The following is a 54759-nucleotide window of genomic DNA, read 5'->3' on the forward strand; positions in this document are numbered from 1 at the left end:
GGAAACCGCATCGTCGTTGGTAAGCCCAATCACCTGGGTAATGCAGAACTTGAAGGCATCACCAAATTCATGGAAGAACTGCTGGGCAGCCAGTGGATAGGCACTGTAACCATCTGCGATAAAGCGGAAGTTTTTTGGAAGCTCTTTGAAATGTCGGAAAGCCATGCGCATTGCCATGATACAGGGACCGACGCCGCGGTTGTCAGAGACTTGGTAACCGATGATGGAGCGCTTCGCAGCATCCATAATGAACCAGATATAAGTTTTGATACCACGGATCTTGATATAGGTTTCATCAGCAGTGAAAGTGCTGCCGGCACGATAGTCATAGTTGTCCACGAAAGGTTTTACACAGATAGCAGCAGTTTTACAGTAGTTGGCGATTTGCTGGTGTGAGATCCGGATGTTATACCTAATGAAGCCATAGGATTAACCATGGCTAAATCTTGAATAACCCATCCGGATTGTTCTAACTTTCCATCTATTATTTTCCTTGCTTTTTCTTCTGGTGTCATAGGGGTTCCTCCCTTGCAACATTAACTATTTGTACAATTTAATTTATTGTTAATACTTGATTCTGAAATAATCCAGATATGCTTTATATTTATCCTGTGCTGTCAGACAGGTGTAAGTCAGAAATCCTTTTTCTTTGTTCCATTCTTTTAAGCCACGATAATAATACAGTTTCAGGCTATCTTCGATGATAAATGGAACGATATTATATTTCAGACACTCCTTGAACATAATCAGTCTGCCTACACGGCCATTACCGTCCTGGAACGGATGGATTCGTTCAAACTTTACATGGAAGTCCAGAATATCCTCAAAAGTCTTTTCTTCCTTTGCATTGTACTCTGTCAGCAGAGCTTTCATCTTATCGGCAACTTCTTCCGGAAGAGCTGTATCCATACCACCGACTTCATTCGGCAATTTCTTGTAATCACCAACAACAAACCAATCTTTTCTGGAATCACTGGTTCCATTTTTCAGAATCAGATGCAGTTCTTTAATGAATTTCTCTGTCAGTGCTGCCTTTGCGTTATCTATAATCATATCAATACAACGGAAGTGATTTGCTGTTTCAATCACATCATCCACGTTCAGTACTTCATTTTCTACACCAATGGTATTGGTTTCAAAAATATATCTGGTCTGATCGTGAGTCAGACGGCTGCCTTCGATATGGTTGGAATTGTATGTCAAATCAATCTGTGTTTTATGGTAAATGCCACCGGAATATTTACTTACTTTCTGCTCCTGCAGAATATCCAGCAATGTAACTGGCTGTTCTTTCTTCTTATTGGAACGCTCCGGCTTTTCTGCATTTTCAGGAATATTCCAAGTCTTGCCGGTAAGAAATGCACCAGGCACACGTCCCTGGGCACAGTAGTTTCTCACGCTGCGTTCTGAAACATTCCACTTTTTTGCTATTTCAGTAACTGAAAGGTATCGCATCTGCTCTCCTCCACTAAAAATCAAATAACTATTTTTTTCTTTCTCATAAACAACTCTTTAAAAGAGTTTAATTTATATATTTGCTCTTTATCTGTTTTTCTTTTCAATTCTATTAATTCTTTCAAATTTGAATATTCTAAATCTATTTCATCTTTCACTGAATGCATTATTTTTGTTATCTCTTTTGAAACGAGTTTATATTTCTCCGCATATTGCGCAATATTTTCATTTGTTAAATTTACATTATCGAATTGTTTTGTACATTCCAAATATTTTAACAACATATCTGAGTAGGTCCCATAAAACTTACATTCGCCTGTTGCATCCATGCATTTTTGAACCATTAACTGATACATTTTTGCGTTCAATCGAATTCCATATACGCTATGTGTATCATCAGTTTCCTTGAGTAAAATAAAATTATATAATTTATCAACTTGCTCTAAAACCAAATCGTATTTTCTATCGATTTCGTATTCTTTCAACCTATTATTGGTATCTTTTTTATTATACTGAATAGTAATAAACAAAACTATGACTGTAATAATTGCACCGAGATAAGAACCCAAAAAGAAAACCATAATTCATTTCCGAATTGAGTAGTAAACAAAACTATTCCAATCCCATCTACAATTATTTTTTCAACTAATAACGGAAGTAATATTAAGCCAATTACAACTATGACAAATAACAACCAATTCATAAAGCATTACTCCTTCTCCTATTATGAATATATTATACTACATTATCGGCAAAATATCAAATCTTTATCCACATTGCTTCTTTTGTTTTTGCCGATTCCGGTATGTTTTATCTTTGCCAAAATAAGAAAAACTGGATACCACCTCTTTCAAGGCAATATCCAGTCTTTTATATTATGTAATTATTCTTCCATAACTTCCAGCATTATTTTTGCTCCCAGACGGAAGCTATTCTGGAACAGCAAGCACTCTGATATAGTCTGAAACTCCTGGACACAATCTATGTATTTGGAGAACAGTTCTTTCTGTTCGTTTGAAAATGTTGCTTGAAGCTTTTCTTCATTTTTAGTTATCAGTCGAAGTAATTCTTTGTACTCCTCATTGGAAAATGAACCATATTCCATCGGTTCAACATTACCATACCAAAATTCTTCAAGTATTCTCATTACGTATCCTCCCCGTATACTAATTCGTGAAGGACGATTTCTTCGGCACGTTTGTGAATACTATTCATTGCCTGTACCCAGGCTATTTGATTGTTCTCTTTCAGTTCATCGTTCACAGACTCCTCTTCCTGCATCTGTCTGATAATCAGCTGCAGTCTGTTCTGTGCCTGTTCGTTAAGGTCTGCAAGATAAATCCAGAGTTTTCCCTCCAGCACCAAATCATCAAACCTTATAGGATTATGCTCCTGCAGATAATCACGATGCATACGTCCATACCTGCCAATAGAACGATTCTCCTGTGGAAGCTTCAAATCAGGTATAAAGTAATCTCCTATCTGTAAATATTCAAGCCTATCTTCTCTGATAACATCATTATTTTTCTGTTTACTCATTTGTAAATCCTCCGTGATTTTATGATTTTTCACGGCGATTTTTGGTATTTTTCACGTTCAAAACAGTACTGTCACATCAGGGATTTTCAAAAAATTTGGCGTACAAAATGGCGTACCCCGGGGTGTTCGAGCGCCGATTTTCCTTGATTTTACTGGGTTTTTCGAGGGTGTGTACATATCCTGCCGTGGCAAACAAATAATACTTTTATCAAAATGTTAATCCTCCTAAAATGCACTGTCCTGCCCCGATTTGCTCCGATTTATCGTACCTGTTTTTGAGGTGTAACAGCATCTACTCTGTCACAGTTTTCCCGAAACATGGCAAAATGGAGCAAGTTACGGCAGTCTGTAGTAGTAAAATGGTAGTAAAAATCGGGGTGTATAAATCATTTTTATTTAAAATACTTTTTCTTTATAGCCTTCTTCAATTCTTCATTTGTTTGTATCTGTTGTACTGCTTTTGTTTCATAATTACTATCTAAGTACCGATTCGCCACACCTCTTGTAATCTCTGTTTTCAAATTACAAATAATTAACAATTCCGAATACTTCTTTTCATTTACTATTGTTGCAATCTGTGACATCTTCTTTTCATAAACTTCTTGAACATTATATGTAGATATTCTCTGTAAGTTTTCCTCAATAGCTGATACACTATCAAATTCCTGTATTTTTTCTTTTGCAACAAAATCATTTACAGTCAGTGTTGCGTTATATAAGGCAATCTTACTTTTCTGTTTTCCTACCGTCTTAAAAAATTCTTCCTTAAATCTATCTATTTTTTCTTTAAAGTCCATTGGATATATAGACTTCATAGTATAACTCAATACTTCATCACAAAGCAAAAACATTTCGATTTCGTTAAATGGTAATACTTTTACACTCTTTTCTTGTAATGTCGCAATTTTTTCTTTTGAATAATGATCTCCATCTACAATACCTAGAGTATCTGTATTCATCCATGGAGAAGATATAAGAACTTCACAATTCCTAATAACCTCATTATGTCCTCCTACTGGAATAACTGTGTAATCATCTCCAATTAGCGCACGATAAATTGCATAATCTAGACTTGATTTGTCATCTCCTTCACAAAATGCAATTGGCTTTTTAGAACCTAATATTTCTGTCATCAATGTTTTCGGCAATGCAAAATCATCCTTTATAAACTCAAAATCCCATTCATCAGGATATTTAAAATTTTTAATCCATGCGATTTTAGAGTCATTACGTCCCATCACAAAGTCCACAGAATGTGTAATAAAAATAAATTGACAATCTTTCCTAACCTGTATCAAATGATCCCACAACAAATTTGTTAACGATGGATTTAAATATGTTTCTGGTTCATCCACAACAATAAAACTATCATTCTTTGCCATCAATACACTTATCGCATAATATATTACCGCTTTTTCGCCTTCTGATAATCCATTGACATGATATGATTCTCCATTTTTTATACAATTCAAATAATCTTTTGCTTCTGACTTAAAATGCAGTTTTATTTCAGGAAATACAACATTGAACACTGCTCGTAACTGTCCAAAAATTGTCTTTTCTCCATCAGCAACAACATGTTCTTCCTCGCATTTAATCAAGTATTCTGTGTATTGTTCTTTCATCGCCACAATAAGTTTTGTGAACTGATTGTTTTGAAAATTGTAATACGTGTAGTCGTCCATTGTTTTGCTCTTATTAATATTGTTTTCCAATAACAATGCAACTAAGTCACTTTTTCTTGTGGATAACATAGACATATCATTCATTGAAAAATATAAAGATTTTTGTGCAGGAACGACGCAAATATTCTCCGTATCATTTCCTTTCAACGCATTCGCTAAACTTGATTTCCCGCTTCCATTACCACCAATCAAAACAATATTACTTTCAATGCCAGAAAACTTAGCAAGCAATAAAATTGAATTGAACTGTTCTGAAAAGTTATATTTATGAATCATTTCAAATAGCAAATTATTGTACGGTTCAAAAGATAACTCATTTGCCATTATTGATAAACAATCCGAAATCAACTGCATAATTTGCCTATTAAACTTATTTTCATTCACAATGTCTAGTGATAATATTTTTTCTATAAAGTCTTTCTGTTTTCCAATATATTCCAGACTTATATTGAATAGTTTAATAAATCCCAACTCGTCACATGTAATTTCATTATCATTCAGATACCAATTTTTATATTCTCTAAAAAAATAGGATTTTAAATCTGCCTTGTTTTTAGCAAGCCAGGTGTCATATTTATTTAAGTTATCAACATAACTGTTCATACTATCTGCGATTTTCTCTTTTGTCCACATATTTGTCAACTTCCTTTTCAATTATCTAATAAATTAACTTCTTACTTTGCAATAATCCAATCACCAAGTTTATTCTATCATATCTCTAAAGAATTCTCCACGAAAAAACGCCCTGCATCGCAGAGCGCCTTTCCTATTCTTTATTGTCACACCACCCGGAACATCTTTTGTGTCACAGGCTTCTCGCCAGTGGTCTTTTCCAGTTCCCTTTTAGCAGTGTTCAGTTCTTCCATGCGAATCATCTCGTCTTTGGCATCCTCCAGCCCCAGGTGCGTATAGGTGTTCATGGTCACACCGATGTCCGAATGCCCCATAAGGTACTGGAGCGTTTTCGGATTCATTCCGGCTTTCGCCATATTGGAGCAATAGGTGTGGCGGCACACATGGGGCGTGATGTTCGGCATCTGAACCCGGTAGATGTCGTTGTACCTCTGCACAGCATGGTTGAATCGGTGCTGCCAGTGCATGGCCACCTCCGGCATCCCGTCCTTGTCCAAGTACAGAAATCCGCTATAGCCGTCCACAAACTTCTCCACCTTCGGTGTGGGTCTATCCTCAATGATTGCCCGGAAGCAGTATGCCACATCCTCTGTAATTGGAAGTTTACGTGTTCCGGCATTGGTCTTGGTGGACTGAATGATGTACTCCATCTTCGATGTCCGAAGAAGTTGATGATCGATGGTGACGATGTTGTTTTCCAGGTCGATGTCCTTGATGGTAAGTCCACAGAATTCGGAGATTCTCATTCCCGTGTGGAACAGAATGTAGAACGCCTCATAGTATTTGCAGTACACATTATCATCCCGGACGAACTTGAGGAACTTCCGCATCTGGTCTTTCGTGATAGCTTCTCTCGTGACGGTGTCGTTCACTACCACCCCGGCGAGTTCAAAACCGAAGGGATTCTTGACGAGGACATCATCGTCCACCGCCATCTGAAATGCCGGACGAAGGACACCACGCACGGTCTTGACGGTACTGTACCTTCTGCCATCTTCCTGCAATTTAATAAGGAACAACTTTGCGTCAGAGGTCTTGACCATACCGATCTTTTTCTCTCCGAAAGGCTCATTCAGCAGAATGTTCCGAACGAAATTGTAGTTCATCTTCGTACTCGGCTTCACACCAGTCTTAGTGGCAAGGTATCGGTCTACAAGTTCTATGACCGTCAGATTCTTTCCTGTGGGGTCAAGCTGATTGTCGAGGTCGTACCCAATCTGCTTCTCCAGTTCCCGGAGGGAAAGGCAGGGCTTTTTGCCCTGGGGCAGCTTGTCAGTCGGTTCAAGCCGCCAACTGTATACAAACTTTGGTTTTCCGTTTACATAATATTTGAACTGGTATTTCCCGTCTGCCCGGAGGGATTCTCCCCTGCGGAGAACACGGTTCTTTGCATCACGCCTCCTGGGCGGTCTTCCTGTACGTGCCATTCTTCAACGCCTCCTTCTCATGTGGATGATTCTGCAGCCACAGTTCCAGTTCCGACCGGATGATGAGCCGTCTGCTCCCATACATCGCAAGAAACGGAATCGTGTCCATATTCTTCATCAGTTTCCAGAACTTTCTCCGGCTGAGTCCGAAGAGGCTGATTGCCTCCTCAACCGTCAGGGTTTCCTTTTCTTCTATTCTTGGTCTTCGCATTCACACACCTCCTCCATGCCTCCGTTGTTCAGGCACTCCATGATGTATGCCTCAAACAAATGCCGAACGATAAGATATCGGTTGCCGAAGTAGATTGCGAACTTGTTGGTATTGTTTTCTGCCAGCCTTCTCATGTTTTTGATGCCGATACCGAAGTAATCGGATGCCTCCCGGATGGAAAGCATATACTTTTCGTTGATGGGGATGCTGCTGGTTCTGCCCCATGCATTTTTCTTTTCTTCCATCTACCATTCCTCCTTTCGTAGCGTGACTTCTTGGGTCATCGTATATTCCCGTACTATTCCCAAGAAGTCAACTACTATTGGCAGATAAAATAGAATTATATCTCAGAAGATTGCTCGATAAAACGCTCGAATTTTGTGCGATTTATGAGATAGCGGTTTCCGCTGAACACAGCAAATCCGCCCAGGTTATCCTCTGCCAGTCTACGCATCTTCTTGATGCCGATGTTGAAATAGACTGCTGCCTCACGGATGTTAAGCAGATATTTCTCGCTCACGGGCATCTTAATGGTTGTTTCCTCGCTGATCATTTCCACAGCTATGCCTCCCGTCTGATGGGAACGACTGTCCCTTCTTATAATAAATGGATTTCAACTTTTGACTCTGATTGACTCTGATTGGCATAGTGTTTTTATGGGGTATTGCCCCTGCACCCGGTATGTTGGATGCAGGAGCAGCCCCCAGACATTTTACTTCATGGAGATGACCTTGATCGCCTCTCTGCGCAGGAGCAGGCCATCCAGAAATTCATATCCCAGATAGCCCACCTGGGCATTGTCCACATAGGTCTCCTTGAGGACACGGCAGGTGAATTCGCTACGGTCAACGATCTGATAGTATTCAAGATCACCGAATGCTACCGGGGTGCCCTCGGAAGGCATAAACTCGGAGATAAGCACCTCCTTGCCCAGAATGGTATCGTTAGCGTGATTCCACAGATAATTTCCATTTGCATCCTTGAGGGTACGAAGCACCAGAGCAGTCTCATCATTCATGAGCCATTTGCCCTTTCTGCGATACTCCGGCTTCACGGAGAAGAACAACTGGATGACAGAATCATAGGTGAGTTCCTGGGTGGTCACACCCACTTCGGCACCACGCTCCGGATGCAGAATGCCAACAGGCATATCGACACCATTGCCAGTGATGAATGCCTCATCCTCCGCACGGCTCATCGCCCTAGCGAAGTATTTGAGGATGTAACGCTCAATGTCGAAGGAAGGATTGTGTACGAAATCCTCCGGGAACTTCAGCAAGGTGGCCAACTTGTTGTAGTTGAGAAGAATACGCTGAAAATCCTCCTCTCCATCATGCAGCTGAATAGCCTGATTTTCGGGAATCCACTCCGCTTTGTTGTGAAACTCTTCTGCAAACACAGCAACACCCGTCTTTACAGAAGCCACGTTGGCGTAATTGCGGAACAGGCTTTCCTTCATTCTTGCCTCGTACAGACGAGGCAGGGACACGCTGGGCAATGCCTGTGTACCACTAACGGCCTTGCCGGATGCCAGGTAAGCATCATTGACATCCATGCCCTTCATGCTCTGCCAGAAGGTATGATGGTACTCCGGGTCTACGGTAGTTACGAACTTTGCGCTGATAAAATCTTTCATGGTAAAATCCTCCTTTGATTTGTGGGTCTATATACCCCTTTGATTTCGCTTTTTTCTGCGTGAAGGGGCGGCACCGTTAGCCGTCTGATAGGACTGTAGAGATTTTGATTCCCCCTGCGGTCGGTGCCGTCCTTGTCACATCAGAAGATATTCTTTTTCTTTGCTTTGCCGAATTTGAAGCCTCGTCTGTCACAGTAATCTGCGACATCCTGTTCACTGAACAGGTCCATGTACGAAATGCCATCACTCACATGATAGTAGTGCTTCTTGGTGATGGTCACAGGGTAATCATCGGCGGTCTTCATCCTCAGCTTTCTGTGCCACTTGAAATGGGCGAGTAAAAATGCTCTCATCATGGCTTACTCCTTCCGGCAGGCAGGGCAGATGTAAACACCCAGTCTGTAAGCATCGGCAGAGGGAACTGCCAGTTTCATATCCGTGTTGCATTTCGGGCAGCGGATGGTGCTGTCCTTCTTCGCACGGCTCTCACCGGGAACCTTGCAGACCAAACGGTACTGGTCTGGAATGCTCTCCTCCAACCAGAACTGATGGTGGTTGCGGATGGTTCTCTCACTGTAACAGGGGAACAGGGCGGCTTTCACGTTGCCCTCGCTGTCACAGTCGATGACGGGGTAGTATCTTGTACCTTCCACGGCTCACACCGCCTTTCCGTCCAGCTCGAAGAATCGACCCTTGCAGTAAGCAAGTGCTTTATCATAGGTGGCGAAGAATACCGTGGAGAAGCCGAAGCTCACTCTCCAGATGCCAGTGTCCTTTTGCAGGGAGATAGCCACAGGCTCTCCCTTGCGGTTCTGCAGGAGCAGTTCACACTTGTATCTCTTGTCGGAGAAACTGGCTCTGTCCTGCTGACTGAATTTCGGCTTGCTGCCGTAAAAGAATTTGAATCTCATATCGTTCACACTCCTTTGTTGATTTTGGTATTTTCACAGTTGGGATAGGTTTATAAAATCATTGGAATCATCTTCTTTTCTTCTCTTGGGGCAATGGGGCAGATTTGGGGTAGGAAAATCAATATTTTCTTCCTATAAAGGCAATATGGAAAATAACCCTGAAATCTGCTACCACTTTCTGCCCCGATTGCCTCAGGCATTGTGGTCATTCATTCGGCGGCATCAGGAAATCGTCTTTCAGCCTATACCCGATGAGCAGTGTGGTCTTTTCACCGCCAGCCTTTGGTCTGCGCCTGACTACTTCACCAAACTTCCGAAGTTCCAGATTGAAGTTCCGGGCATTTTCCGCATAGCAGCCGTTTTCCTCGCACCATCTTCGGTATTCGGCATAGACCAGTGCGGTGCGCACCTCACTGCTGCCGTCCTCGGTCAGTCGTTCCTCTGCGAACTGTGCCACCTTATCACTGTCATGGCGGTATTCCTTCACAGCGTTCTCTACGGATTCCGGCTTTGTAAAGCCTTCCTGCTGTAACAGTTGGAAACCTTCGATGAGCCAGTTCAGAATGGCACTCTGCACCTCCGGCTTGCGAAATTCCATCTTCAACATGCGATCCTGTTCCCATTCTTCAAAGTGTCGTTCAAAGGGGAGGATATAAAGTCGGTTGCTATCGAATACGGTCATATCCGTAATAACCGGAAGGTAGTTTGTGTTGATGTAGATTTTGTGCTGGGGCTGGAACTCAAAGCTGTTCTCATGCAGGAACCTTGCCCGGATGGTATCGCTGCCCGTCATGGTCTTGACCAGTGCTGCGTCCATCACCAGACCACGGCTCGGTTCGGAAATATTCGCCAATCGGACTCCTGCCAGACTGGCAATGTCCTCCGAAGGAGCCTGGGTATCCGGCTTGCGTTTCTGCGTGACCGTTTCCGGCCGAACCGCCCTGCCGTAATCTCCCATGAGATACAGAACGCTTTCCATCAGCGTTCCCTTACCATTTCGTGTGGTCGCACCGTAGAGGATGAACATACACTCATAGGAAGTAAGACCGCTCAAGCCATAACCCAGGCATTTCTGCAGGAATTTTGCATTTGCGGTGTTCCGGCACATGACCTCATCGATAAACTGGAGAAATCTCTCACTGTATGCCTCCGGGTCAAATACCACAGGACTTATCATGATGATAAAGTCCCTGTTGCTGTGGGGTCTTGCCGTTCCGGTACGAAGGTCGATGGTGGCGTTATCACAGTTGAAGAGGTAGACATCTTGGTCAAAGGTCTCCATCGAGAGGGGATACACCCCCTGTGTCTCTTTGATATAGGTCTCCCGGAATCTGCGTTGCTGCCACTTCATGGCACCTTCCAGAAATGCTTTACGCTTGTCCTCATCCTTGATGGTGGCGGCATAGACGAGCATGGCATCTGCCATGTCTTTGGCAAGTTCCATCACCATCAGTCCGACAATGTCCGCTGCCCAGCATTTCCCGTCATAGACGAACCACTTCTTCCGCTCCGGCACATACCTTGCAATGCCTTTGAACACATCGGCAAAGAGCCCCCATATCCAATGTCACCGCTGCGGTATCTGGGATTGTTCAGAGGTTCAAGTTCCGTCAACTTTTCCAGCACATCATTGAAGTCATCTTCTGCCGGAGTCAGCACCGGAGAGTAGAACACCGTGCAGTTTCGCACCGCCTTTTCCAGCGTGAGCCATCCATAGGTTGAGCCGCTCTGTGGTCTGTCCCACTTATCACGCATCAGCCCGGACTGCCGGAACAGCCTGTCCATCTGCTCGATGTCACCACCACACCAGAATGCCAGTATCTCCGCAAGTGCCATATCCGCTTCACTGTGGGATTTCCCTTCCAGGATGTTCCCCTCCCAGAGTGCCTTTGCTTTCTCCGCCTGCCGGGATGCAAACATCTTTCTCAGAACAGATTCATCCGAAAGGAAACTACCAGGGGCTGTGACTTTGGGCTTCTCGGCATTCGCCTGGGGTCTGACCATGTACTTTTCAAGCATCCCCTTCAGCTGCTCGGTACGCTCCATGACCTCGGTGCCATGAATGCATTGCCCGGTCATCGTAAGGAATCGGTGGGTTGCTCCAGGTACATACACCTCAACATGGGTCTTGCGATTGTTGATGTAGTACCGCTCCTTGTCATAGAAGAAATCTTCTATCATGAAAAAGATATGGATACCAGTCCCGGAAGGGCTGAGTTCCGTATAGGAATCCAGTTCATCTACGATTTCCTTCGCCCACTCGTCCAGCTTGCCATCATGGACGCAACCGTCCACATCGGTCATACCGATTGGAGCAAAGCACCCGATACCAATGCCATCGAAGCCACTTCTGTTGTATGCAGCCAGAGCCTCACCAAAGGAACAGAAGTCAGCCGGATTGCTCGGATCGGCTCTTGTCCCATCTGGCTTATACGGCACTTTGTCCGGCTTCACCGCATCTGGTGTCTTTCGTTCCAGTCGATACAAGCAGAACAGCCCACGCTTTTGAAGGTTGGGAGGAATACCTCCGTAATCGAATCCTGCCTGTGTGGTCATATTCAGTTGTTTCATAGTCTTGCTAACCATCCATCTGGATGCCTCCTTTCCGAAGGGCTTCTGCCTTTCTCTGTTACATTGAAAAAAAGAACAACCCCTCTGTATTTAGAAGGAAGAAAATCCGATTGCCTTGTCCTTCCACCAGCTATGCATCCCTAACTCTCCAAATTCCGAATTTCAGAGAAAAAAGTGAAAATATTTTTTCAAGGACAATTGCTTTCGGTCGGAGTCCATTCCCTTCTGGTAGCTATGTATTGGAAATCCTCAAAAGTAAGAATATTCTTGATTCCTTTACAAATCTTTTCGAGGAAACTACTCCCTTCCGACAGCTATGTATCGGGAATGGAAGAAACGGACATTTCTTGGTACTTCCAGAGAAAATTTTTTTCTCCATCTGATAGCCACGGGGGAAGCCGGGAACTTGCTCCCTTCATATCTTCTCTGAACAACTGCTACCCAGAATCACGAAAGAATTCGTAGGTTTGTCCCCCTTCTGACGGCTATGTATTTGAAAGAGGAAAAAATCCCAATTTCGAGTTGCTTTTCAAAAAAATTCAGAAGCACTTTGCCACCTAAGGAATCCATTCCCTTCTGTCATCTATGTAACCAAAAACGCTGATTTTCTGAATTTCGCGCAAGTTTTTGTAAAAAAGAGCATAAAAAATCCCCTCAACCCGGAAATCCCAGGTGAGGGGGTGTGCTGTGTTCGCTATTTACTTTTTTTCACGGAAAGCACTGTTGCCATTCAAGTTCTTCAAAAGGATTTTTCTGGATGTTTTGTACCCATCCCCGATAAATCCAAGCCGGAGCAGAAAACACCGGAATGCATACTTCTCTTTTCATCGGTTCTCAATAAGAAGCAGTACATCCTTCATGCCCGATCTGTACAGAAAATCCCAGCATAGTACCCACCGCCAGTTTACCGCACTCACATAGCGGTCAATTTGAACCCTCACCGCTTTGGGAAGGTTCAATTTCTGTATCTCTTCTTCATATTTTCTGATCTCGTCAAGTGCTTCCCGGTACTGCTGATTCTGTGTCCTCAATTTCTTTTCCAGCTCATCCGTTCTTGTTTCCATGAAAAAATCCAGAAGACGGCCTGTTGCTCCTTCTTCTGGATTCATAATTTCTTTCTTTAATTTTGCAAGCATACTTCCGTAGGAAAACAACATGGACTGCCCCATATAGAAATGGTACTCTCTTTCAATCAGTTCTGCGATGCTTTCCAGTTGGAAATATGTGTGTAATATCTTATGTTCTTCCGCAGTCAGCGAAACCGTATCATCTGTCTCGAACACAGCCTGCACTTTCGGATACTGCTCCATCAGTTCCTTTATTCTCTGTTTCGTACTTCGGTATTCTGCGTGGTGGCCCCGTAAGTACTCAGTCACCTTCTGATCTACCTTCTCGTCAAGTGTGTATTCCATCCAATATGAATCCTGTTTATTTACCATAATTCTAATCCCTCTTTTCTGCCTGATGGCTTTTGTTAGTTTAGGACTATATCACTTTTTCAGGAAATATCAATTCATCAGATGTACTAATAAAGAGAGAAGGAAATTGGTGCTTTTACGCATCATCTAGGGCAGCCCTACTTCTACACAAATCGGCAATACTTTTCGCGCACAGCATTTCAATATTTTCCCTTAATCTCAGCCACTTAAGCTACAAAGACCAAGTTAACACAATACCCCCTGTGCAATTTCGCGAAAATATGCTTGAGAGGGGGCATCGGTCTTTAGGTGAAAAACCTGTAGAGATTTACATTCCTCCATTACATTACAGCAGTTTTTACGCTTTCCTCAGAATTCATACGCTCTGTTAGCTGTTTAATTTGTAAATCATACCTATCAATTATAAACAAGTTATGTGGAATTGAATCATAATTAAAGAAATCCATAAAATCATAATGAGTACGAATTACTACCATATAAGAGCATTTTTTACTTTTTGCTGATTTCAACAATTTTTCAACCGTTTCGGACAAGGTTTCATCCTCTCGCTGAATGCGAATCGCAACTGACCCATCATCAATGTGTTCTTTAAGGAATCCGTCAATACCACCATTTCTCTGTACCGGAACAGCATTAATACTCTTTATTATAGCCATGCAATTTTCATCTAAATTCTGGTATGCCTTTTTTCCTTTTTTCAACAGAAATGAATCTGTTTTTACAATATTTTCTAGTCTACTGAGAGTTAGTTCCACCGCATCAGCCGCAATATCAAATCCTAAATACTTCCTATCTAATAATTTGCTTGCAACAACTGTTGTGCCTGATCCCATAAAGGGATCTAAAACAGTATCACCAGCATCTGTGACTAGTTTTATTATTTGTTCCAATAATATTATAGGTTTCTGTGTTGGATATCCTACTCTTTCCTTTGCTTTTGGATTGAGATATGGAATTTCCCAAACATCGGACAGCGGAACTCCTTTTTTTGCTTGTCCCATTACCACTTGCCCGTTGGCGTCCACTTTATATCTTGATTTCCCCTTCTCATCTCTTTCACGATCTTGCAAGATTTGATCAATATTTGTTGTTTCAGAATAGTCAGTGTAAATCGTATTAAATTTAAAGTCTTTTGTTTTACTATAGAAAAAGATTATCTGATGATTATTCAATAACCCCTTTTTGGAATTTGACCATCTTCTATACGACCAAACGATCTCGCTCTGGAAATTATACATTCCAAAAACTTCATCCAGAGCTATTTTCAAGTAATGAGAAGCATTTCTGTCACAATGAACAAATATACTTCCTGTCTGTTTCAAAACTCGTTTGCATTCTTGAAGACGTATTTTTATATATGCTATATATTCTTCGATATTTCTCCAAGAATCACAAAACGAAAACTCTACGCCTTCTTTATTTGCCAATCGTTGAGTCTCTTGTGTAAAAAAAGGAGGGTCCATATAAACAGCATCAATTGTTTTTGAATCCAATTGCTTCATCAATTCAAGACAATCTCCGCAATACACATTATTCAGTTCCATTTAATCACTTACCATTTCTCTCTATTATTGATTTTAAGTCAATTCCAGTATCCCTTTCGAGATACTCCCATGCCTCATCACCGGAATAATACTCACCACCAAGTTCATGATATAAATCCCTCAACTTAGACTGAATGCGAATTGCCTGATCACGATTAGGCTCAAAAAACATAATTCTAATAGGAATATATCCAGCTTCCTGTATTATTCTTACTCTCTTATGTTCTTTTTTGATGTGATCACCGTCAGTTGTAGCGTCTTTCCATTTTATCTCAATTGCACGTTTTCCAATTAAACAATCAATCTCGACTGTTTTAGGGCTCCTATCAATCGTGTTCGGCAGTTTTACCTTCTCTTGCGCATCAGGATGAGCCAATTTGAAGCACTTAATTGCTAGCTCTTCTATCAAAGAACCTGCATATTTATACAAAAACCTTCCTACATTCTGCTGAAAGTCAATCTGATATCCTTCCTCACTTGTAAATCCAAGTGCATTATATAAAACATAATGATCATTATTATCAGATTCCATTTCTAGTTTTCTATCTCTGATTTTCTTTTGCAGTTCTTCTCTGTACTTTAAAATGATCCTAATTAATCTTTCATCTCTACTGCTCATAGAATCCTCCTTAATATACCCGATTTATTACTTATAGTCAACATTACATATTTTTAAAGAAATCTTCAAAAGACACTCCTAATGCTATCAAGATTTTTTCTAAACTTTTTATAGATGCATTTCTCTTTCCGCTCTCAACTCCTGCGATATATGTCCTATCCAATTCTGCTTTAAATGCTAGTTTTTCTTGACTGATACCATTTTCTTTCCGTATTTCTTTTATTCTATTTCCGACTTTTTCAGTTATCATGCTCTTAACCTCCACAGTTATTCTCTCATTATGTTACTTATAAGTCTACGGACTATAAGTAACGCATGGGATAGAACATAAAAAAACAACCCTTTCCACCGAAGTGGAAAAGATTGCGTTTATATTCATAACATCTATTTTGAGTTTTTTTATATATTTTATTTATTCTTCCAAGCCGAATTTCCTTTCAGATTCTTCAGCAGAATCTTTCTGGTGGTCTTGTACTCATCCCCGATAAAGCCGAGCCGGAGCAGGAAACACCGGAATGCGTATTTCTCATTCTTCACATTCTTCTTTTTCATGGTCACACGCTTGGTTGTCCGTGCCTGTTCCACCAGCTTGCTGATTAGCTGCGTATAGGCCAACGCTTCATCTGCATCCCCGGAAAGGGTGAACCAAGGGAACAGCACCTTGCTGTCTGTAACCTCATAGGCAAGGCTGTCTGCGCCGATTGCCTTTTGTATCAAACTACCTTTGCCCTCGATTATTCGGTCGAGGTTGGCGAGTGTGGCTTCGTCTACCAGTCTCAGCGGTAACTCCACCGTCATTTTATCAGAATCCTTGATTTCTTCCTCCGGGGCTTCATCCGGTGCAGCCCTTTCTGTGTAATCGGTCTGCTCTGCGATGTGAAGTTCGGTCTTGGCGTTGAAGCCCATCATCTGCAATCCGGCAACCACGCCCTTGACCGTTTCTGTATCGGTGTCCTCCGTCCAACTCAGAACACCTTCTTTGCTGATGGTGAAGGAGCCAATCTGATAAGCACAGGTGGGAACCCTCTTGTAAAAGACCTTCTCCTGGGTAATCTCTGAAATGACCTGTGCCATCTGTTTCCGCTGTTCCCCTGCAAGTGTGTAATGTAATCCGTTCATGTTCATACCTCCGTGTAAATGTAGTTTTTGGGTATGTGTATGTTCGCTCTGCTGCCGGATTATTGCAAGTCATTTCTCTGGCATATACTGCACAAAAAAGAGCCGTGACCTGGCAGTTTTCGCTGTCGATCATGGCTCTTTTACAGTATTTTATGGAAATCAAGTCATCCGTAGTCAAACGGTAGTAGGCTATGGCTCGGTTTGCACCGATTTGCCCTCCAACAGCCGACAACCTCGGACATGAACTGTCCTACTTTCGCCTGCCGTGGCAGATGAAAAGTACTTTTATCATAGTCTCTATAAACCTCCATAAACCCTATAACCCTTGATTTTACGGGACTTTTCGGGATTTGAGTTTTTCTTCATTTTTTCATAAGTCTCCATAAATCCATATCACTACACCACTGATTGGTGTAGTAAATGGTGTAGTAGCGGTGTAGTTAACTTAACTAACCGTCACTTTTTTTCCGTCACACTTCATCCCATATTTCTCGTTTTCCAAATTGGTTTTTTGACGAAATTCTGTAATCTTCGCCATCTGATCTGCAGCATGTGCATAGTTTGCATGTGTATACACATTGAGTGTCACCCCTGCATCTGAATGCCCCATCAAATACTGCAAATCCTTAATATCCATACCGGCATTTGCATAATTTGTGCAAAACGTGTGTCGAAACACATGCGGTGTAATATTAGGCAAAGGTCTGTCAGGATGAAGCTTCTTATATTTCTTCATTGCCCAACGCATCTCGTTCTCAACGTGAAGTGCAACCTTGGGATTGCCGTTCTTGTCAAGCATGATGAAACCCGTATATCCATCCACAACGACCTCTTTTTTGACTTTCGGACGCCTTGCAAGCATATTCTTTAAGGATTGATATATGCTGTCTGTCATCGGTAAAAATCTACATCCGCTGCTGGTCTTGGTCTCCTCAACGTAATATTTCCCACCCCGTTCACGAACCAACTGATGATCCACACGGATTCTACGATTCTTAAAATCCAGATCCTTTTTCGTCAGTCCGCAAAACTCACTGACTCTCATACCGGTCTCAAGAAGAACGACAAACTCATCATAATATTTACACCATAGCTTGTGCTAATTGAATATTACCCTATCAATTATGGGCGAAGTCCCATGCCTCCTTCCAGCGTAAGTGTCTCACCGTTCATATAATTAAAGTCGGGCGAGGCAAGCTGCTCTGTGGTGTGATCTTGTAATGTGATTCCAGATGCAGAAGCTTGAGCATTGTTAATAAGGACAGCGATTCTTCCAAACTTCTTAATTGCCGCATCAACCACATTCTTAACTACAGCCTCATTATCTTCACCGGGTGCAATGTCTGCCTGAACAGCTAACAACTTAATACCATACTGCTTTTCCAGTTCTTCTTTTGCTTTTTCGAGTTTTGAAACGTTTCTGCCTGTTATGACAAGATTTGCGCCCTCTTTTGCATATGCGGTATCTATACCATATCCAATCGAACCACATCTGCCGTCAGATAATACAGAATATCCGCCGCCTGTAATAATAGCAGTCTTCCCTGTTAAAAATCCCAGTATATCCAAATTCTTAAAGATCTGTATATTTAGCAGAATTACCTTTCGCTTTTTCCACCGGATATTTTGCTTCGTTTTGATCCATCTTCATATTTACGATTTCATCAGCATCCAGTCCAAGTTTATCGAGAAGATTTTGTGAATACACAATCACATCAGCAAGTTCCTCTTTCACATGCTGAATATCAAATTCTATATCACTCCATTGAAAGCATTCCAATAGCTCGGCTGCTTCTATTACGATAGATTTTGCCAGATTGGCCGGTCCATGAAATTGATCCCAATCTCTTTCTTCACTAAATTTCCTAATTCGATCAATTGTTTCCTGAGTCATTTCTTATCTCCTCATATCTTGTCTCTATTTCTGATCATGCGCAATACGTGATTTCAAATACTGACCAAGATTTTCATCTCTGCAATAAACGTAACAACCATAGCGTCCTCTGGACATCAATACCTTATAGATTTGTTTTACATATTGTGTCAATCGAGCCTGTTGACCTTTCAGTCCTTTTTTTCCCGAAGAGTCTTTGTATTCCTCGAATTCAACATAAAGAGAATGATTCTCCGGATCATACTTGAGATCATTTCCGATAATGACACCCACGTAATCAAATTCCAATCCCTGTACCGTGTGGATACATCCCACCTGGTTTACGGAATCATCCTTAATTGCAAACAAAGCTCTTTGTTTTCTTGCATTCCAAGGCATACTGAAGTCCTTTTCGGGAATAGTAACATCATTGACCGTAGCATTCACATCATCAGACCAATCCCACGCAAATCCTGCAACCATTCGAGCATTGTTATCTGTTTCAGAATTCTTTTTCCGAATCAATTCACGCATTTCATTTGGATCATCGAAAATGCGAAATTCGTACTCTTCATTATCCCATCCCTCATAGTTGGCTGTGTCTTCGATTTGAAGAGTATGTGTTACCCAATTAATAAATCCCTCTGCTCCTGAGCATCGAAATTGAGCTTTCAATTCCATTTCTATAACTTCTGAGCCTTCTAATTCAGCAACTCTTTTTATTTCTGCAACAGAACCAATATCAGCAGGAACCACTTTCTGGGTATCATCTACAAAGAAGACATTTAATCTGGATGCGTGGATAATATCTTGTATTTGATTCTCTCCTCGATACATAAATGCCCCTTTTCCTTTAAGTCGATGTGCCTCATCCACGACAAGGACATCATAAGCATTGGCAGGTACGCCAAAAAACGTTCCTGAACCACCAAAAAGAGGCTTAATATTTTGGGCCTTATCAACCTTAGATGCAACCAATTTTTTGACCATCACCTCACGAAAAGCTTCGTTTGGCGCAACAAATTTTGCATTCAATCTGCGATCAATCAACTGATGGAGAACCTTAAATGAAATAACCGATTTCCCTGTTCCGGGGCCGCCTTTTACAATGATCGTCTTTTTCTGTCTCAGGTTTTCAAGTTCTTTACAGATAATGTTATATGCTACCACCTGCTCGTCGAGCAGAATAAACTCATCATTACCCGCATAAAGAGAATCGACACAATCCACCAGTGCTTTTGAAGGACGAATACGACCATGCTCCATATCATAAAGAATATCCATTCCCTTACCAGAGCCAACCATCTTTTTCAGATAATCCTGAAGAGCCCTGTAATCATCAATGAAATATATAGGAGCAAGTTTTGTACCTTCACTATAACGCGGATCTAATAATGGTTCTGGATTCTTTCTTGAATAGTTATGAAGATAAACACATGGATAACCACTGATTCCATTTGAATAAATGCCCTCATTCATTAACCCCATCATCCGGCTATAATTCTCTGCCTGATATGATGGATGCTGAACATCTCGAAATCCTCCGCCAACAAAAGTATGAACAAGTTCTGGTATATCAGTTGAATCGGCTGATTCCCATTGTTTTAATTCAATAAGAACATAATTTTTTTCTTGATTCTCATTTTGTCCAGTCACGATAAAATCAACTCGTTTACTTGTATTCGGAATCGTATATTCAATTAAAACGCCACAATCCTCAGCAATTTCTGAATTTCGAAGTACTCTCTCCATATATTGCATAGAGTTTCTCCACGCAGTTTTTTCCGCCGGGGATTCTCTATGTCCTATTTTCTCAATGAAATTCGCTTCGATAATATCAGAAATATGATTTGATTCAACGTCCTGCCTGAAAGCCAGATTTGTATTGCTATATATAATCATTGCACCAAAACCTCTCTATATTATTCCAGTTTTTCAATCCTCGCTAATGAGACAACTTCAAATTGTCCTCAATCATAAATAGAACGAAATTGTATTTCAAACATTCCTTGAACATAATCAAACTTGTTGTTATGTTAAAAAATATTAACAATAGAAATCGTACCGAATCACCGCACAGTTCTTCACGCCCCATGCAGCATATTCTTCATTGGTCATGTCTGTAAAATAAGACTGAACCACTCTTGCAATCCCGTTATGTGCAACCAAAATATAAGTCTTTTCATCCGACTCTGCCTTAATATCATCAAGCGAATTATAGATTCTTTGTGCCAGGCGTAATGTTGATTCACCGCCCTCATGATTGCAGGCAAAAAATTCTTTAGCTTTCTTGAAATCCTGTCCGTCACGTGGGGTGGACTCCCACTTACCAAAGTTCTGCTCAATCAATCTTGGTTCCACTCTGCATGGAATCTCTGTCATTTCGGAGATTAGCTGAGCAGTATCTGCGGCCCGACTAAGCGGTGAGCAGAGAATCTCATCTGCTTGAATTCCTTCGGCAATAATCTTACGGCCGGTTTCTCTGGCCTGCTCACGGCCATATTCTGTAAGCGGACTTTCGGTAACTCCGCAAATCTTATTTTCAACATTCCACACGGTCTGGCCGTGGCGATGAAACAAATCTGCTGCTTTTCTGGAATTATGGAATCATCCGGAACTGGACAGTGCGGTGGTTCTGCTCTTAAACCGTAATATGGGCGGTGCTGTCATCACCAGCCACCAGATTCATCAGGGAAGTTTCATGCACAGCGGAACTATTGAATATATGTGTATCGATCCGAATGGACCGCTCTGCTACTGTGGAAACAGATGATACCTGGAAACTTTCTGCTCTGCCAATTCCCTGGAGCAGTCTGCCGGTATGACTGCAAAAGAATTTTTCCCACTTCTTCGCAAAAAAAAATCTTCCCATCTTACACAACTCTGGGAAGATTATCTGATACATCTGGCCTTTGCCATAAAAAATATAAATATGATTGTGGATGCACCGATCATTATCAGTGGATATCTGGCACCATTTTTCACCGAGGAAGATATTCAGATACTTCTAAAAAATGTTAATTCTGCTTCTCCTTTTCCGCTTGACAGACCTCAGATTTTGATTGGTAACCATGGACAATATACTCCAGCTATAGGTGCTGCACTGTTTTATGTGGATCAGTTTATACGAAGTGTATAGACGTGTCTGGCTTTCGTCCATTCACATCCTCATTCTCTGCGGTGTATCTCCATAAATCTTTTTAAACGTTCTAAGAAAAATCTTATAATTACTGATCCCATGGGCTGCCATCAGATTGGTGATGGAGTCATTGGAATAAATCAGCTCATCATGAAAGCGCATAACACGGACAGCATTTAAATATTCCAGGAAGGTCTGTCCCGTATATTTTTTGAAAATCCTGCAGAAGTATTCCCGGCTCAGTCCCAGATTTCCGGCAGCTTCATCAAGTGTCAGCGGTTCCCGATAATGCTCTCCCACCCAATCCATTGTCTGGGTGAGCCGCAAAATATCACGGTGAGCCGCTTTCTGACCATCCGATGCCAGCCAGCAAGAATCATATCTGTAAAGACAGTACAAAAGATCATGAAGTCTGGCAGTAAAGAGAAGCGGATACCCATCCTCTTCCTTCTGGTAAATGTCCAGCATTTCCATCAGATAATGCGTTGGTGCGCAGGTCGAACCTTCCAGAGCAGTTCCGGCAGGAATCCATGTACCAAAATGGAGTACATCAAAATTTGGAAAGAACTGCTGAAGATATCGGGCGGAAATCTGAAGAAGAATATAACTGGTCGTATCTCCATGGGTACGGGTCATATGGATATCCTTGGAATTAATGATCAGGATATCACCTGCAGACAGTTCAAAAGTTTCTGCCTGAATAACCGCAGTCATCCCTCCGGAAACAATAAGAAGAATTTCCAGATATTCATGCCAGTGGGCCAAAATAGTGTGGGCCGGTTCCTGTACATAAGAAAAATGCACAGGCAACCGGCTGTTTTCACGGACCATTTCATAGGTATAAGCAGACATAATAGCATTCCCTCCTGTTTCTTCTCTATGGTATGTCAATTCTGACAATATTTTCTTTCTATATTTTAAGAAATAAATCAAAAAATATCAATATCAACCAAAAAATAGTCAAAAAAATGAATAGAAAAAAACACATATATACTTCATAATCAAGATATCTGAAAAATACAACCATGAAAATGATATATACGATCGGAGGGTTATTATGAAACTCAGAAAACGTCTGTTTCCAGGTACTACATCTGATGCTGTGACTGAGCGTGAGACAAAAAATCGCAAATTAGCCAGAAAGGCTGCTGCCGAAGGGTTCGTTCTTTTAAAGAATGATGAGCACTTTCTTCCTTTGCCGAAAGGAATCAGAATCGGACTTTACGGTGCCGGTGCGATCAAAACCATCAAGGGTGGCACCGGATCCGGTGATGTAAATGAACGTGACTGTGTAAATATTTATCAGGGTATGATAAATGCAGGCTATGAAGTAACCAGCAAAAAATGGCTAGATGACTATGATGCTCAGTATATTCAGGCAAGAGAAAACTGGAGGGATAAGATTTTCAAAAGCCTGCCGGAATATGACAATAATTTCTTTCGTGCCTACTCCGCAGCGCAGTTTCAGATGCCCTGCGGAAGTGCCATCGATGTAGAAGCTGCACGGGCAGATGGAGCTGACATCGCAATTTTTGTCCTGAGCCGAATTGCCGGTGAAAATGCAGACCGATCCGTGTCTGAAGGCGATTATCTGATCACAGCAGAAGAAAAATCACTGCTTACCCAGGTCTGTGAGGCTTATCAGGATGTAGTTCTGGTAATCAATACCGGCGGTCTTGTAGACCTTGGATTTACAGATGAATTTTCCAATATCCGTTCCATTCTGCAGTTTATGCAGGCCGGTCAGGAAGGTGGAAATGCATTTGCTGATGTGATCAGCGGCGATGTCACTCCTTCGGGAAAGATGACCGATACCTGGGCACTGACTTATGGAGATTATCCCAATGCTTCCTTCTTCAGCCATAACAGCGGCGATGTTTACAAGGAGGAATATAAAGAAGGAATTTATGTAGGATATCGCTATTTTGACACATTTGACGTACCGGTACGTTACTGCTTTGGCCATGGACTTTCCTACACGGAATTTGAGATGAATGCCGGAGATATCGCTGTAAATGGTATGGGAACGTCAAATCCAATGGTATCCGTCCACGTAAATGTAAAAAATGCAGGTGCCATATATTCCGGTAAAGAAGTTGCTCAGATCTACGTATCCTGCCCACAGGGCAAAATGGCAAAAGAATACCGCAGGCTTGCCGGTTTTGGAAAAACTCGTCTTCTGTCTCCCGGAGAGAGCCAGAGCCTGGAAATCTCCTTTTCCCTCTACCAGATGGCTTCCTACGACGAAGACCAGGCTGCATGGATTCTGGAAAAAGGAGCCTATGGTATCTGGGTGGGAAATTCTCTTGACAGTGCCAGACTAATCGGTTCCCTGAAGCTGGATGAGGACGCGTGCATGGTACAGTGCGAACATATCTGTGAGAAAAAGCAGGAACTGGAAGAGATGATTCCAGATATTTCAAAAATGAAAGAAAAAGAAGCTGCATGGCTTGCGATGACAGATAAGCTTCCGACAATCGAACTGGAGGCTTCCGATATTCCATCAGAAACCATTTCGTATTCCGGTATTCCGGATAAACTACCAGGTAAAGCAGGAGATATTACCGAAAGCCTGTCCCTGGATCAGCTTGTTGCCTTCGCAACGGGAGATGTAAATTCCGGACAGAGCGAATTTGGTTCCGCAGGACAGACCGTTCCGGGTGCAGCAGCTGAGACTGTTTCCATAGCAGCTAAGGATCCCTGGAATGTAGCCAGTATCGTGCTTGCAGATGGCCCCGCCGGTATTCGTCTGAAACAGACCTATCAGGTATTTGAAGGAAAAATTGAAGCCGGTGATCTGATGGAAGCACTGGAAGGTGGATTTTTTGCAGCTAAACGTGGAAAAAGAGGCACCACATATCACCAGTATTGTACTGCTATTTCTGTGGGAACCCTTCTTGCCCAGACATGGAACCTGCCGCTTATCAAAGAAATAGGCGAAATGATCGGACATGAAATGGAACTGTTTGAGGTAACTCTGTGGCTGGCACCAGGTATGAATATCCACAGGAATCCTCTTTGCGGTAGAAACTTTGAGTATTATTCAGAAGATCCGCTCCTTTCTGGTATGATGGCTTCCGCCATGACTCTTGGTGTACAGAAGGTAGCGGGATGCGGAACCACTATCAAGCATTTTGCATGCAACAACCAGGAAGATAACCGTATGGGATCTGACAGTGTGATTTCCGAAAGAACGCTTCGCGAAATCTACCTGAAAGGATTCGAAATCGCTGTGAAAAACTCTCAGCCAATGTCCATTATGACCTCCTATAATCTCATCAATGGTGTCCATGCCGCGAACTGCTATGATATTTGTACAAAAGCCGCCAGAGACGAATGGGGATTTGCAGGAGCGATCATGACAGACTGGACTACTACCACAGATTCCACTGCAGGCATTTGTACCGCTTCAGGATGTATGCGTGCCGGAAACGATATGGTTATGCCAGGAGATCCTGCTGACCACGAGAACATCCGCAAAGAACTGGATGAAGGAACTCTGGATATCCGCGAGCTGAAACGCTGCGTATGCAATACCATCCGGGTAGCACTTCAGTCTAACCAGTACGAGGACGCTGTAAGCTATCTGGATCAATTCGAAAATCTTGACACTTATATGACAGCCAAATAAAAGAAGCATAAATTTGCCCCGTCGGGGTCTGTGCAGTGAACTCTGTACAACTTCCGCCGGGGAATTTTATTTTTATTCTTTCATCCATGTTTTTGATGAAATTCTATACCGATGTAATGGGTGTTTCCAGCGGCCTGGTGGGATTGATGATGATGGTTGCGCGAATCGTTGATGCATTTACTGATGTGGCGAACAAAATAAAAATGTCCCATTTCTCATTCTCCTGCTCTTTTCTTATCACAATTCAAGCTTCCGGTTAGCGCTTTAAAAGGCTTTTTTCTACGCTCTCCCAAAGCCAACCACCTCCTTGTGTTTCTGTCTTGATTATACTATAATCAAGGCAGAATTGCACATAGCAGATATAACTCTTAACACAACGAAAGAAAAGAGATGATTAAAAATGTACATATTTCTTATCGGCATCATACTTGCCATCACACTGGCCTGGAAGTCTCATCACTTCTCCGATAATGCCCAGCAGCAACTGCTCGTTTTTCTCGCTGTCCTGTTCCCACTCTCAGAGCTGGTCAAGCAGATTCTTTTGTTCATAAATAACGACTGTACCTATGACTGGTGGTATTTCCCATTCCAGCTTTGCAGCATCCCAATGTATCTGCTTCCTTTATACTGTCTTCTCTCTGAGAAATTCTTGGGTCTCCGCAAAGTACTGGCTAATTTTATGGTTGATTTCGGTCTTCTCGGAGGAATCTTCGCATTTGCCGATACCAGTGGCATGCACTATGATCTGCCTGTACTCACACTACACAGCTACCTCTGGCACTTTCTTCTAATCTATCTCGGTTTCTTTCTGATATTTACCCAAAGAAACAGTTCCCTTCCAAAGGATTTCCTGCTTCCGGGTACCCTCTTTCTTCTGTTAGTTGGAATTGCCACACTGCTGAATATGGCCTTATATACCAAAGGACTCATCAACATGTTTTACGTCAGTCCTTACTATCATATGCAGCAGATTGTCTTTGCGGATATCGCCCTAGTCACCGGGCAGACCGCCGGACGACTTATTTATCTTGCATCCGAACTGCTGGGAGCTTTTCTTATACACTTGGGCTCAATAATGTTCCATCCGTTGAAATCGTAACGACCTGCCACGGAATGAATTTCCCGCTAGCCTGCAGCGCTTTCTTAGCGGCCATCACCAATCCTCCGCAGCAAGGCACTTCCATCCGCAGTACGGTAACACTGCAAATATCATTATTTGCAAAAATCTGTGTCAGTTTCCCGCTGTAATCCACCGAATCCAGCTTCGGGCAGCCGATCAGCGTGATCTTTCCGCGCATAAATTCTTCATGCACATTTGCATAGGCATATGCCGTACAATCCGCCGCAATCAGTATATTTGCACCGTCAAAATACGGCGCGTTTACCGGAACCAGTTTGATTTGGCACGGCCACTGGGCAAGTCTGGAAGTGCAGGAAACGGACCTTGCCATTTCATCTTTTTTCTTCTTATTCGCCAATACGGCCTGTTCATCATAAGCCGCCGCCTCACGTTCCACGAACGTAATTGCACCGGTCGGGCACTCCGGCAGACAATCCCCCAGCCCGTCACAGTAATCATCCCGAAGAAGTTTTGCCTTGCCATCCACCATGCCGATGGCCCCTTCATGACATGCGTTTGCACACGCACCGCATCCATTACATTTATCTTCATCAATTTGTATAATTCTTCTGATCATATTTTTTGTCCTCCTTGTGCTTCTGTTTGGATTATACTATAATCAAATCAAAAATTCGGTGGTTATAACCACAAAAGGAGAATTCATGGAGAAATTTTTATCACCTGTTTTTCAGGGAATTAATGATACTGAATGGCAGAAAATGCAGACTATCCAATGCATGCATCAGGCATCTTTCGCAAAAAATGCCGTCATCTTCCATGCAGGCTCAATGATATCCGATGCCGGTATCGTGATGCGTGGCAGTGTCAATATTGAAATCAATGATCTCTGGGGGAATCGCAGCATCCTGAGCAACGTTTCTGCCGGTCATATTTTTGCGGAAACTTATGCGCTCAGCCGGGAGCCTTTAATGGTAGACGTCGTATCTGCCGAAGACTGCGAGGTTCTGTTTCTGAATCTGAGTGCTCTTACAGATCCGCTGTATGCGAATGATTCCTGGCAAAGAAAGTTTATGAAAAACATCCTGAATGCCTGTGTACAGAAAAATCAGGTACTTTCAAACCGCATTTTCTGTACCACCCCCAAATCAACACGTGCCCGCATCCTGACTTATCTTTCCTATCAGGCCGTTAAGGAAGGCAGAACTACGTTTCGAATTCCGTTTAATCGCCAGCAAATGGCAGATTATCTGAACCTGGATCGAAGCGCCCTCTCCAAGGAACTGGGACGTATGCGCGACGAAGGCATTCTGGAGTTTCGTAAAAATCAATTCACATTAACCGGGATTCAACTCTCACCGTAACACAAATACTTTGCTTTATTCCGGGTACCATACACTCTTTCCCGTAGATTTAGCATATTCAAATTCCGACGGTTACGGTCTTTCCTTCATATACCTTTCCCACATATCAGAATATCTTGTTCCCCATTCTACATTTGTGATAGTAGAGTAAGGAATCTTAAGTATATCATCATACCATACTCCATCTGCATCAAACGCCCTGAGAAATAGTTTATTCTTCTTCGCCTTGACAACTACGCCAATAGCAAACTCTCCATGAATTTCATCTTCCACAATAATAAATTGCTCTTTCGTTTTTAAGGAATCAAAAATTGTCCTCCAATCAGACAGATCAATATCCGGTGCCTTAATACCTCTTGTAATACCATATCGTTTATTAATCTCATTACATTTATTAGTATTAACCTCAACTTTCTTAAGTTGTGACATTTTACGTATACAATAGCCATCTAATTGAAAATCTGCTTCAGTTTGTCCCAAAAAAAATTTTTTATTTACTTCATTTGGATAATAATAAAAAAAGTCCTCGCTATACGAAAAGGAACAGCGGCATAGCCCTATTTCAGTAATTGCTTTTGTAATAATTTCAATCTTCTTTCGCTTTTTCATGGTTCTTCCTCTTTCCCTGTCCTAATTAATTTATATTATACACCGTAACACCCCCGATTCCAGTGCATTCGTTACGATTCAGACTCTTTCTGTTGTCCCTTTCATCCCTTCTGTTGAAAAACGGCCAGCTTCATCAAAAGCCAGCCATTTTCCAAAAAAGCATCATTTCATATTATCTTTGCGCGTAGTCTATATGCCTGCATTACAGCCATGAGGATGTCTTCCAGTCAATCAGCTTATCACTATAACCTTACACATGGATTTCGGCACAATTCTATGCCTGAACAAAAGTTCTTTATACACTAAATACAGTTCAAGTCAAAAGAGTTATCAATTCACAATTTACGGTCCAGTAATGTAAAAACAATAAATATTGCCCCTGTTATCGGGAAGTTGAGTTTGAAGTTTTCATAATGTAGACACATTTTTACGATTACACGCATTATTATCGTTATGTTATGCTATTTCAATAAACGTAGTTGCATTTGAAACCTTGATCTGTGTATCCAGTTCCGCAAGAAGTGTACTCCGCTTTTCTTCCAAATCTGACAGTTTCTTCTTCACATCCAGCGGATCAACCAGCTCTGTCGTATTTTCCTTCACGCAATAAAGATATGCAATTATGCATACAATGTGTTACAATCATACTGTATCCTGTCTTTATAAATCATCAAATCACAATCAACGAAAGGGACACAGCAAATGCCAAAACGCTTTGAACTATCAGAAAAGGGAATTATGGAAGCTCTGGAATTTCTTGGGGCTGAACTGCCCAGAAAGAAAGTATCTGAAAAAGATATCATCAAAACCAGACTTTTAGCAGAAGAATGCCTGTTTAAACTGGCAAAAGATGCAGCTGAGGGAACTACCTTCGAAATTTGGATTCGCTCTGTTTTAGGCAATGTAACCACAAAAATCAAATGTAAAGGAAAAGAAATCGATTTTTCGGATGCTCTGGCTCTCAGTGGAAATGATTTTAAGAATGCTTTTGATGAAGAAATGGATGACAGTGCCATCGAAACAATCCAGAATATGCTGTTAAAAGGATTTGCGGACAAATTCAAGATATCTCGTAAAAAAAATATGAATTACATAGATATTATCACGAAGAAAGATCCTCAGATGACACTATACATCACATTATCCGCAATTGTTCTGGCTGTTATAATCGGATTATTCATGCGTCTTTGCCTCAGCGAGACCATTTACAATGGATTTTGCAATAATGTACTGCAGCCTTTAAAAACCATTTATATGAATCTGCTTTCCATGATTGTAGGACCGGTTGTATTCTTTTCCATGATCACCTGTATGATGCAGTTCTCAGATATGCGCAGCTTCGGACGAATCGGCGGAAAAACCATGGGGATCTATACCTTTACCAGTGCAATTGCTGCCATTGCAGGAATCGGCATTTTTTATCTGATTCAGCCCGGCACAGAGGGAAGTTTTGTATCGATGATAACGTCGCAGGACACTCCGAACACTACCATATCCTTTCTTGACACGATCATCGATATTTTCCCAAGCAATATTGTGGGATCTTTCTATGAAAACAATGTCCTTCAGATCTTAATCATGGGTTTGTTTATGGGTGTTGCGGCCAACTTGATCGGAGAAAAAGGAAAGGTACTTCAGAATTTCTTTGAAGCAATGAACGATATGTTTCTGGAAATGGTACTGCTGCTCGCAAAACTGATTCCGCTAATTACATTTTGTTCTGTTATGATTTTGATTCTGACCACCGGAACAGATGCACTGATATCTTTATTAGCGCTGATTGGAACACTGTTAGCAGGACTGGTTGTGATGGTTTTTACATACTCAATAATGATTGTACTCACAGCGAAAGTGAGCCCGTTCCCATTCCTGAAACGCTACATTCCGACCGCGCTGAATGTTTTTTCATTAAGTTCCTCCAGTGCATCCATGCCGCTGAATATGGATTTTTGTAAAAATATAGGAATTTCCCAACGTGTTTACTCTTTCACTATTCCATTTGGAGCCACCATCAATATGGATGGTGCAATGATAGCTCTAATGACGGGAGTTTTGTTCATGGCTAAAACATTCGGTGTAACGATCGACACAAGCCATATTATAATGTTAATTGTATCAGGCATGTTATTGTCCATGGCTTCGCCGGGAGTTCCGGGTGGTTCTCTGGTTGCCTGCACGGTTCTCCTGAAGCAAATGGGAGTGCCGATGGATTGCCTTCCTTTGGTCATGGTATATCTCACAGTGACAGATATGATCTGTACGGTATCCAACACCACCGGAGACGTTGCTGCCAGCGTGATCGTTGCAAGCACTGAAAAATTGCTTGACAAGAATAAATACTATCAGAAGAATTAAAACAGAACATCAAAAAATAAGAGCTATTTGATTTTTTTACGAATCAAATAGCTCTTTTAATGATATTCTAGAAGTTTCACTGTATAACCCCTCTTTCTATTGATTTTGTCCAATTCAAATTATCTATTTCATTGGACCTACCTCCTGTTTTTTGAAGTTGTCTCTTCTTTTCTTTTGTTAAATTTATAATATCACTCTTTTATGATTATGTCAATATATTTTCCAAATATTTTTTAAATATAATTTAATTATCTGATTTTTTGCAATAAAAAGAGTCGCTTCGTAGATTATCAAAGATTACGCTGACAGCTATGCTCTGAAGCGTGATACTCTATGGCTTGTATATACCATCGGTTTGCAGGACGAAATCCGCATCAGTGCGGAAGAAACCGCAAAAGAATGTGGATTTCTCCAGATAAACTGGATTTAGGCCGGCGGAGTGATTACCACGCATGGCGGCCCTGCTGCCCTTGTGTTTTTTAATCCCCATTATCATCTGTCCAACCGATTTTCCTTGTTACTTTCTATGCAGAAGCCGCATTTTGAATGCTCTGATCTGGGCCGCGTATTTACTCGTCATAATCGCTCCAACGATCATCATGCCAAATGTAATTCCCAGGCACAATCCTCCCAGGAAATTATCCGCCCGATCACTGAATACCAGAATCATATAAATGACAGCTGCGATAAATCCTCCGATAAACAACCAATGCATCCGCCATTTCAATGAGAAGATCCAAATCCGGCAGATTACTTCCGGTCTCCCATCTTGAGATTGTTCTTCTTGATACCTGAAATTGTTCTGCCTGTTGTTCCTGTGTAAGCCCCTTCTCCTTCCGGAGCTCTTTGATAAAGCTTCCGATTTTTACTTGATCCATGAATTTGTGACCTCCTTTCTGAGAACAGAATACCTCCTGCTATGACAAATTTACAGGACACAAAGCGAGCAATGTCCGCAAATCCGCCTATGGGACATGATATGTCCAGATCACCATCCCCACAATATTTGAACATTTATTTTATAGTAAATCTTACTGTACCTTTAGCCTTCTTTCCGGAACACGTTATTTGATAACAGCCATCCTCCTGTATATTCACGGAAAAATCATCCCATTCTCCAAACGTATTTCCATAAAAAATAGGTTCCTCATTTTCCTTTTTTATACTGATATAGAGTTCCCCGCCTTCGGCCTCATGAGAAACCGCAACGCTGTCTCCTTTCTTCAAATTATATTCTTTTACGATACTTTTATTTAATCTGTCGGCTTCTACTATGAACCCATTTTCATACTCATGAAGCGTATAATCTGATGAGAATGAGAAACATACTGCTCCCACCATTATGAATGCACATATTACAAGACTCGCCATAATTCCACAATACTTTACTTTTCGTCTATTATCCTCCGGATGTACACTTTTTTCATACTGATAAAACTGAACAGAAAAAGAACCAAGTAATACGATATACATAATCCCTAAAATCAAAAAAGTAATTGAAAGTATATCCTGTACGATACTTCCGCCACCATATCCTACGGTGTTCATAATAAACTGTGGAAGGATTATGCATAAAAAAATGATAACAAGCGGCATTACCTTGCCTTTATAAACACGCTTCATCATATCAAGTCTGGAATCATCATCACAAAATATTTCTTCATTCATATTGCCTTCATCGGATGTTTTTCGAAAATAACTGTACCCTACAAAATCAAACAGATATTCCCAGCCGCAATCAGAAAACATCTGAACATATTCCGCTTTATTCGAAACTCCCTCCTGGTTGTAATCCAGCCTATAGGTTACATTTTCCGGCTCACATTGTTCAAAATGATAAAATCCAGGGAATGTCACTTTCGTAAATTTCCAGCCTTGTCTATGCATAGAGCTGAGGAATTCTTCTTCTTTCCTATACTCCGGAATTGAATAAATTTTAAATACTGTCTTAGCTTTTCCCATTATCTCATCTCCTTCATATTCCGATACAATCTCTCAATCCTCTTCATTTCAATTTCCAGTACTTCTTGTCCCAAATCCGTAATTACATATATTTTTCGTTTTTCTTCTTCCCTTAGGAAACAGATTAATCCATCTTTTTCCATCTTGGATAGGCTGCCATACATTGTCCCCGGCGCAAGAACGATATCTCCATTCGTAAGATCCTTTACCTTTTGAACAATTCCGTATCCATGATTTGGTTCTTTTAAGCATAACAGAATGTAGAACCCTGTTTCCGTCATTGGAACATATACTTTTTTAATATGTGCATCCATCTGTCTGTACCTCCTTCCGCTCTTAATACATCGCAGTAATATATATCGCACTTCGTTATATTTTATATATCACACTGCGATACATATGTCAAGATAAATATACGAATACTGAAACCACATTACAGACTTTTACTTTCAATGCTAATGCGATGCAGCAGACCACTGTTGATGTATTTGAAAAATCGTTATGGGCGTAAAATAAAAAAGCAGGTAAACTTCTGTTTCCATTATAATACACTGGAAAGTTGAAGTTTATCTGTTTTGCAATGCGCCCATCACTCTGTCTTTCAGAGTATAATTCGGTTTCATCAATGAAATTCCTGAAGAACACTTTTTTCTCCAGGTGTCCACAGTGGTGTCAGGCACCAATGTATGCCCAATCTTACAAAATGCATTTGCTATAGTTCTTGTCAAGCACCAAATGCAAATTTGCTTTGAAACCATTTCACCATTTTCATATCTATAAATACATGATATAATGGTCTTCACACTCTAAGAAAAGAAGGCATACTATGCAGATAGATTACGAAAAACTTGCGTCCATTGCTACCGATCCGACATCGCGTTCCACAATGGCAAAAGACACCAGTGAAGTATTAGCTTCATATATGCAAATACTATCCAATTTAATATTTGCCGCAGAACGATTGTCTGAAAGTGAAATGGCAATGATCATCAGCAGTCTGAATCGATGGGTAACCAAGAAAGATATTTCCGTAAAACGTCCTTATGCTGTAGGTACGATTGTTCAAATGGAATGGGGTAATAATTTTTCTCCAGAACTTTCCTACAAACATCCTGCTGTTATCATTGAAGAATGGACAACTACTGTTTTGGTAATCCCAACCACAAGTACACCTGCAAAAGTGGCTACCGCTTATCATCCAACCGATAATCCGTCTGGTAAATGGTACTATCGTAAAGTTGGCGTTGCAGAAGGCTTTGCACATGACTGTGCTTTGATTCTCAATAATGCAAAGATTATGTCTAAGGCTCGCATTATTTCTGTATCAAGAACAATTGCTGGAGATTTAAACGATGACAGTAATGTTTTTCGTGAAGTACGTAAAACTATGATTAAAAATTTCTTTTCAAAAGAATGGATTGAGCATCAGAAACTGGTACAAGCCTTTGAACAGGAAAAGGAACAAAACAAATCATTGCAAGAGGCTTATGACAAGCTCCTTGAAGAGAATAGATTACTAAAATCCACAGATAATAAAGTAACTGCCGAAAAAAATGAAAAGTCAGAGGAAATCAATTGACTTTTTGGCGCATATACTTTATTATAAAAGTGAAAGAAAGCGATATACGCCGTAAGGGCACGCTTTTAATTATCAATTGTACGCCGTAAGGGCAATTTTTAAGAAGTATTTTCGCCGTAAGGGCAGTGAAGGCACTCACTTTTGTGGGTGCCTTTTACATTTAATCCTTTTTATATTATCCCCAAGAATAAATCATCCCCAACTTTCTCAATATGTGTAAGCGATGAATACCCCACCGTTTAGACAGTTCCCTTTTTTCATGAGATAATTCTCTCATGGAGTGGAGCTTCTATACATCTTCTATGTTACTTTACTATTCGGACCATTTTACTTCACATCATGATGACCACAGTGGTGTCAGGCACCCATGTTGGCACCAATGTTAGGAGATGCACTCTCTTCATCCGAACATTAGATTAGGCTACTTTTCTTTCACGAAAAAAAGAGATATTATAATGGTCTCATAAATTAAGACACTTTTTCGGACAGATTTTAATGAATCTGATATACTAAAATCGGTAAGAAAGAGAGGATTCATTTACATGTCCAGACAAAGAAGAATTTTTAGCGCCAAATTTAAATCAGACCTTGTAATTGAGCTGCTTAAGGGAGAAAAAGATCTCAACACCCTAGCAACTGAAAATAATATCCAACCAAATCTGCTCCGTAATTGGAAGAAAGAGTTCCTGAACAATGCTTCTGTTGTGTTCGACGACAAGCGTGAGGAAAATCTTAAAGAAAAACTTGCCGAAGAGCGCAAAGAAAAAGCGGAGTATGCCAAAAAGGTTGGTCAGTTAACCATGCAGGTTGACTGGCTCAAAAAAAAAACTGAAGAAATTTGTGGACCTGACTACGAGAGTAAATTTAGTCCAAAACCTTTTGACGACTAAGGAAATCCCAGTTTCCGTTGGTGCCAGGTTGCTTGACATCAATCGCACGAGCATCTACTACAAAGGTACGCCTGTATCAGAAGAAGAACTGGCCTGCAAAGAGATCATTGATCATCTTCATACGGATAATCCTACTTGGGGTGCACGACAAATGTCTGCACAGCTGAAAGCCCGTGGATATCACGTTGGCCGCCGCAAAGCCAGACGATACATGAATGAAATGGATATTTATCCGATTTATCCAAAGATGAATCTCTCTAAGCGGATGCAACAGGCGAAAGTATGTCCTTATCTTCTTCGTAATGCAGTCATAGACAAGCCAAATCAGGCATGGTCTATTGATATTACATATATTCCGATCAAGCGCGGAAGTGCCAATTATTTATTCTCATTCAAAGGAGGAGCTTCGATTATGACTATTGAAACTATCTGTAACATGTTGTTGGATGCACTGACTGAGGCGGGCTTCAATGAGAGCACGCTCTTTAACTACAAAGGTATCATCCGTAGATTCAAAACATTTTGCAATGAAAAGGGGGTGACGGATTATACACCTGAAATCGGACAGGCTTATCAGTTCATTATAAAAATCTTAGATTTTTGTCTTGACAACTGAGCCACTATAATACAACTTGTCTGTTCATCTGCGTATTTTTTGACACTATCAGCGACTAGCTCGTCATACACCGATTCATGTATTGCCAATCCAGCAAACTCACTTAACAACGGAATAAGCCAGTATTCCTTAAAGTCTGTAAATGAATACGCTCTTACCTTTGCCACCTCACTCCTATCAGGGGGAATAAAGAAATTGGCATCCAGAAATACCTTCTGCCCAGGATTTTGTATTATGCTCTGAAAAGCTGGATTGACCTCTTTTGTATCTACCTTCATTAGTCATCCCCGCTTTCGAAAAAATCCTTCAGTTCATCATCAATCTCTGCGTCCATACATAATCCGTAATCTTCTGGTTCTTTTTCAAACATTGCTAATGTACGAACAAATTCATCCTCATCAATTAATCCATCTTCATAATTGCTGATAATTGTTTCTATTACTCTATTGGACACCCCCACAGTTTTCGTTTTCTTATTCAATAATTCTGATATCTCAGAATCAATATTTTTCAAAAGTTTTCTATATATCCCGTCTTCGTTTCTGCAATCAATAGCATACAATTTATCGTATTGATTTACATTTATATATCCCTCTTCAAACAATCTATTTATTATTGCCTGAAAAGGAAGCCACCAATCACATTGTATTCTTGCAATAAAACGCAACGCTCTATTATCAGAAACATCCCTCATATTTGAACTACCAAATGCATTCATCACAGCATCTTTCAGAGCCTCAGCCGGAAGTAATAACTCAGCTGCAAATCTGTCAGCCTGTTTTTCCGTAACTTTATCCTCATAGTCAATTTCAGGAGTATATGCTTTTCCAGACTTCGTAGTATAATGATATATTTCATGGGCTATAGCAAATATTTGTTCATCATAAAAGCTTGAAGTATTCAAGCCAATAAATGTAATAGTGTCATTATCTGTCTTAAACCATGTAATATTTCCGTATGTGTGGGTTCCATTCGTATCTGGAAAAGGATATTCACATAACAAAATATCCTTTTTATCCAGAAGGAGACGAATATCATTCCCAATAGGAACATTTGGATGAACTCCAAAAAATTGCCTTGTTTCAGCAACTAATTTTTTTATTTCGTAATCATCATATTGTCAATCATAAAAGGCAAACGGTGAGTATCAACTTCCCCTGTTCTACCAATGGCGTAATCGATACCAGCAGAAATCAGGCCAAGACCAATCAAAACAGCACCGACTATAATGAAAAACTTTGTCTTGTTCTTGATACCATAAATCAGCATTGCTACACCAATCAGAATAAGTATAATATTCATAATCATATCATTTCCTCCAATGTAATCTTATTGATTTAGTACAGTCGTTTTTAATGTATCCCCTGATACACCATCAATCAGAATTTCAAAAGCAGGATAATCTGCCTCACCAGGAACAGGGTATTCAACATTTACTTTGTAAACCATTGTGGAAAACTCCTTATCCTCCACAAGCTCCACAGCAGCCACAGGCTCAATAGCATCATAATCAGCATCAGGAAAATCATCTGTGTGGAAAGCGATATACGCTTTTGCTTTTAAAGAAGCCTGATAAACGGCATCCCCTTCCGTAAGAAGCGGTTTTCCGTTCAGTAGGTTCTTTGTATCACTTAGGAAGAAAAGTACAAAAACTGCACATATAACAAGAACTGAGATAACTGCTGTCTGTATTATTTTGCGCGTTAATACCTTTCTCATTTTTTCAAAAGGTTTTGTACCGCTTAACTGTTCACTGGTACTTATTGGAATTTGAAGAGAACCTTTCATATTTTCCATTACTTTTCTACATTCTTCACAGGTTGAAATATGTTCATTTACCAAATCCACCGATGATTTACTTGCAACATCATCTACACACAATGGAATCAAATCTCTAATAATTTCACACTCATTCATGTTCTATATCCTCCATTCGTTTCTTAATCAGATTTTTGGCGCGAAAAAATGTAACTCTTGCCCAGCTGTCACTTTTCCCGAATAAGCTGCCAATCTTCTGAAAATCCAGTTCACCAAACACACGCAGGTAAAAGACTTCTTTATATGGCTCATCCATTGAGTGAAGAAATTTGTGTATAATAAATGCAGTCTCTTTATCTTCTAATTCGTCTGTAAAGCAGACCAAATCCCGATTTGCACTTGTTTCATCCATCTTAGAAAAATGGATATTCTTTTCTTTCCGATATTTTGAAAAATATGTATTCTTCGCTATTGTAAATAACCAGGCTCTAATATCTTTATTACCATCAAAGGACTTAATAGAAGCTATAGCCTTAGTAAATGTTTCTTGAGTAATATCTTCCGCTTCGTCAGGCTTTTTAACCAGACTTAACAAATAGCGATAGACATCTCGATATAACTCGTCGTACATTGATTCAAAGTCCATTGCTATCCTCCTTTCACTAGATTAACGCATGAAGTAACTGAACGTTACAAAATTATTGAAAAATTACTCCTCTAGCTTATTACCCTAAAACAAACAGAATACCGTCACAAGTGTAATGACGGTATTCTAATTATTCTGAATAAGCCTCGTATATGCTATCATAGCATGGCAAAATGCTTTAATGCATTCATGATCGCATTACGTTTTTCCTCCGAGCACTGCGGCTGTCTTGAATTATCTGATTTTGCTTTATTATAATTTTCTCTTTCAATAATCCCGCATTCGCGCTTCACCTGAGCAATATACAGATTGCTTACCTGTAATCCGGTCTGTTCCAGCACGTATGCTTTAATTTCTTCATATGTGGCCTTAGCCTCCGCAGAAGTCACATCCAGCTCGTCCATATCTACCTTCACATCAATGGTATTCTTTGCTTCAGAAAGTTTGGACAATAAGCAAACCGTCTCCACATGTGTCGGTATCGGCTGGAGAACACATTTCCCCAGCCTCGCCAATCTTTGATGAACACATTTTTTCCGATTCATCTTTATCCAAATACTCTTTTCTATCCTGCTCCATCATGACACCTTTTTTCCTTTCTGTTTACTTCGATATTCTGCTTTTGCATCGTTTACTTTCAAATCCTGATTACATTTCAAAACAAAAGTCAGTTTATATGGGGAAGGATTCCCGTTTTCATCGTATCCACCGACAATTACCTTTTCCACAATGCTTTCAAACACAATACGATCAAATTCATCCAGAATGTCTTCATTTTCCAGTGTCTTACGGAGCTGATCCATACGCTTGCTTATATTTTTCTGCTGCCCGATATTTTCTTCCAGATAAACCTTTTCTTCTGTCATCTGATGAAGTTTTCTCTGAAAACTCAGCTTCTTTTCATCATAATCTTCCTGCTCTATTTTACCATCAATCAGCAGATCTGTTAACCTGCTTTTTTTCGTTTCGATACTACTAATATCCTTTTCCAGCTGTTTCACTCTTTTTAATTCAGTATCGTCTTTCAATACATCTTCAATGGTGTTCAACACTGAATCAAGGACATCATCAAAGTTGTCTGCCAGAAGCTGGAACGCATCCACAAATGCATTTTCAATAATCACTTCATCTATGGCTTTGCAATTCGGACAACTGCTGATTCCATTCTTGATTGCATTCATACACTGCCATACTGGTTTTTTCGTTGTTGTTGTCTGGTGCCTTGTCCTCCGGGAAAGTTTATGACCACAGTATCCACACTCAAGCATGCTGCTGAATGTAAACTGTCTTGTATAACGTTCCCTGTTCCCGGTGTTCTCCATGAGCCTTGGTTTTACACGTTTCAATCGGATTTCGTCTGCTTTATCCCAGGCCTCTCTTGAAACAATCGGTTCATGATGATCCCGGATGTAATACCTGTCTTCTTCTCCCATATTAGCAAGCCGCCTTTTGGATATTGGGTCAACTGTGAATGTTTTTCCAAGCAGGATATCTCCTTTATATTTCTCATTTTTGATAATCCCCATAACACCATGATCATGCCATTCTACTTTTCCCAGTTTGTTTTTTACACCCATTTCAGTCAATCTCTTTGCAATGGTAGAGCTTCCATAGCCTTGCAGGTACATATTATAAATAAACCTCACTGTTTCAGCCTCCTGCTCATTTACGGTGATACTTTTCGTATCCGGATGATAATCATATCCCAGACAGCCATTGAATCCTACCAGCTCGCCACGCTTCATTTTCATTTTTAAACCCATCTTTACATTTTCAGAAAGAGATTCCACCTCTCCCTGCGAAAGAGAACTTAAGATTGTCAGAAGCATTTCTCCATTCATATCCAGTGTGTTGATATTTTCTTTTTCAAACACAATCGCAATATTCCGGTCACGGAGCATGCGTACATATTTGATAATATCCTGTGTATTTCTGGAAAATCGGGAAATAGATTTTGTAAGAATCATATCAATCTCCCCATTCTGACATTTTCGTATCATCTCCTGGAACCCTTCTCTTTTATCGACCTTTGTTCCGGTAATGGCTTCATCTGCAAAGATTCCTGCAGATACCCATTCCTTATTCTGCTTTATTTTCTGCTCATAATATGCTTTCTGGGATTCAAAGCTGCCAAGCTGTTCATCTCCATCCGTCGATACCCTGCAGTATGCTGCAACGCGGATACGTTCAATCTGTATGCCCGCAGTACGTCTGCCATTACTGTTCGGTGCTGCCTTTGTTGCCTCTAAAACCTGATCCTGTTTCATGCTCATAATTTTCCTCCATTTCTTTTACCTGCCACACTTTTCTTTCCTTATGTGTAACTGGTTTCTTTATTTGTGCTGTCATTTTATCTGAAATCTTAAATATGAACGAATGTTGTATTACCTTATCTTCCATTGTTTTTTCCTCAACTTTCTTTATTCTATGCAATTGCTTTCATCGGATCATCACTACGTTCCCCGACAATCAGATAACTATCCATCAGTTTCCGTCTGATTTTTTCAAATTCTTGTTCTGACAGAAGTTCTGAATGAAATAACTTTGTAATCACAGCTATTTTCTTTGCGTATTCCAACTCTTTCCTCATTGCTTCACTCCCCCTTTCCCTGTTATTTTTCGGCATCACTCCTTTCAGTCAAAATTTTGCACTTGGTTTGGCTTCCATTCGTATCATCTGCTGTCAGTGTTACAACTGACCTCTATCAGAATATTTCTGATTACTGGCAGCTTCTTCACAAACTTACCAGTCGTTTCCGGAGCATCTTCGACGCTCGCCTGAGAATAAAGCCTTACAGGGTCATGGCATCTGTGTTGGCAGATTATACAGCTCATGAAGTTTTCAATGTACATCAATTCGCTTTTTTGCGAATCCAACTTTACCGCCATTATAATTCGCTTTTCTGCGAATGTCAAGAAAATAATTCGCTTTTTGGCGAATGTTTCTGTTTACAAAAAAGTATTTTGGAAGTAAAATAGTATTATCAATAGGAAAGCAGGTATCTGATATGACGATTGGAGATAAAATAAAAAAAATCCGAACATTCCGGAAAATGACACAAGCAGAGCTTGGCGCAGCCCTCGGTTGGGGTGAAAAAGGAGCAAATCGTCTTGCCCAGTATGAGACAAACTACCGGGTTCCCAAAAAAGAACTGGTAACCGAAATGGCAAAAATACTGAACGTAAATCCTTGGACACTGTATGATGCAACGACAATGGATGCTACCGAATTCATGGAACTCTTGTTCTGGATCGATGAATTCAACCCATCCGCTATAAACTTGTTCCAGATGGAAACTTATCCCGGAGAAAAATGCAATTCCAGCGAAGATACCTCTGTCCGCTATCACGATAACGATAGCTGGCCTGCACATCCGCCTGTGGGATTATGGATTAATTATGGACTTGTCAATGATTTTATGAAAGAATGGGTTCTCAGAAAAGAAGAACTGAAATCTGGCGAGATTACCAGAAATGAATACTTTGAATGGAAAATCAACTGGCCTCAGACCTGTGATGGATGTGGGAAACATGAACCTAAAAAACAATGGAGAAACAATGGAAAATAACCACACGGACAGGGATTCATCGCAACCACCATTTTGATACAATCCAACGGTTGCACCCCCTTTTGCACCCCCTAAACACAGGAGATGCATCGCCCTCTATCCGGGCATTGGATTAGACTACTTTTCATTCTATGGAGGGTTGCAGAGTAGTCTTTTCTTTCACGAAAAAAGAGATATTACAACGCTGGGGAAGTGATATCTTTTTCTTCTTATTATAATTCACTTGTCAAGCATCAAATCGTCAAACTGAAATTTACCGGTACTCCTTAATCATCATTATAATAACGAAAGTTAAGAGTATTGGGGAAACCAGAATCGTTTTTATACCCCAGATATTAGATAGAACTCCTCCGCTTCCGGCTCCGATTGCAAAAATGATAATTATACCCCAAAAATGAAATGCTTTATATAAAGATTCCTTATCCTTATTCCGGAGGTAATGTGATAAGCTTTCTGTTCCGCTTCTTAAATTTCCTATACACATAGTGCTCGCATATCCGTATCCATGCACTTTTCTAAAAGTCTGCACCTGCATAGCACATGAAAAGGAAACTAACATATTAGCAAACATATTTAATTTGAGTGGCATAAATCCGACAAGGCCAAGCATTAGTATTTCTATAAACAGAATGATTTGTCTCCAGTGTATGCCCTTACTGTTCTTGAACTTGTTTTCAATTTGCTCGGCAATAAAAATTCCTGCAGCAAATGAAAGCAAAGGAAACATATAATGAAACCCCATAACCGCATTGCCTTGCATAAAATTCTGACTCATCAGAACAACATTACCTGTCTGAGCATTTGCAAAAACATGGTCTCTCATATTGTAAGTATATGCATCCTGAAATCCACCTGAAAACGCCAGGACAGCACTTAATCTAAAGCTCTCTGATGTTTGCAATGTAAAGAACACCTCCACAAATTCAAATTCACCGCGTAGTTGATTGATTTATATCAACTGTTCACGGTCTTGTTTATTATATAAAAAACGTCTAACTTCCATGATTTTTTTAGAACCAATACCATCTATTACAACATAATAAATAACAAAATTCTTAACATAAATACGATAGTATTTGTATTGCCTTTCTTTTACAGAGCGAAATGGTTCAAATGATTCCGCAATAGGTAATCTTTCCATTATCGCTTTTTCAACTGCATCTAATAAATCATTTGCCGCTTTTTCATTATGCAAAGTTTCTGATATATATAACTTTTTGTTCTAAATCCTCGTAAAATAAAGGTAAATACCTTAATTCATACTGTGTATCAGCCATTTACCCTCCTTCGAAGATTTGAAAAAACTTCTTCATGTGTATATCTTTTTTCATTCTCTGATGCGTATCTGTCCGCCTCGTCCAATGTAGCCTCAACACCATCTGTAAGTTTCGAGTACGCCTCTAAGCTTAATACAACCATTGCACCATATCCATTCTTTGTTAAAAATACCGGTTCTCCTCCTCCAACCGCTTTTTCAATATCAGGAAATTTATTTCTCAAGTCCGAAACTGGTCTTATCTGTATCATAGCAACCTCCTTATCCAAATTCTATCATAATTTTATCTTGCCAAATTAATTATAACCCTTATTTCTCTTTTTATCAATCACTAAGAAATATATTTTCTATGGGACATTTTCACATTATTCTGATTTACCATAGCATATCTAAGCGTTGTATCTATCTGTTCATGTCCAAGTATCTTCTGTACTTGTTCTATCGGCATTCCCTTTTCAATTGCTCTAGTTGCCATAGTTCTCCTGAATTTATGTGGATGCACCTTTTCTACACCTAACTTCTTACCCATTTCTCGCAAGCGTAATTCTACACCACTTTCAGTAAGTCTATTGTGTGGTTTATTCAGAGAAACAAATAATGCACTATTATTATCTGTCCTTGATTCGATATAGTTTATCAAATGAATCTTTGTCTTTGCATCAAAATAAGCTTTACGTTCTTTATCTCCTTTTCCATAAACAACACATTCACGTTCTGAGAAATCTATATCATCAATGTTCAATCTTACCAATTCACCTACCCGAATTCCTGTCGAAAGCAAGAAATCAATCATTGCCCTATCACGTAAATTATTACAATTATCCCTAAGAATCTCAACTTTCTCATCTGAAATAGTATCTTTTACAATAATCGCTGTCTTCACCTTATGAATTCTTTTCATCGGACTTTTTATTATATAATCTTCTTCCTCCAACCAAGAAAAGAATGTGGAAAGGCTTCTACGAATATTATCAATAGTCACCTTTCCACAATTATCTATTGCTTGATACTCTACAAGATATTTTCGTAACATTTCGGTAGATATCTTTATCACCGGTATGTTAATTGACTCCAGCATCTTCTCAATATTACACCTATAATAGCGTATCGTTTTGTCAGAACATCCTTCTAAATGCTTGGCAGTTAAAAACATATCAAGGAATTCCTCATTACCGGTTTGTAAATAGTCAACTGTATTATTCTCTGACAAACGATTTATTAAAACTTCTTGCAATTTCTGCATCTGTGATGCATTTAGTACCTCTGCCATATCATTGATAATGTTATAGATTTCTTTACCCATAAAAACACACCCCTTTTTGAAGGAGTATAGTGCAGAAAAATCAGCACATCAACAGAGTGCAAGACTGGAATTTGGTGTGTGCTTTATAAATTTTTTCCAATCCACTCAAGTTCGTTCATGGAATCCTTATTTTTTTCAAGTTCATCTCTGGCTGTTGCATAATATGATTTTTTGAAAAGCATATCCCATGAAAGATATTTTGCCATACAGTCAAACTGCTTATCAATCAGCTCATACTGGATGCTGCCTACGGGAGAACCACCTACAACAATTGTGCCAACTTTTTTGTTTTTTAACTGCAATCCACGGCAGTAGCACTTATCAATGATAAGTTTCAATTGTGCTGACATTCCCCACCAATAAACTGGTGTAGCAAAAAGAATCATATCTGCGGCAGCAATTTTATCAATGGTAGAATTTGTATCATCCTTATCGACGCATCCCTTAAAGCATTGACAGACACCACATCCCTTGCATGGTGCAATGTTGAGTTTGTCGGGTTCAATGATTTCAATTTTATTCTTTTCTGACGCTCCTTTTATAAATGCATTGATTGCTGCCAGCGTATTTCCTTTTCTGGCACTTCCATTAATGATTACAATTTTCATGCGTGTATCCTCCAACTTCCGATTTTAATGCCTCTATTATACCATAATGATACTATTATAAAAAAGGAAAAAGAGCTCCTTCGAGCTCTTTTAATTCAGTTCTGTAAACTTGAATTTATTTGGAAGATTTTATTATCCATTCATCAAGAAATTTCATTTGTTCATCCGTATGAAACCAATGCTCTCCATTTTTCATAATAGAAAGTGTTGAATTAGTCCTCTGTACAAATTCAAATATCGTTCCATAAGCGGTAAGATTATCTTTTTCACCATACAAAATGTGCGTTGGGATTTCCCATATAATAGGATTTTCTCTTGCATAGCAAAGATAATCCCATGAAAGAGTCTCTCCAAAGGTTGTCTGAATTTCTTTTTTCTCTTTGAGTTCATCCTCTGTAACATTTGCCCAAATCATCATATCAGCAATAAGCCTTTCCATATCTACAACGGGCGAAATAAAATATGCTTTCTCTATTTGCTGATTTGATAAGGCATTGATAGCAAAATACGCTCCAATGCTATTGGCAATTACTTCAACAGTCTTGTAGTTTCTATAAATTGAATTAAAAAGTAATGGAAATTCTTCTTTTGCTTCCCATGGGAACTGTGCAGTATAGTCGAGACCAATCACATCACAATTACTAAAGAGCGGTTTGTAATGAATAGCTTCTTCAGCATTACCACCTTTTCCATGTATATAAATAACTGCTTTATCCACAATAGTTATCCTCCACAAATTCAAATTGTTACACTTAAAAAAGCGGAATTTCACCATCATAGTTTTCTGCTTTTTCCAATAGCGGTCCTTTAGCTCCCATCGTAAACGCGATGTCGCTACTGCGGATAGAGAGCAGCTCCATTCCGGGTCTCACCTTCAAAAAATCCATCATTTTCTTCGTAAGAAGAATTTGCCCCTCCTGTGAAATCTCTACCCAGCAGTAGGAACGCCCCTTGTATTTGATAAATTCGCCAGAACCTGCTGAGTAGTCAAGCAACGGTGGAGTATCGTCCAAAATGTGACCAAGTTTTGACGGATGCAAAAGGCCTTTCCGGGTGACGCAGAAGCCACCGGTAATCTTACTTCCGGTAAAAAGATATACTTTTCCTTCATCTGCAATGTGATATTCTTCCATTGCCTGCGGTGGAATCCGCAATGTTCCATCCGTCCGAATGAGTGATTTCCCGAAAATAAATTTTCCTCCCTTATTCATTTGTGGCATAAAAACACCTCCTGAAATCCCGATTTAATAGCGCAAAAGGAAATATATGACATACACCCAACTAAGTAATCCATGAAAAATCGCCCAGCCGACAGACTTCCACGTTGTATAACTAATAACCATAGCTAATGCTCTTCCAAAAGTTATTCCTGATTTTACCGTTTTCTTGACAGTCATTGATTTATTATCTTCCATGTTTGTTTCCTCCACAAATTCAAAGTTTCTGTTCCAATTCTTTTGTCGGTTCTCCAATTTTCTCCGCAATGATTTCAGCGGTAGCAAGAGACATCACAAAAATTAGATTATCGTATATATCTTTGTCAGATGTTCCCCACCAATCGGGAGCCTTGCTTAATATATCTTCTAACTTTTCCTACAAAATAACAAAAACCGGAATATCCAAGCCAAACCTTTTCTGTATCATATCATCATTTGTTCCTCCCTCCATATTTTTTCATTAATGCTTTATATCTGTTGGTGTCGCATTTATCACAATAATCATTCCGTCATATAATTCTGCTGGGACATCATTGATTCTATAGCTATTTGGTAAGATCTTATTCAAAAAGCTATAACCCTCTCCGAGTGATCCCATCAGCATACTCTGATTGATAATTTTCTTTATTTTTTCTGATTTTTGCAGTTTATCAAAATCAAGATACGTCATATCCATCCCAAGGGCATACGCTGTATTTGCCAAAGGATCAGCAGAATAAAATTTTCGCGTAATTCTTTTTCCATTTTTTCCAGGCAAATTGCATTCTGTTTTGTAAAAATCTGTGCCAATGACAAAATAATCATCACCATATTTTTCAAACAGTTCTTCACCCATGAATGTAGTATATGTACTCTTCTTTGCCACATGTCCGTTATGCCCCGAAATCATAAGCATAGATTCGTTTGCTTTCTGAACATGCTCATAAATCCAGTCGATGTTTTCAGCCATATAATGATCCCTTATTTTTGCATAATCTACATTTGACGCATTACTAAGCTCCTGATTTTGCAGATAACATCTCGCTGCCTGCGCATACATTTCCATCCCTGGTATATTCTTTAAAGTTTCCGCAGCATCTTCCATATCGGTATACTGCATCTTAAGTTCTGAAAATGCTTCATCTACACATTTTTGATCCAAGTCGGAGTTTTGCATATCAAACCCATAAAAGCTTAACATCTCTTCCGGTTTTGCCTGTTTATTATAATCTGCCATATAGCGAATCAATGCCCTCATTTCATCCGTCTGGTAAATATGAAAAGCAAGTGCTTCCACTGCATCATCTTCCGTATTTTTTCCCTCACCGTGTATATATTGATTTACCAATAAGCATCCACCATAATCTGCTTCTAAGGCAAAGGCCTTACAGTTATATTCCTCTACCATTTTTCTAAACATATCAAGCTTTAATTCCTGAAATTCTTTATTTCCGTGGGTCGCCTCTCCAAGAGCGAATATCTTTACATTTTCCGGTATCGCAATATCATCGATTTCCTCTGCAACTTTCAGAAATTCTTCATTATTTACCTGTGTTCCGGAGTTCATGCCCCCATAAGATATATATCTTATGAATGCCATGATTGCAGCTCCAAATAGAAACGCCACGATTATCTTTCCAATATATCGCTTTTTTGCATGATCTTTTTTCATCCATCAACCAACTCCTCTCATCTTTTCACGCTTATAATTTCGAAAAATTTGACACCTGATATCACACACGGCTCAATATGTGTATGTTCAGGATATGTGATATTTACATTTTCAAAACTTACAACTTCCACTCCACTCCGTCCTCGTCAGTCCAAGTATCCGTACCGTTATAGATAAAACGGCGTTCAATACGATCCATATAGGTGCCGTCCGCTAATTTATATACCGTTGTCGTGTCGCCGCGGAGATTCACAAGCTCTACCACATCCGCTCCCGGATAACCCGACTCAGCTTCATCATCTCCACCCTTTCCTGTTTCGCCCTCGCCCTGCGACCAGCAAAGCAAGAGCCCCTTATATTCTGTGTACAGGAAAGTCCCGTCATCCGTTTTCCCAGCCGTAAACTCCATTTTCATGGAGCTTTGGTCAAAGTCATTGGTCATGTCGGCGGAGAGAATATCGCCACTCAGCGAATATGTACCGGTTCCGCCGTCACGGCATCCGGATTATTATGCTCCTGCACCGGTGGCGCGATGGAAACGGAGGTGTCCGTCGTTTCCCTGGTAGGAGCCTCAGCGGGAAGGATTTCTTCTTCCACAGTGGAATTCGACGGCTCCGGTGTCTCCGCCGGTTCCGTACTCGCAGGCACTTTTTCCACATCAACGTGGATCCTGCCCTTTGCATTCTGCCCCGCAACGACGATTGCGTAGGGACCGTCCACAGGAGCCTCCACGGTAAATTCCGTCACGGTTCCGTCTCCCTGATAGAGCGATGTTCCGTCCGGTGACGTAATCTTCATCTCCAGCGCCCCTTTCACCGTCTCGAATAAAATCTTGAGCGTATCACCCTGCTTCAGCTCCAGGGTGTGGGTGTCCGTGCCGTTCATGATTTTGACATCCAAGTGGTAGGAATCCGCGTTCTTTGCGCTGCTGCCGTCAAAGGCGGAGCTGGATGCGCACCCGGCCAGAGATAGCAGGAGGGCACAGACGGTTATAACAATAACGAAAAATTTTTGCTGTTTCATAATGGTTTCCTTTCAGGATTCAGATTTGGTTTGATTGAACATGATCAAGTTGCTATTTCTTATCCATATTCATCCGAATCACATTAAAAAGGTTTGACAGCAATATGCACGCCAATGCGATTGCCAATGGTGTCGTGGTCTCATTTCCGTCAAAAATGCTGACGCACAGAAAGATTGCACCCGCTGCGATCAAACCTAAACTTGCTATGATGAAAAGTTTATTCAATATTTTTTTCATTTCATTTTCTCCTCTTTCAAAAAATCTTACTCATGACTGCTTAGCGCATGTCCCGGTTCATCAGATCAAAGTCAATGTACTGCCCGTTCAGCTTAAAGAAGGCCGGGAAGGTACACAGCTTGCGGAAGCCGAACTTCTCATAGAGCCGGATGGCGCGGAGATTGTCGCTTCGGACCTCCAGATTGATCTGCTCAAAGCCGTTTTCCACAGCAAACGCAAGAACGGCTTCCATGAGCGCGGAGGCGGCCCCGTAGCCCCAATAGGCTTTTCGCACGCTGATCCCGAACTCGCCCCGATGGCTCATGCGCCTCGGCTTGCGGTTCAAACTGGCATCTCCGATGATTTGACCGTCCGCCCAGGCAAGATACTGCACATTGTCCTTTGAAGCGACCTGCGCGGCCAGATACTGCGTTTCCGCCTCTACATCCAGCGGTACGCCCTCCGGGCCGAAGCTGAGATTGTCCGTCTCTCCGCCGACGCATTTCAAATAGTCCAGCAGGGCGGCGGCGTCCTCCGGCCGCGCCTGCGTAATCATAAACGGTGCATTTTTCTCCATATTCACTTATATACCTCCAGGTTTGATCCGATATTTCGTTTCTATATATCCGCTTCTCCGGTAAAAACGCTTTGCGCTTTCTCCTCGATTTGGGAAAGGGCAGCCAAAACCTTTTTTATATTCTCCTCTCTTGGGAGAATGGTATGAATGTTTACCTCCGGATGCTCCGCAGCGAACGCTTTCAGGAAGTCCAACAGGTTGTCCTTCGTTTTCATGTAATCCTCGATGATCACGCTGTCGCTGAATCCGAGCTGTTTCAGCAGGATCGCGGAAACCACGCCGGTTCTGTCTTTTCCCGCGCCGCAAAAGTACAGCACATTGCTTTCCGCCTTCACAATGGCACAAATGATCCGCTCCATCTGTCCATCTATCATCTTGACATAAGCATCGGCAACAGAATCCGGAGATTCTGGTACGGCTCCGCCCCCGGTAACAGGCAGATGATAGTAGGTAAACCCGCTTTCCGTCTCAAGTCTGCATGGCTTTTCTGCATATTCAGTCTTATCTCGCAGGTCAATGATTGTAGTAACGCCATTTTTTCGCAGCCAGCTGACTTCTTCATCCGAAAGGCACCCCGGATAATCGCTTCTGATATACCGCAAGGTTCCCGTGGGCAGCGCTCTCGTATTCCTCGTTGATTTCAGCAAAGAACCCATACGGCTGCCCTCCAATCCTCCTTTTGGCAAAAATTCATTGGTATCCTCCTCACAATTTTTTTACGCACATACCGACCAGCAGTCCGACGAGCATCCCCATAGACAGGGTGACGCCGATGTACTCCGGGAAAATGGTGCCAACGGCGGCCCCGAAGCACATCCCCAGGCTCATCCCCATGGCCTCATAGCCGTTTTTCTTTTCCTGCTTCCTTTTCTTTTCTGCCAGTCCGGCGAAGAACACAGCCAAGCGATCCCGGCCACCACCAGCGGCAGCGCCGCCATCATAAAGTCACGCATAAATTTTCACTCCCTTTTTCTTTTAAGACACCACTGCGCAAAGATCGCCTGACGGCTTTGTGAGGTGTTGCCTTTACTCTACAACAAAATCTGTCCAATCAATATGGTTATACACCATCCTTTATCGCCGCCCAAGATAGCGGAATGTATGCCGCTTGTATTCCCGGTACGCCGCGTTCCAACCACAGGCCGCAGATGATGCCCCGAAAGAAGATTTCCTCCGCCATACCGATTCCAAGCGTCAAAAACAAGTTTGCTAAAATCAATGCCGCACCACCGTTAAAGTTTATTCCCGCCGTAAAAGGGGAAAGGGCAATGAGCAAAAGCGGCGAAAAATAGAGCATTCTCTTCGCTGCCCCTTTTTCCGCACTGCGAAATCCCAGCTTTAAGATTCCTTTGTATCGGATGATGGAATTCGCCAATGTGATAATCACAAGCCCCCAGATTACAGCACCCCTGATCAGCGCGGAGGGAATGCCCTCTATTCCCGTGATCACCACGATTGCTCCTTGCGCGAAAAAGAACAACAGCAGCACAAGCATTGCCCCGGCGGTTTTCAGTACGATTCTGTCTTTCCGTTTCATTTTCATTTTGAGCCTCCTGTCCCATTCCCCGGCAATGTGCCAAAAGAAGTTCTGTCAATGCGATCTGTCTTCCACAAAATCGGAAACCGCTTCTTTGATTTCCTCTGCGTGTCCTGTCAGCAAATGCCCGCCACTTTCAAAGGAAATGAACGTGCAATTTGGGAATCTTGCTACCGCCCTCTCCGTTTCGATGTAGCTTGCCAGCTTATCGTCCTTTGCGTGGAAAATCAGCGTGGGGACCTGTAAATCCTCAATCGGATACTCCCCAAAGTCCCTCGCCATATCGGGGTTGGTAACGGAAGCGTCCAGTATCACGTCGACTTTTCTGTCGTTTATGGGTAGCATACTGTAAATGGTGGACTGCTCCATCCCCATGATCGGCTCAAACATAGGGCTTAACAGGAACATGACGTAATCGTTGCACAGGAACGGGGGCGGTCCGGCATATTCGGCATATTTCTCCGGCTTCTCCACAGGCGGCATGGCGGAGCAGTATAAAATCAGGCCCTTCGTGCGCTGGGGATAATCAAGGGCAAATCGGATCGCGACGCTGCCGCCTGCCGATGTGGCCAGAAGGTGCACCTTGTCAATGCCCAGCTTGTCCAGCAGCTCCACATAGGCCGCCGCCTGACTGGCGGGCGTTCCGTCGCCGGAAACGTCGCTTCCCAGGTATCCGAACCGTGAGGGAGCGATGATCCGATAGTCGGAGCAAAAGTCCTTACAGGTGTCATAAGCCTGGTCATAGCCGCCGAAAATGCCGTGGACGGATAAAATCACCTCGCCCTCACCCGAATCGACATAGGTTATTTCGCCGTAGCTTAATGCCGCCGTCTGGGCATTGTAAGCGGCAAGACGATTTTTACTTTCCCTCACCGCCGCACCGCATCGTATCCCCTGGACAATGAAATACATTGCCAGGGCAAGGAATACTCCCCCCGCTATGTAACTCCACATTCGCTTACACCTTCTCTTTTCAGTCACTGATTTCGTAAAATCAAACCTCCAGACACTTCGCCCGCTGAGCCAGCTGTTCGATCATCCGGTTTACGATTTCCGGCTGGTCATAGACGCAGCTCCAGCAGGTTTTCTCTCCGCCGTTCTCGCCGGGGAAGTTGCTCTGCGCCACAGCCGCCAGGGCGGCGCGAACGTCCTCGGCGGTCATTACACCCTTTGCCGCATTCCGCCGCTGGGTGAGCGTGTTAAAACGCACATAGGACTGACCGTTGCCGGAGGTGCCGTCGTCCCCGTGGAGATAGAAGTTGGTCACCACCGGAGTGTCGGTCACTACCATCTCGCCGTTTTGCCACTCCACCGCCACGCTCCGCCCGGCAGCGTCGGAGAGGGAGAAGTGCTGGGCGCGGCCCAGGGAAAAGTGCATATCATACTGCGAAAGCAATTCCAACGCTTCCTCTACATTCGCCGCCTTGTCCAGCAGCATCCGCAGACCGGAGACAATGGTAATGTCGGGCTTATCGGTATTCTGGTCGACACCCTCCTCGTGGCTCACCATGAGATCAGCCACGCACAGGCCCTTTTCGTTCATGCCGTCCAGGATAGCGTAGACGGAAGCCAGCGCCATGAACTTATCGCCCATGCTTCCATCGGGCTTCCAGTCCTCCCCAAAGCCCAGGAAGTCCAAATTGCAGGTGGCGATGGACTCATAGCCATTCTTGGGGATGGTATGTACCAGCATTTTGTCACATTCTTCCCAGTCGAAGTTGCGGCCAAAGAGGGCCGCACCGTCGGGACTTGTCACCGCGACGGTGGAGCAGCCGTAGTTTCCCCCGGCGGTGGAGGTGTCCGGCTTCCAGAAGCCGTGAGAGAGGAATGAGGCGATGCAGTCTCCCATCTCGGCGTCGCTTTTTGCCCCGCCCTGCCCCAGAAAGCCATCGAAGCCATAGTCTCCCTTATATTCCATACTCCACAGATGATCATCCAGCTTCTCGATGGTCATGGCCGCCGTGAGCTGGGTGCCGAACATGGTCCACGCTCCCGCAAGGGCTGCAATCAGCACAGCCGCAATAACAAGAAGCGCGATTATCGCCTTTCCAAGTCTTTCCGAGGAAGACGAGTCCGCTTCGTTCGATTTACAAAGCTCTTTTTCCGAAACGATCATTTTCATATACTCCTTCCTTATCCATCGGGGCGCATTTATCATTTTATTCTGTACCTGCTTATATCGTAAGTCATTGTCGTGTAAACGAGAATTTATCTTACCCTTGCCATATAGTAATCCAATTGGTTCATCAAACTCCAGAATTGTTCTGCTTCATCCACGGATAGTGTTCTATACTCCATTTTCATATCCTCGCAAATTTTGATTCTCCGGTGAGCCACTCGTCTCTTGAAATTGCAAACACACCGGCTTTTCATTGCCCTCATCCGAAAACGCATCGACATCCCAATTTTTCTATCCATAAGCCGCTTTCCGCCCTCATGCACTTTCACTCCTCAGAGCCGTATTTTTCAAACCGGCACTGCTCTATTACCTCGTCCCCGAGCAGCGTGATGGCCTTTTGGGGGCAGCGGCTGATACAGCGGTAACACATGGTACACCGGTCTTCCGCGGTGGCTTTCCCGTCTCGCAGGGAGAGATTTTTCGTGGGGCATAAAGAGACGCACAGCCCGCAGCCCACGCATTTTTCGCTGATTTTCAGCTTGTCTGTGTATCCCGCCGTCTTGCCGTAAAACCACAGCCGCTGTCCAAAAAGTCCCTTCAGGTGGGAAAAGAAGGACAGCCCGTCCTGGGGGTAGTTTCCTTGCTTGATCTGCCGTGCGGCAGCTTCTATCTTTTGGTCGGCCTGACGGACGATCTCCCGGTTTTCCTCTGGCGTTTTCTTCAGCAGTTTGCTGTCGCAGACGGAATCCGGCATTTTGATCTGCAAACCGCCGAGTATTGTCGCCCCGCGTTTTCTTAAAATTCGAGCCGTACATCCTGTTCCATCACCGCTGAAAAGCCCCATCGTATTGACGCAAAAGACCTTTTTCCCATTCCATAGAGAAGAATGATTTTTAATAAAATCACGCACTATGATAGGGGCATTGGAAAACTGCGTCGGGTAGCCCAGCACAATGATGTCATGCTTTGTCAATATTTGAATCATCTCTGTATGTTCTAACGGAAAACTCTGAGCAGACGCGTCCAACAGTTTGACTAACTTTTCGACACAATGTTTTGTATTTCCAGTTCCGCTAAAATAGATTCCAATCATGAACGCATCTCCTTCCTTAAATGGGAAATTGCTTTTTTACAGTGCGGTTACCCAAAAACATACTGCTGAAATTGCATAAAGTGGTGTCATAATATCTTTTCATTTTCATCTACACAATGCCTATATTTGCTTTTACACATTCCGTAATTTTCTGTCATTCATCTGTTCACTGGTGATGGTTTGTACGATCAACTTACTTCATCCCATAAATTTCAACAAAATGTGACAGATGCACACCTATCTGCGTCCACATTTCGTCCGTCCTGTCAGGCTCCCGGTC

At 41.5% G+C, this 54759-nt stretch carries 71 protein-coding genes and 5 pseudogenes (1 of these 76 only partly in view); 12 read left to right on the top strand and 64 right to left on the bottom strand.

From position 1 onward, the window contains the following. From ACTNBF_RS10905 to ACTNBF_RS10970, 14 genes and pseudogenes are all read right to left on the bottom strand, one after another. Window positions 1-411 (bottom strand): annotated as a pseudogene (locus ACTNBF_RS10905) (DDE-type integrase/transposase/recombinase); the annotation flags it as partial. Beyond that, window positions 348-515 carry a hypothetical protein gene (locus ACTNBF_RS10910; RefSeq protein WP_441089266.1) on the bottom strand — a complete coding sequence of 56 codons (168 nt, stop codon included), beginning with the start codon at window positions 513-515 and terminating at the stop codon, window positions 348-350. The gene ACTNBF_RS10910 and the pseudogene ACTNBF_RS10905, both read right to left, overlap by 64 nt. Window positions 516-564: 49 nt before the next feature. After that, complete coding sequence (locus ACTNBF_RS10915) at window positions 565-1455, bottom strand: Fic family protein (RefSeq protein ID WP_441089267.1); 891 nt, start codon at window positions 1453-1455, stop codon at window positions 565-567. A 20-nt stretch (window positions 1456-1475) separates the two neighbouring features. Next, window positions 1476-2036 carry a hypothetical protein gene (locus ACTNBF_RS10920; protein WP_441089268.1) on the bottom strand — a complete coding sequence of 187 codons (561 nt, stop codon included), beginning with the start codon at window positions 2034-2036 and terminating at the stop codon, window positions 1476-1478. A 302-nt stretch (window positions 2037-2338) separates the two neighbouring features. Then, entirely contained in the window at window positions 2339-2602 is a 264-nt protein-coding gene (locus ACTNBF_RS10925; protein WP_441089269.1) for a DUF6809 family protein, read from the bottom strand. Beyond that, window positions 2602-2994: a TnpV protein gene (locus ACTNBF_RS10930; protein ID WP_441089270.1), complete on the bottom strand. Its 393-nt coding sequence runs from the start codon at window positions 2992-2994 to the stop codon at window positions 2602-2604. The genes ACTNBF_RS10925 and ACTNBF_RS10930 overlap by 1 nt, the downstream gene beginning before the upstream one ends. Window positions 2995-3386: 392 nt before the next feature. After that, window positions 3387-5312, bottom strand: coding sequence for an ATP-dependent nuclease (locus ACTNBF_RS10935; RefSeq protein ID WP_441089271.1), 1926 nt, complete (start codon window positions 5310-5312; stop codon window positions 3387-3389). A 146-nt stretch (window positions 5313-5458) separates the two neighbouring features. Then, complete coding sequence (locus ACTNBF_RS10940; RefSeq protein ID WP_441089272.1) at window positions 5459-6739, bottom strand: tyrosine-type recombinase/integrase; 1281 nt, start codon at window positions 6737-6739, stop codon at window positions 5459-5461. Further along, the gene (locus tag ACTNBF_RS10945; RefSeq protein ID WP_427818771.1) at window positions 6705-6950 is read right to left on the bottom strand and encodes a helix-turn-helix domain-containing protein; all 246 of its coding nucleotides are present in this window, start codon (window positions 6948-6950) and stop codon (window positions 6705-6707) included. The genes ACTNBF_RS10940 and ACTNBF_RS10945 overlap by 35 nt, the downstream gene beginning before the upstream one ends. Next, window positions 6932-7195, bottom strand: a complete 264-nt coding sequence (locus ACTNBF_RS10950) for an excisionase (protein WP_427818770.1) — start codon at window positions 7193-7195, stop codon at window positions 6932-6934. The genes ACTNBF_RS10945 and ACTNBF_RS10950 overlap by 19 nt, the downstream gene beginning before the upstream one ends. Window positions 7196-7290: 95 nt before the next feature. Next, window positions 7291-7503: an excisionase gene (locus ACTNBF_RS10955; protein WP_441089295.1), complete on the bottom strand. Its 213-nt coding sequence runs from the start codon at window positions 7501-7503 to the stop codon at window positions 7291-7293. A gap of 159 nt (window positions 7504-7662) precedes the next feature. After that, window positions 7663-8586 (bottom strand): phage major capsid protein, encoded by a 924-nt coding sequence (locus ACTNBF_RS10960; RefSeq protein WP_441089273.1) that lies wholly within the window; start codon window positions 8584-8586, stop codon window positions 7663-7665. Window positions 8587-8726: 140 nt separating this feature from the next. Further along, complete coding sequence (locus ACTNBF_RS10965) at window positions 8727-8942, bottom strand: hypothetical protein (RefSeq protein WP_427818768.1); 216 nt, start codon at window positions 8940-8942, stop codon at window positions 8727-8729. A gap of 3 nt (window positions 8943-8945) precedes the next feature. Next, window positions 8946-9125, bottom strand: coding sequence for a hypothetical protein (locus tag ACTNBF_RS10970; protein ID WP_441089274.1), 180 nt, complete (start codon window positions 9123-9125; stop codon window positions 8946-8948). Between the two features lie 9 nt (window positions 9126-9134). Between ACTNBF_RS10970 and ACTNBF_RS10975 the strand changes: the two genes are divergently transcribed. Further along, complete coding sequence (locus ACTNBF_RS10975; protein WP_441089275.1) at window positions 9135-9545, top strand: hypothetical protein; 411 nt, start codon at window positions 9135-9137, stop codon at window positions 9543-9545. A 157-nt stretch (window positions 9546-9702) separates the two neighbouring features. Here the strand turns inward: ACTNBF_RS10975 and ACTNBF_RS10980 are convergent, their stop codons facing one another. The 13 genes and pseudogenes from ACTNBF_RS10980 to ACTNBF_RS11040 form a co-directional block, all read right to left on the bottom strand. After that, window positions 9703-11037 (bottom strand): DNA primase family protein, encoded by a 1335-nt coding sequence (locus ACTNBF_RS10980; RefSeq protein WP_441089276.1) that lies wholly within the window; start codon window positions 11035-11037, stop codon window positions 9703-9705. Beyond that, the gene (locus ACTNBF_RS10985; protein ID WP_427818763.1) at window positions 10947-12083 is read right to left on the bottom strand and encodes a phage NrS-1 polymerase family protein; all 1137 of its coding nucleotides are present in this window, start codon (window positions 12081-12083) and stop codon (window positions 10947-10949) included. Before ACTNBF_RS10985 ends, ACTNBF_RS10980 begins: the two co-directional genes overlap by 91 nt. An 809-nt stretch (window positions 12084-12892) precedes the next feature. Beyond that, window positions 12893-13507 (bottom strand): DUF6664 family protein, encoded by a 615-nt coding sequence (locus tag ACTNBF_RS10990; protein ID WP_441089277.1) that lies wholly within the window; start codon window positions 13505-13507, stop codon window positions 12893-12895. 320 nt (window positions 13508-13827) lie between these two features. Further along, entirely contained in the window at window positions 13828-15009 is a 1182-nt protein-coding gene (locus ACTNBF_RS10995) for a DNA-methyltransferase (protein WP_441089278.1), read from the bottom strand. Between the two features lie 46 nt (window positions 15010-15055). Continuing rightward, window positions 15056-15670, bottom strand: coding sequence for an ApaLI family restriction endonuclease (locus ACTNBF_RS11000; RefSeq protein ID WP_427818760.1), 615 nt, complete (start codon window positions 15668-15670; stop codon window positions 15056-15058). 43 nt (window positions 15671-15713) lie between these two features. Beyond that, window positions 15714-15920, bottom strand: a complete 207-nt coding sequence (locus tag ACTNBF_RS11005) for a helix-turn-helix domain-containing protein (RefSeq protein WP_427818759.1) — start codon at window positions 15918-15920, stop codon at window positions 15714-15716. A 158-nt stretch (window positions 15921-16078) separates the two neighbouring features. Beyond that, complete coding sequence (locus tag ACTNBF_RS11010) at window positions 16079-16789, bottom strand: virulence protein (RefSeq protein ID WP_427818758.1); 711 nt, start codon at window positions 16787-16789, stop codon at window positions 16079-16081. A gap of 445 nt (window positions 16790-17234) precedes the next feature. Continuing rightward, window positions 17235-17843, bottom strand: a pseudogene (locus ACTNBF_RS11015) (site-specific integrase); the annotation flags it as partial. A 143-nt stretch (window positions 17844-17986) separates the two neighbouring features. Then, a pseudogene (locus ACTNBF_RS11020) lies at window positions 17987-18349 on the bottom strand (SDR family NAD(P)-dependent oxidoreductase); the annotation flags it as partial. 13 nt (window positions 18350-18362) lie between these two features. After that, window positions 18363-18683 (bottom strand): nucleotide pyrophosphohydrolase, encoded by a 321-nt coding sequence (locus ACTNBF_RS11025; protein WP_441089279.1) that lies wholly within the window; start codon window positions 18681-18683, stop codon window positions 18363-18365. 24 nt (window positions 18684-18707) lie between these two features. Further along, entirely contained in the window at window positions 18708-20564 is a 1857-nt protein-coding gene (locus ACTNBF_RS11030) for a DNA/RNA helicase domain-containing protein (protein WP_441089280.1), read from the bottom strand. A 46-nt stretch (window positions 20565-20610) separates the two neighbouring features. Then, window positions 20611-20685: pseudogene (locus ACTNBF_RS11035) on the bottom strand (Fic family protein); the annotation flags it as partial. Window positions 20686-20708: 23 nt separating this feature from the next. Next, on the bottom strand, window positions 20709-21218 hold the full coding sequence (locus ACTNBF_RS11040) for a histidine phosphatase family protein (RefSeq protein WP_441089281.1): 510 nt from the start codon (window positions 21216-21218) through the stop codon (window positions 20709-20711). Between the two features lie 97 nt (window positions 21219-21315). Here ACTNBF_RS11040 and ACTNBF_RS11045 point away from each other — a divergent pair, with 97 nt between their 5' ends. Together ACTNBF_RS11045 and ACTNBF_RS11050 are read left to right on the top strand one after the other, a co-directional pair. Next, window positions 21316-21435 (top strand): hypothetical protein, encoded by a 120-nt coding sequence (locus ACTNBF_RS11045; RefSeq protein WP_427818987.1) that lies wholly within the window; start codon window positions 21316-21318, stop codon window positions 21433-21435. A 48-nt stretch (window positions 21436-21483) separates the two neighbouring features. Further along, window positions 21484-21801 carry a hypothetical protein gene (locus ACTNBF_RS11050; protein WP_441049807.1) on the top strand — a complete coding sequence of 106 codons (318 nt, stop codon included), beginning with the start codon at window positions 21484-21486 and terminating at the stop codon, window positions 21799-21801. A gap of 21 nt (window positions 21802-21822) precedes the next feature. Here the strand turns inward: ACTNBF_RS11050 and ACTNBF_RS11055 are convergent, their stop codons facing one another. Next, the gene (locus ACTNBF_RS11055; protein ID WP_321069885.1) at window positions 21823-22653 is read right to left on the bottom strand and encodes an AraC family transcriptional regulator; all 831 of its coding nucleotides are present in this window, start codon (window positions 22651-22653) and stop codon (window positions 21823-21825) included. 205 nt (window positions 22654-22858) lie between these two features. Here ACTNBF_RS11055 and ACTNBF_RS11060 point away from each other — a divergent pair, with 205 nt between their 5' ends. From ACTNBF_RS11060 to ACTNBF_RS11070, 3 genes and pseudogenes are all read left to right on the top strand, one after another. After that, window positions 22859-25432: a glycoside hydrolase family 3 C-terminal domain-containing protein gene (locus ACTNBF_RS11060; protein WP_427808712.1), complete on the top strand. Its 2574-nt coding sequence runs from the start codon at window positions 22859-22861 to the stop codon at window positions 25430-25432. A 62-nt stretch (window positions 25433-25494) separates the two neighbouring features. Then, window positions 25495-25620, top strand: a pseudogene (locus tag ACTNBF_RS11065) (MFS transporter); the annotation flags it as partial. A gap of 212 nt (window positions 25621-25832) precedes the next feature. Next, entirely contained in the window at window positions 25833-26531 is a 699-nt protein-coding gene (locus tag ACTNBF_RS11070; protein WP_441049808.1) for a TMEM164 family acyltransferase, read from the top strand. Here the strand turns inward: ACTNBF_RS11070 and ACTNBF_RS11075 are convergent. Further along, window positions 26488-27129 carry an ATP-binding protein gene (locus ACTNBF_RS11075; protein WP_427808710.1) on the bottom strand — a complete coding sequence of 214 codons (642 nt, stop codon included), beginning with the start codon at window positions 27127-27129 and terminating at the stop codon, window positions 26488-26490. The genes ACTNBF_RS11070 and ACTNBF_RS11075 overlap by 44 nt on opposite strands. A gap of 85 nt (window positions 27130-27214) precedes the next feature. On the opposite strand from ACTNBF_RS11075, the gene ACTNBF_RS11080 reads away from it, so the two are divergent. Then, window positions 27215-27874: a Crp/Fnr family transcriptional regulator gene (locus tag ACTNBF_RS11080; RefSeq protein ID WP_427808709.1), complete on the top strand. Its 660-nt coding sequence runs from the start codon at window positions 27215-27217 to the stop codon at window positions 27872-27874. A 72-nt stretch (window positions 27875-27946) separates the two neighbouring features. Here the strand turns inward: ACTNBF_RS11080 and ACTNBF_RS11085 are convergent, their stop codons facing one another. Both ACTNBF_RS11085 and ACTNBF_RS11090 read right to left on the bottom strand, forming a co-directional pair. Further along, a complete protein-coding gene (locus ACTNBF_RS11085; protein ID WP_427808708.1) occupies window positions 27947-28483 on the bottom strand; it encodes a hypothetical protein in 537 nt (178 codons plus the stop codon). A gap of 456 nt (window positions 28484-28939) precedes the next feature. Next, window positions 28940-29086, bottom strand: coding sequence for a hypothetical protein (locus ACTNBF_RS11090; RefSeq protein WP_427808707.1), 147 nt, complete (start codon window positions 29084-29086; stop codon window positions 28940-28942). A gap of 99 nt (window positions 29087-29185) precedes the next feature. Between ACTNBF_RS11090 and ACTNBF_RS11095 the strand changes: the two genes are divergently transcribed. After that, entirely contained in the window at window positions 29186-30838 is a 1653-nt protein-coding gene (locus ACTNBF_RS11095; RefSeq protein ID WP_427808706.1) for a dicarboxylate/amino acid:cation symporter, read from the top strand. Between the two features lie 517 nt (window positions 30839-31355). On the opposite strand, the gene ACTNBF_RS11100 is transcribed toward ACTNBF_RS11095, so the two are convergent. The 4 genes from ACTNBF_RS11100 to ACTNBF_RS11115 form a co-directional block, all read right to left on the bottom strand. Beyond that, on the bottom strand, window positions 31356-31508 hold the full coding sequence (locus ACTNBF_RS11100; protein ID WP_441049809.1) for a hypothetical protein: 153 nt from the start codon (window positions 31506-31508) through the stop codon (window positions 31356-31358). After that, a complete protein-coding gene (locus ACTNBF_RS11105) occupies window positions 31489-31716 on the bottom strand; it encodes a helix-turn-helix domain-containing protein (RefSeq protein ID WP_441049810.1) in 228 nt (75 codons plus the stop codon). The genes ACTNBF_RS11100 and ACTNBF_RS11105 overlap by 20 nt, the downstream gene beginning before the upstream one ends. 136 nt (window positions 31717-31852) lie before the next feature. Beyond that, complete coding sequence (locus tag ACTNBF_RS11110; protein WP_441049811.1) at window positions 31853-32800, bottom strand: DUF2812 domain-containing protein; 948 nt, start codon at window positions 32798-32800, stop codon at window positions 31853-31855. After that, entirely contained in the window at window positions 32800-33114 is a 315-nt protein-coding gene (locus ACTNBF_RS11115) for a PadR family transcriptional regulator (RefSeq protein WP_427820815.1), read from the bottom strand. The genes ACTNBF_RS11110 and ACTNBF_RS11115 overlap by 1 nt, the downstream gene beginning before the upstream one ends. 512 nt (window positions 33115-33626) lie before the next feature. Here ACTNBF_RS11115 and ACTNBF_RS11120 point away from each other — a divergent pair. The 3 genes from ACTNBF_RS11120 (at window position 33627) to ACTNBF_RS11130 (ending at window position 35885) form a co-directional block, all read left to right on the top strand. Further along, window positions 33627-34379 (top strand): hypothetical protein, encoded by a 753-nt coding sequence (locus ACTNBF_RS11120; protein ID WP_320855139.1) that lies wholly within the window; start codon window positions 33627-33629, stop codon window positions 34377-34379. 542 nt (window positions 34380-34921) lie between these two features. After that, window positions 34922-35269 carry a transposase gene (locus tag ACTNBF_RS11125; RefSeq protein WP_441089282.1) on the top strand — a complete coding sequence of 116 codons (348 nt, stop codon included), beginning with the start codon at window positions 34922-34924 and terminating at the stop codon, window positions 35267-35269. After that, window positions 35259-35885 carry an IS3 family transposase gene (locus ACTNBF_RS11130; protein ID WP_441089283.1) on the top strand — a complete coding sequence of 209 codons (627 nt, stop codon included), beginning with the start codon at window positions 35259-35261 and terminating at the stop codon, window positions 35883-35885. Before ACTNBF_RS11125 ends, ACTNBF_RS11130 begins: the two co-directional genes overlap by 11 nt. Here ACTNBF_RS11130 and ACTNBF_RS11135 read toward each other — a convergent pair. The 9 genes from ACTNBF_RS11135 to ACTNBF_RS11175 all read right to left on the bottom strand — a co-directional run bounded on the left by ACTNBF_RS11135 (window position 35843) and on the right by ACTNBF_RS11175 (window position 40879). Further along, a complete protein-coding gene (locus ACTNBF_RS11135; protein ID WP_427820811.1) occupies window positions 35843-36163 on the bottom strand; it encodes a hypothetical protein in 321 nt (106 codons plus the stop codon). The genes ACTNBF_RS11130 and ACTNBF_RS11135 overlap by 43 nt on opposite strands. Next, the gene (locus ACTNBF_RS11140; protein ID WP_441049818.1) at window positions 36163-36987 is read right to left on the bottom strand and encodes an ImmA/IrrE family metallo-endopeptidase; all 825 of its coding nucleotides are present in this window, start codon (window positions 36985-36987) and stop codon (window positions 36163-36165) included. The genes ACTNBF_RS11135 and ACTNBF_RS11140 overlap by 1 nt, the downstream gene beginning before the upstream one ends. Further along, window positions 36984-37193, bottom strand: a complete 210-nt coding sequence (locus ACTNBF_RS11145; protein WP_441049812.1) for a hypothetical protein — start codon at window positions 37191-37193, stop codon at window positions 36984-36986. Before ACTNBF_RS11145 ends, ACTNBF_RS11140 begins: the two co-directional genes overlap by 4 nt. Before the next feature lie 21 nt (window positions 37194-37214). Next, a complete protein-coding gene (locus ACTNBF_RS11150; RefSeq protein WP_427820917.1) occupies window positions 37215-37802 on the bottom strand; it encodes a zf-HC2 domain-containing protein in 588 nt (195 codons plus the stop codon). Continuing rightward, entirely contained in the window at window positions 37795-38289 is a 495-nt protein-coding gene (locus ACTNBF_RS11155; RefSeq protein WP_441089284.1) for an RNA polymerase sigma factor, read from the bottom strand. Before ACTNBF_RS11155 ends, ACTNBF_RS11150 begins: the two co-directional genes overlap by 8 nt. Window positions 38290-38447: 158 nt before the next feature. Continuing rightward, window positions 38448-38834, bottom strand: a complete 387-nt coding sequence (locus ACTNBF_RS11160; RefSeq protein ID WP_441089285.1) for an RNA methyltransferase — start codon at window positions 38832-38834, stop codon at window positions 38448-38450. Between the two features lie 33 nt (window positions 38835-38867). Then, on the bottom strand, window positions 38868-40562 hold the full coding sequence (locus tag ACTNBF_RS11165; RefSeq protein WP_441049815.1) for a recombinase family protein: 1695 nt from the start codon (window positions 40560-40562) through the stop codon (window positions 38868-38870). Further along, window positions 40507-40689 (bottom strand): hypothetical protein, encoded by a 183-nt coding sequence (locus ACTNBF_RS11170; RefSeq protein ID WP_172680474.1) that lies wholly within the window; start codon window positions 40687-40689, stop codon window positions 40507-40509. Before ACTNBF_RS11170 ends, ACTNBF_RS11165 begins: the two co-directional genes overlap by 56 nt. Window positions 40690-40714: 25 nt before the next feature. After that, on the bottom strand, window positions 40715-40879 hold the full coding sequence (locus ACTNBF_RS11175; protein ID WP_156339392.1) for a hypothetical protein: 165 nt from the start codon (window positions 40877-40879) through the stop codon (window positions 40715-40717). Between the two features lie 418 nt (window positions 40880-41297). On the opposite strand from ACTNBF_RS11175, the gene ACTNBF_RS11180 reads away from it, so the two are divergent. Continuing rightward, entirely contained in the window at window positions 41298-41858 is a 561-nt protein-coding gene (locus ACTNBF_RS11180) for a helix-turn-helix domain-containing protein (protein ID WP_427808720.1), read from the top strand. 253 nt (window positions 41859-42111) lie between these two features. Here the strand turns inward: ACTNBF_RS11180 and ACTNBF_RS11185 are convergent, their stop codons facing one another. From ACTNBF_RS11185 to ACTNBF_RS11280, 20 genes are all read right to left on the bottom strand, one after another. Next, a complete protein-coding gene (locus ACTNBF_RS11185; RefSeq protein ID WP_441049817.1) occupies window positions 42112-42759 on the bottom strand; it encodes a YoaK family protein in 648 nt (215 codons plus the stop codon). A gap of 48 nt (window positions 42760-42807) precedes the next feature. Beyond that, complete coding sequence (locus ACTNBF_RS11190; RefSeq protein WP_441019215.1) at window positions 42808-43053, bottom strand: type II toxin-antitoxin system RelE/ParE family toxin; 246 nt, start codon at window positions 43051-43053, stop codon at window positions 42808-42810. A gap of 74 nt (window positions 43054-43127) precedes the next feature. After that, entirely contained in the window at window positions 43128-43385 is a 258-nt protein-coding gene (locus ACTNBF_RS11195; protein WP_441019213.1) for a type II toxin-antitoxin system Phd/YefM family antitoxin, read from the bottom strand. Window positions 43386-43465: 80 nt separating this feature from the next. Further along, window positions 43466-44437 (bottom strand): site-specific tyrosine recombinase/integron integrase, encoded by a 972-nt coding sequence (gene xerA, locus ACTNBF_RS11200; protein ID WP_427819989.1) that lies wholly within the window; start codon window positions 44435-44437, stop codon window positions 43466-43468. Between the two features lie 83 nt (window positions 44438-44520). Beyond that, entirely contained in the window at window positions 44521-45045 is a 525-nt protein-coding gene (locus ACTNBF_RS11205; protein WP_441025431.1) for a flavodoxin family protein, read from the bottom strand. Window positions 45046-45160: 115 nt separating this feature from the next. Continuing rightward, window positions 45161-45763, bottom strand: coding sequence for an alpha/beta hydrolase (locus ACTNBF_RS11210; protein ID WP_005337276.1), 603 nt, complete (start codon window positions 45761-45763; stop codon window positions 45161-45163). 34 nt (window positions 45764-45797) lie between these two features. Beyond that, window positions 45798-46265, bottom strand: a complete 468-nt coding sequence (locus ACTNBF_RS11215; protein ID WP_005340973.1) for a hypothetical protein — start codon at window positions 46263-46265, stop codon at window positions 45798-45800. A 24-nt stretch (window positions 46266-46289) separates the two neighbouring features. Then, complete coding sequence (locus tag ACTNBF_RS11220) at window positions 46290-46460, bottom strand: hypothetical protein (protein ID WP_441089286.1); 171 nt, start codon at window positions 46458-46460, stop codon at window positions 46290-46292. Between the two features lie 262 nt (window positions 46461-46722). Further along, the gene (locus tag ACTNBF_RS11225; RefSeq protein WP_427806823.1) at window positions 46723-47913 is read right to left on the bottom strand and encodes an erythromycin esterase family protein; all 1191 of its coding nucleotides are present in this window, start codon (window positions 47911-47913) and stop codon (window positions 46723-46725) included. A gap of 118 nt (window positions 47914-48031) precedes the next feature. After that, window positions 48032-48328 carry a hypothetical protein gene (locus ACTNBF_RS11230; protein WP_441089287.1) on the bottom strand — a complete coding sequence of 99 codons (297 nt, stop codon included), beginning with the start codon at window positions 48326-48328 and terminating at the stop codon, window positions 48032-48034. A gap of 50 nt (window positions 48329-48378) precedes the next feature. Further along, on the bottom strand, window positions 48379-48936 hold the full coding sequence (locus tag ACTNBF_RS11235; protein WP_441089288.1) for a hypothetical protein: 558 nt from the start codon (window positions 48934-48936) through the stop codon (window positions 48379-48381). Window positions 48937-48988: 52 nt separating this feature from the next. After that, window positions 48989-49174 carry a hypothetical protein gene (locus ACTNBF_RS11240; RefSeq protein ID WP_427806826.1) on the bottom strand — a complete coding sequence of 62 codons (186 nt, stop codon included), beginning with the start codon at window positions 49172-49174 and terminating at the stop codon, window positions 48989-48991. Between the two features lie 40 nt (window positions 49175-49214). Further along, window positions 49215-49730 (bottom strand): GNAT family N-acetyltransferase, encoded by a 516-nt coding sequence (locus ACTNBF_RS11245; protein WP_427819996.1) that lies wholly within the window; start codon window positions 49728-49730, stop codon window positions 49215-49217. A 41-nt stretch (window positions 49731-49771) separates the two neighbouring features. Further along, window positions 49772-50386: a tyrosine-protein phosphatase gene (locus ACTNBF_RS11250; RefSeq protein WP_427819981.1), complete on the bottom strand. Its 615-nt coding sequence runs from the start codon at window positions 50384-50386 to the stop codon at window positions 49772-49774. Between the two features lie 49 nt (window positions 50387-50435). Continuing rightward, window positions 50436-50633, bottom strand: coding sequence for a hypothetical protein (locus ACTNBF_RS11255; protein WP_441089289.1), 198 nt, complete (start codon window positions 50631-50633; stop codon window positions 50436-50438). Window positions 50634-50790: 157 nt separating this feature from the next. Continuing rightward, on the bottom strand, window positions 50791-51273 hold the full coding sequence (locus ACTNBF_RS11260) for a hypothetical protein (RefSeq protein ID WP_427819979.1): 483 nt from the start codon (window positions 51271-51273) through the stop codon (window positions 50791-50793). Window positions 51274-51321: 48 nt separating this feature from the next. Continuing rightward, window positions 51322-52221, bottom strand: coding sequence for an alpha/beta fold hydrolase (locus ACTNBF_RS11265; RefSeq protein WP_441089290.1), 900 nt, complete (start codon window positions 52219-52221; stop codon window positions 51322-51324). 40 nt (window positions 52222-52261) lie between these two features. Continuing rightward, window positions 52262-53389 (bottom strand): C45 family autoproteolytic acyltransferase/hydolase, encoded by a 1128-nt coding sequence (locus ACTNBF_RS11270; RefSeq protein ID WP_441089291.1) that lies wholly within the window; start codon window positions 53387-53389, stop codon window positions 52262-52264. 322 nt (window positions 53390-53711) lie between these two features. Continuing rightward, the gene (locus ACTNBF_RS11275; RefSeq protein WP_427806836.1) at window positions 53712-54479 is read right to left on the bottom strand and encodes an EFR1 family ferrodoxin; all 768 of its coding nucleotides are present in this window, start codon (window positions 54477-54479) and stop codon (window positions 53712-53714) included. Window positions 54480-54672: 193 nt separating this feature from the next. Further along, window positions 54673-54759: the 3' end of a TetR/AcrR family transcriptional regulator gene (locus ACTNBF_RS11280; RefSeq protein ID WP_154431767.1), read on the bottom strand. Its footprint extends 510 nt past the window's final position; the window shows 87 of its 597 coding nt (coding positions 511-597); its start codon lies beyond the right edge, outside the window — the gene reads right to left on this strand; the stop codon is at window positions 54673-54675.

The organism is Bariatricus sp. HCP28S3_A4, assembly GCF_052066395.1.
Taxonomy (GTDB): domain Bacteria; phylum Bacillota; class Clostridia; order Lachnospirales; family Lachnospiraceae; genus Allocoprococcus.

Bases quoted from the DNA above. Each gene is read 5' to 3' on its own strand.
- ACTNBF_RS10910 (WP_441089266.1), bottom strand. From the start codon at position 515: ATGACACCAGAAGAAAAAGCAAGGAAAATAATAGATGGAAAGTTAGAA.
- ACTNBF_RS10915 (WP_441089267.1), bottom strand. From the start codon at position 1,455: ATGCGATACCTTTCAGTTACTGAAATAGCAAAAAAGTGGAATGTTTCA.
- ACTNBF_RS10920 (WP_441089268.1), bottom strand. From the start codon at position 2,036: ATGGTTTTCTTTTTGGGTTCTTATCTCGGTGCAATTATTACAGTCATA.
- ACTNBF_RS10925 (WP_441089269.1), bottom strand. From the start codon at position 2,602: ATGAGAATACTTGAAGAATTTTGGTATGGTAATGTTGAACCGATGGAA.
- ACTNBF_RS10930 (WP_441089270.1), bottom strand. From the start codon at position 2,994: ATGAGTAAACAGAAAAATAATGATGTTATCAGAGAAGATAGGCTTGAA.
- ACTNBF_RS10935 (WP_441089271.1), bottom strand. From the start codon at position 5,312: ATGTGGACAAAAGAGAAAATCGCAGATAGTATGAACAGTTATGTTGAT.
- ACTNBF_RS10940 (WP_441089272.1), bottom strand. From the start codon at position 6,739: ATGGCACGTACAGGAAGACCGCCCAGGAGGCGTGATGCAAAGAACCGT.
- ACTNBF_RS10945 (WP_427818771.1), bottom strand. From the start codon at position 6,950: ATGCGAAGACCAAGAATAGAAGAAAAGGAAACCCTGACGGTTGAGGAG.
- ACTNBF_RS10950 (WP_427818770.1), bottom strand. From the start codon at position 7,195: ATGGAAGAAAAGAAAAATGCATGGGGCAGAACCAGCAGCATCCCCATC.
- ACTNBF_RS10955 (WP_441089295.1), bottom strand. From the start codon at position 7,503: ATGATCAGCGAGGAAACAACCATTAAGATGCCCGTGAGCGAGAAATAT.
- ACTNBF_RS10960 (WP_441089273.1), bottom strand. From the start codon at position 8,586: ATGAAAGATTTTATCAGCGCAAAGTTCGTAACTACCGTAGACCCGGAG.
- ACTNBF_RS10965 (WP_427818768.1), bottom strand. From the start codon at position 8,942: ATGATGAGAGCATTTTTACTCGCCCATTTCAAGTGGCACAGAAAGCTG.
- ACTNBF_RS10975 (WP_441089275.1), top strand. From the start codon at position 9,135: ATGGTGGTTGCGGATGGTTCTCTCACTGTAACAGGGGAACAGGGCGGC.
- ACTNBF_RS10985 (WP_427818763.1), bottom strand. From the start codon at position 12,083: ATGGTTAGCAAGACTATGAAACAACTGAATATGACCACACAGGCAGGA.
- ACTNBF_RS10990 (WP_441089277.1), bottom strand. From the start codon at position 13,507: ATGGTAAATAAACAGGATTCATATTGGATGGAATACACACTTGACGAG.
- ACTNBF_RS10995 (WP_441089278.1), bottom strand. From the start codon at position 15,009: ATGAAGCAATTGGATTCAAAAACAATTGATGCTGTTTATATGGACCCT.
- ACTNBF_RS11000 (WP_427818760.1), bottom strand. From the start codon at position 15,670: ATGAGCAGTAGAGATGAAAGATTAATTAGGATCATTTTAAAGTACAGA.
- ACTNBF_RS11005 (WP_427818759.1), bottom strand. From the start codon at position 15,920: ATGATAACTGAAAAAGTCGGAAATAGAATAAAAGAAATACGGAAAGAA.
- ACTNBF_RS11010 (WP_427818758.1), bottom strand. From the start codon at position 16,789: ATGAACGGATTACATTACACACTTGCAGGGGAACAGCGGAAACAGATG.
- ACTNBF_RS11025 (WP_441089279.1), bottom strand. From the start codon at position 18,683: ATGACTCAGGAAACAATTGATCGAATTAGGAAATTTAGTGAAGAAAGA.
- ACTNBF_RS11030 (WP_441089280.1), bottom strand. From the start codon at position 20,564: ATGATTATATATAGCAATACAAATCTGGCTTTCAGGCAGGACGTTGAA.
- ACTNBF_RS11045 (WP_427818987.1), top strand. From the start codon at position 21,316: ATGGGCGGTGCTGTCATCACCAGCCACCAGATTCATCAGGGAAGTTTC.
- ACTNBF_RS11050 (WP_441049807.1), top strand. From the start codon at position 21,484: ATGACTGCAAAAGAATTTTTCCCACTTCTTCGCAAAAAAAAATCTTCC.
- ACTNBF_RS11055 (WP_321069885.1), bottom strand. From the start codon at position 22,653: ATGTCTGCTTATACCTATGAAATGGTCCGTGAAAACAGCCGGTTGCCT.
- ACTNBF_RS11060 (WP_427808712.1), top strand. From the start codon at position 22,859: ATGAAACTCAGAAAACGTCTGTTTCCAGGTACTACATCTGATGCTGTG.
- ACTNBF_RS11070 (WP_441049808.1), top strand. From the start codon at position 25,833: ATGTACATATTTCTTATCGGCATCATACTTGCCATCACACTGGCCTGG.
- ACTNBF_RS11075 (WP_427808710.1), bottom strand. From the start codon at position 27,129: ATGATCAGAAGAATTATACAAATTGATGAAGATAAATGTAATGGATGC.
- ACTNBF_RS11080 (WP_427808709.1), top strand. From the start codon at position 27,215: ATGGAGAAATTTTTATCACCTGTTTTTCAGGGAATTAATGATACTGAA.
- ACTNBF_RS11085 (WP_427808708.1), bottom strand. From the start codon at position 28,483: ATGAAAAAGCGAAAGAAGATTGAAATTATTACAAAAGCAATTACTGAA.
- ACTNBF_RS11095 (WP_427808706.1), top strand. From the start codon at position 29,186: ATGCCAAAACGCTTTGAACTATCAGAAAAGGGAATTATGGAAGCTCTG.
- ACTNBF_RS11100 (WP_441049809.1), bottom strand. From the start codon at position 31,508: ATGATTCTGGTATTCAGTGATCGGGCGGATAATTTCCTGGGAGGATTG.
- ACTNBF_RS11105 (WP_441049810.1), bottom strand. From the start codon at position 31,716: ATGGATCAAGTAAAAATCGGAAGCTTTATCAAAGAGCTCCGGAAGGAG.
- ACTNBF_RS11110 (WP_441049811.1), bottom strand. From the start codon at position 32,800: ATGGGAAAAGCTAAGACAGTATTTAAAATTTATTCAATTCCGGAGTAT.
- ACTNBF_RS11115 (WP_427820815.1), bottom strand. From the start codon at position 33,114: ATGGATGCACATATTAAAAAAGTATATGTTCCAATGACGGAAACAGGG.
- ACTNBF_RS11120 (WP_320855139.1), top strand. From the start codon at position 33,627: ATGCAGATAGATTACGAAAAACTTGCGTCCATTGCTACCGATCCGACA.
- ACTNBF_RS11125 (WP_441089282.1), top strand. From the start codon at position 34,922: ATGTCCAGACAAAGAAGAATTTTTAGCGCCAAATTTAAATCAGACCTT.
- ACTNBF_RS11135 (WP_427820811.1), bottom strand. From the start codon at position 36,163: ATGAAGGTAGATACAAAAGAGGTCAATCCAGCTTTTCAGAGCATAATA.
- ACTNBF_RS11145 (WP_441049812.1), bottom strand. From the start codon at position 37,193: ATGATTATGAATATTATACTTATTCTGATTGGTGTAGCAATGCTGATT.
- ACTNBF_RS11150 (WP_427820917.1), bottom strand. From the start codon at position 37,802: ATGAATGAGTGTGAAATTATTAGAGATTTGATTCCATTGTGTGTAGAT.
- ACTNBF_RS11155 (WP_441089284.1), bottom strand. From the start codon at position 38,289: ATGGACTTTGAATCAATGTACGACGAGTTATATCGAGATGTCTATCGC.
- ACTNBF_RS11160 (WP_441089285.1), bottom strand. From the start codon at position 38,834: ATGAATCGGAAAAAATGTGTTCATCAAAGATTGGCGAGGCTGGGGAAA.
- ACTNBF_RS11165 (WP_441049815.1), bottom strand. From the start codon at position 40,562: ATGAGCATGAAACAGGATCAGGTTTTAGAGGCAACAAAGGCAGCACCG.
- ACTNBF_RS11170 (WP_172680474.1), bottom strand. From the start codon at position 40,689: ATGGAAGATAAGGTAATACAACATTCGTTCATATTTAAGATTTCAGAT.
- ACTNBF_RS11175 (WP_156339392.1), bottom strand. From the start codon at position 40,879: ATGAGGAAAGAGTTGGAATACGCAAAGAAAATAGCTGTGATTACAAAG.
- ACTNBF_RS11180 (WP_427808720.1), top strand. From the start codon at position 41,298: ATGACGATTGGAGATAAAATAAAAAAAATCCGAACATTCCGGAAAATG.
- ACTNBF_RS11195 (WP_441019213.1), bottom strand. From the start codon at position 43,385: ATGATACAGATAAGACCAGTTTCGGACTTGAGAAATAAATTTCCTGAT.
- xerA (WP_427819989.1), bottom strand. From the start codon at position 44,437: ATGGGTAAAGAAATCTATAACATTATCAATGATATGGCAGAGGTACTA.
- ACTNBF_RS11205 (WP_441025431.1), bottom strand. From the start codon at position 45,045: ATGAAAATTGTAATCATTAATGGAAGTGCCAGAAAAGGAAATACGCTG.
- ACTNBF_RS11215 (WP_005340973.1), bottom strand. From the start codon at position 46,265: ATGCCACAAATGAATAAGGGAGGAAAATTTATTTTCGGGAAATCACTC.
- ACTNBF_RS11220 (WP_441089286.1), bottom strand. From the start codon at position 46,460: ATGGAAGATAATAAATCAATGACTGTCAAGAAAACGGTAAAATCAGGA.
- ACTNBF_RS11225 (WP_427806823.1), bottom strand. From the start codon at position 47,913: ATGAAAAAAGATCATGCAAAAAAGCGATATATTGGAAAGATAATCGTG.
- ACTNBF_RS11230 (WP_441089287.1), bottom strand. From the start codon at position 48,328: ATGAAAATGGAGTTTACGGCTGGGAAAACGGATGACGGGACTTTCCTG.
- ACTNBF_RS11235 (WP_441089288.1), bottom strand. From the start codon at position 48,936: ATGAAACAGCAAAAATTTTTCGTTATTGTTATAACCGTCTGTGCCCTC.
- ACTNBF_RS11240 (WP_427806826.1), bottom strand. From the start codon at position 49,174: ATGAAAAAAATATTGAATAAACTTTTCATCATAGCAAGTTTAGGTTTG.
- ACTNBF_RS11245 (WP_427819996.1), bottom strand. From the start codon at position 49,730: ATGGAGAAAAATGCACCGTTTATGATTACGCAGGCGCGGCCGGAGGAC.
- ACTNBF_RS11250 (WP_427819981.1), bottom strand. From the start codon at position 50,386: ATGGGTTCTTTGCTGAAATCAACGAGGAATACGAGAGCGCTGCCCACG.
- ACTNBF_RS11260 (WP_427819979.1), bottom strand. From the start codon at position 51,273: ATGAAAATGAAACGGAAAGACAGAATCGTACTGAAAACCGCCGGGGCA.
- ACTNBF_RS11265 (WP_441089290.1), bottom strand. From the start codon at position 52,221: ATGTGGAGTTACATAGCGGGGGGAGTATTCCTTGCCCTGGCAATGTAT.
- ACTNBF_RS11270 (WP_441089291.1), bottom strand. From the start codon at position 53,389: ATGAAAATGATCGTTTCGGAAAAAGAGCTTTGTAAATCGAACGAAGCG.
- ACTNBF_RS11275 (WP_427806836.1), bottom strand. From the start codon at position 54,479: ATGATTGGAATCTATTTTAGCGGAACTGGAAATACAAAACATTGTGTC.